Here is a 55,055-nt window from a genome sequence, read left to right as displayed (position 1 = left end):
TGATCGGGGCCTGCGCGGGCTGTTTGCACATATTGCGGCGGGGTTTGCTTGCGGGCCTGGGCCCATTCCTGGAGGGCTGTCTTGGCATCGCGGGCATCGCTTTCCACGGTGTCGATGCGGTCTTTCCACAGCCTGAGGATGAGGCTTTTGGCCGCCTCAAAACCGCCGTCAAGATAGACAGCGGCAATCACCGCTTCCATGGCATCCCCCAGCAGGGCTGTTTTGCGCCGCCCGCCGGACATCATCTCAGAGCGCCCGAGCTTGAGCACCGCCCCGATATCAACCGCGCGGGCCAGATCGGCGCAGCTTTCCTTGCGCACCAAAGCGTTATAGCGGGGGGCAAGCTGCCCCTCGCTGGCGCTTTTGTCGTCTTTGAGCAGGGCTTCGGCGATGACAAGGCCCAGAACACGGTCGCCCAGAAATTCGAGGCGCTGGTTGTCTGGACGGGTGGGCGAGGAGACAGAGCTGTGCGTGAGGGCGCGGTTCAAAAGCTCCGGACGGGCAAATTCATGTCCGATGCGTGCTTCAAAGGCCTTGAGGTCGCTTGAGAGTTTCACTGGAGTCTCTTGAAGAAACGATCACTGCGCCATGTCCAGAAATAGAGCATGGAGCTGCCGGCAGAGGAGAACATGACACGATCGGCGCGCCCGATCAGGTTTTCGAAGGGCACAAAGCCCACACCGCCGACGCGCTGGTCAAAGCGGCTGTCTGTCGAGTTGTCGCGGTTGTCGCCCATGAAGAAGTAATGCCCCGCCGGCACCGTGAAGACGGGTGTATCATCTGCGCGGCGCGTCCCGATGTTGAGGATCGCATGAGAGCGCCCATTGGGCAGGGTCTCGATCTGGCGGGATTTGGTGCAGGTGCCGCCAAGGCCGACAGAGCCGTTCTCGCAAGAAGGCTGCATCCGTTGCGGCCCCTGCATTTCGAAGGTTTCGCTGAAAATGCCGCCATCGGCGAGCTTCACTGGGGTGCCGTTGAGGTGCAAAACACCGTTGATCATCTGCACCCGGTCGCCGGGCAGCCCGACGAGGCGTTTGATGAAGTCCGAGCCGTTCACGGGGTGACGGAAGACAACCACATCGCCGCGCTCGGGGGCACCGGCAAAGAGGCGGTCGTTTGCGCCTCGGCTCCAGCCGCAGATGTCCTCAGCGTCGATGTTCAGACCAACCGCCGGGATGCGCACCGAGGGGCAGGAGGCATAGGAATAGCCATAGGCCATTTTATTCACAAAGAGAAAATCGCCGATCAGCAAGGTATCTTTCATGGAGCCGGAGGGGATCCAGAAGGGCTGGAAGAACAGCGAGCGAAACACCCCTGCAATGAGCAACGCATAGAAGATTGTCTTGATGGTTTCCACAAACCCGCTGCCGCTCTTCTTTTCTTCGGTGCTCATATGCCTATCCTTGAAAGCTTCTGAGCTTCATGGGCTGCAAGGGAGAAGCTGTCAACCCGGGGGCGGCCTGAAAGCCGTTGCGGGCTATGTTTGCGGCGGGTTTGGGCGCGCTTCAATCACCACAAAGGCCTGCGCCCAGGGGTGATCATCGGTGAGGGTGACATGGATGATGGCCTCATGGCCCGCAGGTGTCATGGCCTCAAGGCGGGTCTTGGCCCAGCCGGTGACTTCCATCACGGGCTGGCCGGTGTGCAGGTTGCGCACGCGCATGTCTTTCCAGGCGATGCCCATGCGCAGGCCCGTGCCGAGCGCCTTGGAGCAGGCTTCCTTGGCGGCCCAGCGTTTGGCGTAAGTGCCTGCGGTATCCTTGCGCCGCTCGGCCTTGGCCTGTTCGGTCTCGGTGAAGACACGGTTGCGAAAGCGGTCCCCAAAGCGCGCGAGCGTCGCTTCGATCCGCTCGATATTGGCCAGATCGGTCCCGATTCCGAGGATCACGCGCGCGCCTCCTCCATCAGGCGGCGCATTTCGCCGATGGCGGCCTCCATGCCGACAAAAAGCGACTCGGCCATGAGAAAATGCCCAATGTTGAGCTCACGCAGCTCCGGGATCGCCGCGATGGGGGCGACAGTCTCAAAGGTCAGGCCGTGGCCTGCATGGACCTCAAGGCCCAGAGCCTGCGCAAGCGTTGCGCCCTCTTTCAGCGCGGCGAGTTCTGCGTCACGGGCGGCAAAGTCGCCCGCGTAGTGATGGTCGCAGTAAGCGCCGGTGTGCAGCTCGATGACCTCGGCGCCGATGCGCGCGGCGGCTTTGATCTGCGCGGGCTCATGGCCGATAAAGAGCGAAACACGGCAGCCCGCGGCGCGCAGGGGCGCAATGAAACTGGCAAGCCGGTTGTCGTCACCCGCCACATCAAGCCCACCCTCGGTGGTGCGCTCTTCGCGTTTTTCAGGCACGATGCAAACGGCGTGGGGGCGGTGGCGCAATGCGATAGCCTGCATCTCCTCGGTCGCGGCCATCTCAAAGTTGAGCGGTGTGGTGAGTGCGGCCATCAGCCCGTCAATATCGCTGTCGCGAATATGGCGGCGGTCTTCGCGCAAATGTGCGGTGATGCCATCGGCCCCGGCCGCTTCAGCAAGCTTTGCGGCCCGCACAGGGTCAGGGTAGGCGCTGCCGCGGGCGTTGCGCACCGTGGCCACATGGTCGATGTTCACGCCGAGACGCAGCTCTTCACTCATTGCCATCTTTGCTCCTGACGATTCGCGTTGCTTGGCTTGATTTGATCAAATCCATGCACAAACCCCAAGCCCCTTTTTTCTTTCTGAAAATATCCCGGGGGTCTGGGGGCAGCGCCCCCAGCGGGTCGGATTTTCGCGCAGCGAAAATTCGAAACCAAGGCTCATTCCGGCTTTTTCTTGCGCAGCGCGGCGAGCTTTTCCTTGATGCGGCCCTTGCGGCGGTTCTGGTAGGCGCGGATGAGCGGCACGGAGATGTAATAGCAAATTGTCGCCGTGACGATCCCGGGCAGGATGCCGCCGATCAGATAGGGAAAGAATACCTCGTCGTAAAACACGGCAAGACCATGCCAATCGGCCTCGGCCTCCGTGAACACCGTCAGGAAATTGTGAAACAAACCCTCGCCGGCTTCGGCAAATTTTGCGCCCAGTTTCTGCTCGGCCACTTCAAACTCGGTGCCAAGCAGCCAGTGGCCGGTCTTGAGGGCCGAAACGCCGATCGGGATATAGGTCAGCGGGTTGCCAAAAAAGGTGGCGAGCAGGGCGGCGATGATGTTGCCTTGCATGATCCGGGCGATCAGTGCGGCGACCAGAAAATGCATCCCGTAAAACGGGGTGAAGGTGGTGAAGACACCGGCCCAGACACCACGGGCAATTTTATGGGGCGGGTCGGGCAGGCGGTGCAGGCGGTGGCGCACATAGTGAAAGGCGCGCGCCCAGCCACCCTTGGGGTAGATGAAATCTGCGATCACCTTCCAGAAGGCTCGTTTGTCTCGCCGTTTGAAGACCAACCCTACGTCCTTATCGTCTCTTGTGTCTCTGCCTCGGGCCCGTTGTCGGCAATGCTGGCCTCCGGGTCAATGACGCGTTGCAGGGCTGCGACATCGTTTTCCGCTTCCAGCAGGGATTGCAAGGAATGCAAGTGCTCTGCATCTCGCAGATCGACATCTACACGCAATTTGTAAAAGTCGGGTTTTCGGTCGAGAAACTCGAGATTGGAAATATTTGCCCGCGCCTCGCCGATTAACGTGCAGACGCGCCCCAAGACACCGGCATCATTGCCGATTGTGAGCTCCAATGTCACCGGGTAGACAGCGGGATGGGTGCCTGATTGCCAGTGCAAATCAAGCCAGCGGTTGGGTTGATCCTCAAAGTCGCGCAGCCTGTCACAATCTATGCGGTGGGCCACAACCCCCTTGCCGCGATAGGTGATTCCGACAATCCGTTCGCCGGGCAAGGGCTGGCAGCAGCGGCCCCGCTGGAAATGCTGGTCGGCGGAAAGCCCGATGACCGCCCGTTCGGGCAGGACCGATTCGCTGTGGTCTTCGATCAGGTCGGGATAAACCGCCTGAACAACGCTTTGCGAGACAATCTCGGCGCTGCCAAGCCGCGCCAGAAGCTCGTCTGCATCGGTGAGGCGCAGCTTTTTGGCAGCGGTTTCCAAAACTTTGTCTGTGGCTTTCTTGCCCAGGTTTTCAAAGGAGGCGCGGGCAATTTCGCGGCCCAGTTTGATAAATCTTTCGCGGTCGACTTCGCGCAGCGCCCGGCGCACGGCGCTCTTGGCTTTGCCTGTTACGGCCATGTCGAGCCATGTGGCCTGCGGGGTTTGGCCCTCGGCGGTGATGATCTCGACCGATTGGCCGTTGCGGATCCGCGTCCAGAGGGGCACGCGCATGTGGTCGATCTTGGCACCCACGCAGGCATCGCCGATGCGGGTGTGGATGGCATAGGCAAAATCAAGCGGCGTGGCGCCGCGCGGCAGCTTGATCACATCGCCCTTGGGCGAGAAACAGAAGACCTGATCGGCATACATTTCGAGCTTCACGGCCTCAAGGAAGGCGTCGTGGTCTTCCTCGGCATCAAATTGCTCGGTGAGGCCGGAAACCCATTTCACGGGGTCCACGGCAAAGGGGTTCTCGGTGCGCACACCGTCGCGATAGGACCAATGCGCCGCCACGCCGCTTTCGGCCACATCGTGCATTTGCCAGGTGCGGATCTGCACTTCGACGCGCTTGCCGTCGCGGCCGGACACTGTGGTGTGAATCGAGCGGTAGCCGTTGGATTTGGGCTGGCTGATATAATCTTTGAAGCGGCCCGGAATGGCGCGCCAGCGCTGGTGGATCACCCCGAGGGTGCGGTAGCACTCAGCCTCGGAGCGGGTGATGATGCGAAAGCCGTAAATGTCGGAAAGGCGCGAGAAGGCGAGCTCTTTTTCCTGCATCTTGCGCCAGATCGAATAGGGTTTTTTGGCGCGTCCGATGATCTTGGCCTGAATGCCGGTTTTTTCGAGCTCCAATGCCATGTCGGCGGTGATGCGTTCGATCACGTCATCGGTTTCGTTTTGCAGCGTGATGAAGCGGCGCATGATGCTGGCGCGCCCCTCTGCATTGAGGACTTTGAAGGCCAGGTCCTCCAGCTCTTCGCGCATCCATTGCATCCCCATGCGCCCGGCCAGGGGCGCATAGATGTCCATGGTTTCGCGTGATTTCTGGGCTTGCTTGTCTGGGCGCATGGCCTTGATCGTGCGCATGTTGTGCAGCCGGTCGGCCAGCTTGACGAGGATCACCCGCAGATCACGCGACATGGCAATGAAGAGTTTGCGGAAATTCTCGGATTGTTTGGTTTCGGCAGAGGACAGCTGAAGGTTGGTCAGCTTGGTCACCCCGTCGACCAGATCGGCGATTTCGCGTCCGAATTTCTCGGTGACGATTTCATAAGAGGCGCCGGTGTCTTCGATCGTGTCGTGCAGCAGGGCTGTGATGAGGGTGCTGTCGTCCAGCCGCTGCTCGGCCAGAATTTTGGCAACAGCGAAGGGGTGGGTGAAATAGGGCTCGCCGGAGTGGCGGTTTTGGCCCTCATGTGCGGCGATGCCAAATTTGTAGGCCTCTGTGATGAGGCCTGCATTTGTTTTGGGGTTGTAGGCGCGAACGAGGTCGAGGAGCTCGTCAACAGGAGGGATCATCCGCGGGAGTGCCTCACTTGCAAATCAGCCCTGGCCTTGGGCTTCCATCAGCTGGCGCAGAAGCTGCTCTTCAGACATGTCGTCATCTGCCGGCTTGTCTGATTCGGCACCCATGAGCACTGCCATATCGTCATCGGCGGGCTCATCAACTTCGATCTGGTTCTGGTTGCTTTCGATCAGACGCTCGCGCAGCGCGTCGGCTGTCTGGGTCTCTTCGGCGATTTCGCGCAGCGCCACAACGGGGTTTTTGTCGTTGTCACGGTCGATCGTGAGGGCGCCACCAGCCGAGATTTCACGCGCGCGGTGTGAGGCAAGCATAACAAGTTCAAAGCGGTTTGGCACTTTGTCTACGCAGTCTTCAACGGTCACACGGGCCATGGGATACTCCAGCTGAGTCTAAGGAAGGCCTGCTTCTAGGAGCAGTTGCCAATAAATACAAGCCAAAAAGCCCTTCTAAAGGGGGGTCACGGCGTCTTTTTCCGCTTTGGGCAGGGCGCTCAGCATTTCGGTGACGCTTTTGCGGAACACAGGATGAACCCAGTCTGGCGCAATATCGGCCAGCGGCACCAGCACGAAGGCGCGTTCAGCCAGGCGCGGGTGCGGCAAGATCAGGTCCTGCGGTGCGCTGCGGCGTTGCGCGGCGCTGTCAAGGGCCTGCCACTGCGCAAAGGTGGCCGCATCGGGCAGAATTTGCGCGCCGCCGGCGAGCAGATCGAGATCGAGGCTGCGCTGGCCCCAGCGTTCGTGGCGCTCGCGGCCAAATTCGGCTTCTAGCGCGTGAAGCTTGGCGAGCAGGGCCTTGGGCGCAAGCCCGCTTGTGAGCTTGGCGGCGGCATTGACGTAGTCTGGCCCCGCCCCGGCCGGAAAACAGGGGGTTTTGTAGAACCGGCTCACAGCGCGCGGCGGCAAGCCAACGGCCTTGAGCCGCGCCAGCGCCGCCTTGAGGGTCAGCTCCGGGGGGCCGCTTTGGGAGGGGATGTTGCCGCCCAGCGCGATGAGGTAGGTCTGTGGCGGGTCAGCGATGTTTTGCGGCATTGCGAGCTTTCACTTTTGGCAGGACGGCGGCTTGAATGGTGCATGTGCCATACCCATTTCAGCGCTTTAGACTGACATTTGAAATTTCTCAACTGTTCACGGCCTTTGCGGCCCGTGTTAAGGGATATGAGAGGAAAATTTTATGTTTTACAAAGACGAGCGGCTTGCTCTTTTCATTGACGGCGCGAATTTGTTTTCTGCGGCAAAATCCTTGGGTTTTGACATTGATTACAAGCGGTTGCGCCAGGAATTCATGCGCCGTGGCAAGCTCTTGCGGGCCTTCTATTACACAGCGCTGTTGGAAAACGACGAGTATTCGCCGATCCGCCCGTTGGTGGACTGGTTGAATTACAACGGGTTTCATATGGTCACCAAACCGGCCAAAGAGTATACCGACAGCCAGGGGCGGCGCAAGATCAAGGGCAATATGGATATTGAGCTGGCGGTCAACGCCATGGAGCTGGCGCCACATGTGGACCATATCGTGCTGTTCTCGGGCGACGGTGATTTTCGCCCGCTTGTGGAGAGTCTCCAGCGTCAGGGGGTGCGGGTGTCGGTGGTGTCAACCATCCGCAGCGCTTCGCCGATGATTGCGGACGAGCTGCGCCGTCAGGCCGATAATTTCATCGAGTTGAACGATTTGAAGGATGTGATTGGACGGCCACAGCGCGAGCTTTCGCCCGAGCTTGAGGGCCCCGAGCCAGAAGAGCGGTGAGCGCCGCTTTTGGAGGGGCGTGGTTTTTACCCGGTGGTTTTTTACCTGGTGGTTTTTTGCCCAATGGTTTTTTGCCCAATGGGGTCTGGACCTGCGGCGGCGCATCGCTTAGCTCAGAGACAAGAGGAGCGCGCCCATGACAAAACCACCTCTCAAGGTTTTTCTCGCTGCCCCAAGGGGCTTTTGCGCCGGTGTGGACCGCGCGATCAAAATTGTGGAAATGGCAATCGAAAAATGGGGCGCGCCTGTCTATGTGCGCCACGAAATTGTGCACAACAAATATGTGGTTGATGATCTGCGCGCCAAAGGGGCGATCTTTGTCGAAGAGCTGGAGGATTGCCCCGATGAGCGCCCTGTGATCTTTTCGGCGCATGGGGTGCCCAAGGCGGTGCCCGCCGAGGCGGCGCGGCGCGAGATGGTGTTTGTGGATGCCACCTGCCCCTTGGTGAGCAAGGTGCATATCGAGGCTGAGCGCCACTTTGAGGCGGGGCTTCAGATCATCATGATTGGCCATGCGGGCCACCCCGAGACCGTCGGCACCATGGGGCAGTTGCCCGAGGGCGAGGTGCTGCTGGTGGAGACCGAAGAAGATGTGGCCTCTGTCGCTGTGCGCGACGCGCAGCGCCTTGCCTTTGTGACCCAGACGACCCTCTCGGTGGACGACACGGCTGCGATTGTGTTGGCTCTGCAAGCCCGGTTCCCGATGATCAAGGGGCCGCATAAGGAAGACATTTGCTATGCCACCACCAACCGCCAGGAAGCGGTAAAGGCCATGGCCCAAAAGGTGGAGGCCATGTTGGTTGTGGGCGCGCCCAACTCGTCCAATTCGCGCCGTCTTGTGGAAGTTGGGTCCAAGGCGGGCTGTGGCTATTCGCAGCTTGTGCAACGCGCCGCCAATATCGACTGGCGGGCACTTGAGGGCATTCGCTCCATCGGGATCACGGCGGGGGCCTCGGCGCCCGAGCTCTTGGTGCAGGAGGTGATTGATGCGTTGGCAGAGCGCTATGAACTGGATGTGCAAGTGCTTGAAACGGCGCAAGAAAACGTGGAATTCAAGGTGCCGCGTGTGCTTAGGGGGCCGGCATGAACGCCAACCCGTCACGCATTCCGGCGGCACCGCTGGCGCTTGGGCTGGCGGGGCTCTTGCCCTTTCTTTGGGGCGCACTCACAGCGCATTTGGGCAGCTTTGGCACAGAGGCATTTCTCGGGGCGCGGCTTGTCGGAGAGGCGGCGCTGGCTGCTTATGGCACGGTGATTTTAGGCTTCATGTCTGGCGTGCTCTGGGGCTTTGCCACGCAGCTTGAAGCGCCTTTGGCGATGCGGGGCTATGGGGCTTCTGTGCTGCCGGCGCTCTGGGCGTTTTTTGCCGTTGGCGGCGCTGGCTCGCTTCTGGCGCTGATGGCGGGCTTTGTGGCCTTGCTGGCGTTGGATTTCTGGTTTGCCGGTCTGGGCGCTGCGCCCGTCTGGTGGATGCGTTTGCGGCTGTTGCTCACGGGCGGTGTGCTGGCCTGTCTTCTGGCGGGGATGCTGGCATGAGTGCGGACAAACAGACCCTGGAAATCTATGACGCCAAGGCGGCCGAGTATGCGCAGCTTGTGGTGAGCAAGGCCGAGCACAAGAGCCTTACGGCCTTTGTGGCCGATCTGCCCACTGGCGCACATGTGCTCGATCTGGGCTGCGGGCCAGGGCATTATGCGGCCGAGATGTTGCGGTTGGGCTGCCGTGTCGATGCCGTTGACGGCTCTGCCGCGATGATCGCACTGGCGCAGCAAATTGACGGGCTGACCGCATGGCAGGCGCTGTTTGACGATCTGGAGGCGGTTGATACATACGATGGCGTATGGGCCAGCTTCTCCCTGCTCCATGCGCCGAGGGAAAAGCTGCCGCAGCATCTGGCGCAGATCAAGCGCGCGCTGAAGGCGGGCGGTGTCTTTCACATCGGCATGAAGCTGGGCGAGGCCGCGGCGCGCGATGCTTTGGGGCGGGCCTATACCTTTGTGAGCGCGCCCGAGCTTGACGGGCTGCTCAGGGATGCGGGCTTTGTGCCTTATGATACCTTCAGAGGAGAGGGGGCCGGCTTGGCTGGAACTGTCGATAAATTCATTCTGGTGCGTGCGCGTGCCTGAGCTTTTTGCCTATACGGACGGGGCCTGTTCGGGCAACCCGGGGCCGGGCGGCTGGGGCGTTTTGCTGCGCGCGGTTGAGGGCGCAGCGGTGCTCAAAGAGCGCGAACTCAAGGGCGGCGAAGCGGATACGACGAACAACCGTATGGAGCTTCTGGCGGCAATCAACGCGCTGGAAACGCTGGAGAAACCCTCAAAGCTCACGGTTGTCACCGACAGCGCCTATGTGAAGAACGGTGTCACCGGCTGGATCTTTGGCTGGAAGCGCAACGGCTGGAAAACCTCGGCCAAGAAGCCCGTGAAAAACGTCGATCTCTGGCAGCGGCTCGATGCGGCACAGGAGCGCCACAGCGTGACGTGGAAGTGGATCAAGGGGCATGCGGGGCACGCGGAAAACGAGCGCGCCGACGCGCTCGCGCGGGCGGGGATGGAGCCGTTCAAGCCCAAGAAGAGCGCGCCATGAGCGCGCTGGCCCTGCTGGATTATGCCTCGGTTTTTATCTTCGCGCTGACGGGGGCCTTGGCGGCGAGCCGGGCGCAGCTTGATATCATCGGATTTGCCTTTCTGGCCGCGCTGACGGCGGTGGGCGGCGGCACAGTGCGCGACCTTTTGCTGGACAGAAACCCCGTGTTCTGGATTGCGCAGCCCGAGCATATTGCGATTGCCTGTTTCGCGGCGGTGCTGATTTTTTTCACAGCGCATTTGTTTGAAAGCCGTGCACGGCTGCTTTTGTGGCTCGATGCTTTGGCGCTGGGTGTTGCTGTTGCAGCGGGTGTTGGCGTGGCTATGGCGCTTGCTCATCAAGCGCCCGTGGTGCTGCTCATGGGGGTAATGACAGGCACGTTCGGCGGGCTCATGCGCGACGTGGTGGCCAACGAGGTGCCCATGGTTCTGCGGCAGGGCGAGCTTTATGTTTCGGCGGCGTTTGGCGGCGCTTGTGTCGCGTTGCTGGCGGCCACGGTTTCAGGCGCGCCGCTGATTGTGTTTGGCTCCTGTGTGGTGAGCACATTCGTCTTGCGCGCCGGCTCTATCGCCTTTGGCTGGCGCTTGCCTGTTTACCGCGCAAGGCCGCCTAAACCCTAGCGCTTGAAATATTTTTGCCAGACCCAGATGACCAGGAGCGCGCCCAGAACCGCGCCGATGAGGCCGCCGAGCATCCCCATCACCGCGAGCAGGAAGCGCAGCAAAAAGCCGCCTATAAGCGCGCCTGCGATGCCGATGGCCATGGTGGTGATGATGTCGGTTTGAAGCTTCATCATGCGGGTGGCGAGGAAGCCTGCGGCCGCGCCGATGATGATCAGATAGAGCGCCATGCTACGTCCTCCAATGGGTCGGAATGATGACCAGCGCGCCGATGGAGGCGGCGATGGCGTTCATCCCGTGGCTTTTGAAGCCTATATTGAACATAAGCGCGATGAAATAGAATACAAAGGCTCCGCCCACGCAGATGATGATGGATGGCAGGATGCCGTTGCGGGTGAAACCGGAGCGCTCGCTGAGATAGCCGATGATACCGGCAAGGACGACTGTGCCGATCATGGAGGGAAACATGGGCTGGCTCCTTAGGTAAGGCGCGTGCCTGTTGGTAGAGGCGTGCCGCGCAGAAACTCGTTAACATCTTGTGCCTGACTGCCGGCTTTTTGCAAGCGCAGCAGTTCTATTGCGCCTGTGCCGCAAGCAACATGCGCAGGCGTATGGATAATCTCGCCCGCCGCGCCGCTGCCGTTTGAGAGGCGCGACGCAAGAAGCTTTAGGCGCACACCGCCCAGCTCGCACCACGCTCCGGGGAAGGGCGAGAGGCTTCTGATCTGGCGGTCAATTGTCTCGGCGTGCTGTGACCAGTCAATGCGAGCTTCGTCCTTGCTGATCTTTTCGGCGTAGGTGATGCCGGTGTCAGGCTGCGGGGTGGCTTCAAGACTGTGCAGGTTTTCCAAAGCGTTTACAATGGTTTCTGCGCCAAGGGCTGAGAGGCGGTCGTGCAGCTCTGCGGTGGTTTCTTCCGCGCCGATGGGCGTGGCTTCGCGCAAAAGCACCGCACCTGTGTCCAGCCCCGCGTCCATCTGCATGATGCAGACGCCTGTTTCGGCATCCCCCGCCATGATGGCTCGGTGGATGGGCGCTGCACCGCGCCAGCGCGGCAGCAGTGAGGCGTGAATATTCAGGCAACCATACGATGGCGTATCTAAAATGGCCTGTGGCAGGATGAGGCCGTAGGCAACGACAACGGCCACGTCAGGTGTGAAACTGGCGAACTCCTGCTGCGCTTCCTCTGTTTTGAGGCTGACGGGGTGGCGCACCTCAAGGCCCAGCTCTAAAGCGCGGGCGTGCACGGCTGTGGGCCGCTCTTTCTTGCCGCGCCCGGCGGGGCGGGGCGGCTGGCAGTAAACGGCGGCCACCTCATGGCCCGCCTCTACCAGCGCGTTGAGCACCGGCACGCTGAACTCGGGGGAGCCCATGAACACCAGCCTCATGCGAGCTTCCTTGCGCGGCGCAGAAGCATGTCGCGCTTCACCTTGGAGAGACGGTCAAAATACATGCGCCCGTTGAGGTGGTCGATCTGGTGCTGCATGGAGGTGGCCCAGAGGCCGACAAAATCACGCCTGTCAACCATGCCTTGAGCATTGAGAAAGCGCACCGCAACACCGCGTGGGCGCTTGAGCTTGGCGGAGACGCCGGGCAGGTTCGGGCTGGCTTCTTCGTGTTCGCGAAACACGCCGCTGGCCTCGATGATTTCGGGGTTTGCCATCAGAACGGCCTGACCGCGGGTCTCGCTGGCATCAACCACCGCGAGGCGCAGCATGACGCCGATCTGGGGCGCGGCCAGCCCGACACCGGGCATGGCCTCCATGGTGTCCACCATGTCCTGCCAGATGCTGCGGACCTCTTCGGTGATTTCGGCCACAGGCTCGGCGGCCGTGCGCAGGCGCTTGTCTGGCCAGGGGAGGCAGGGGCGCACGCTCATGTGCGGGCCATCTCGCGTTTGAGCTTTTGCATCTTGCGGGTGATCATCTGGCGGCGCATGGCGCCCAGATGGTCGATGAACAGCTTGCCATTCAGATGGTCGATCTCATGTTGCACGCAGGTGGCCCAGAGGCCATCGAATGTGTCTGATTGCTCGTGTCCGTCGCGGTCGATCCAGCGGACATCGACAACCTTGGGCCGCGTGACTTCGCCATATTGGTCGGGGATGGACAGGCAGCCCTCGTCATAGGTGTTTTGCTCGTCGGATGCGGCGATGATTTCGGGGTTGAACATCACCAGAGGCTTGGGGGCTTCGCCCTCTTCCTTGACGCAATCCATGACGATCACCCGCGAGAGCACGCCGATCTGGGGCGCGGCCAGCCCGATCCCCGGGGCGTCATACATGGTTTGCAGCATGTCATCGGCAAGGCTGCGCAACGCGTCTGAAAGGTCAGGCACGGGGGCGCAGACCTTCTTGAGGCGCGGGTCGGGGTGGATAATTATGGGCCGTATCATACCGCTCATTTAGGCGATGCGGCGCGGCGGTGCAACATGGCCTTGCGCTTGCTGGTTATTTGGCTAGCTTTTGGGCAGATACCAGCAGGAGAGACCCCATGGATTTTGACGAGATCATCGACCGCACAGGCACCCACTCGGCAAAATGGGACATGATGGACAAGCTTTACAATGTGCCGGCCGACGATGGCATTGCCATGTGGGTGGCCGATATGGACTTTCGCCCGCCCGCCTGTGTGCAAGACGCCCTGCAAGGGATGCTGGCGCATGGTGTGTATGGCTATTACGGGGGCGAGGCTGAGTATCGTGCGGCCATCGGCTGGTGGATGAAAACCCGCCACGGCTGGGAGGTTGACCCGGCAGCGATCTTCACCACCCACGGGTTGGTGAACGGCACGGCGCTGTGTGTGGATACCTGGACAGAGAAGGGTGACGGGGTTGTGCTCTTCACGCCGGTTTACCATGCTTTTGCCAAGGTGATCAGGGGCAACGGGCGGCGTGTTGTGGAGTGCCCCATGGTGCTTGAGAACGGGCGCTACGAAATGGATTTTGACGCCTATGATGCGTTGCTGGACGGCTCTGAGAAGATGGTTGTTCTTTGCTCGCCGCACAACCCGGGTGGGCGGGTTTGGAGCGAAGCGGAGCTGCGCCAAGTGGCGGAGTTTGCCAAGAAGCATGACCTGATTTTGGTGTCAGACGAAATTCACCATGATCTTGTGATGCCGGGCCAGAAACATACGGTTATGGCCCATATCGAGGGGGTCGCGGAGCGCCTTGTGATGATGACGGCCACGACAAAGACCTTCAATATCGCCGGGGGGCACTCGGGCAATGTGATCATTCCTGACCCGGATTTGCGCGCGCAGTTTGCGGCCAAGATGACGGCTCTGGGCATTTCGGCCAATTCTTTCGGGCTGGTGATGGCCGAGGCGGCCTATTCGCCAGAGGGCGCTGCTTGGGTGGATGCGCTGGTGGCCTATCTGGATGGCAACCGAAAGATCTTTGATGCCGGGATCAACAGCATTCCCGGCCTGAAATCCATGCCGCTTGAAGCCACATATCTGGCTTGGGTGGATTTTGCCGATACGGGCATGAGCCGCGAAGAGGTGACCCGCCGCGTTGAAGAGGGGGCGCGAATTGCCGCCAATCACGGGCCCACATTCGGCACCGGCGGCGAGAGCTTTATGCGCTTCAACCTCGCGACACCGCGCGCGCGGGTGCAAGAGGCCGTGGCGCGCTTGCAAGAGGCTTTTGGCGACCTTCAGTAAGCCTTGCGCTGCAAAAGCCGCTCGGGCGGTTGGGGCGGTGTCTCAGTTCAGAACCCAGTCCAGAACCCAATTCAGCACTCAGTGCAAAGCTCAGTGCAAAGCTCAGTGCAGCGGTGGCGCGGATTTTCCGATCAACGCAACCGGAGCCTCGGCCTCGCGGGCATAGTCAAGTGGTGGCTTGTCCTGGGCCGGGCTGACGCGTTTGAACTCGTATTGCACCGCTTCCCCCTGGTCTTGATGGGCCACCACAAGCCCGTGCATCAGGTGTTTTGTGCCATCAAAAATATCGACAAATCCGCGCAGCTTGCTGTCGGGGGCGCTTTCAAGCTCAAAGCCTTTGTCCCAGAGTTTGAGCACCGGATACTGGCGCTCACCGATCTGAACGCGCAGCCGCTTGGACTGGCGTTTGCCGGCTTTGTGCGCGGCCTTCAGCGCCGCGGCGATGTCAGGCGAGAGATAATCTGTCATGTTGCGCCCTTTCCGTCTCGGCGTAGATTTGCACAGCTTGGTTGATAAACAAGTAACGACATCTTTCTAAAGTTGTGATGTTGCAGTCTTGTGACTCTGGCTGTGCATTTGCGCAGGGCGGCTGCGCGGGCAGACGGGTTTATCATGCGGGCCGGCCGGACTATCTCGGGAGCAGCCAAAAGAGGAGAGTTTCATGGGGCAGCTGGTGGACGGCGTCTGGCAGGACGTGTGGTATGATACGCAATCAACGGGCGGTGCATTCAAGCGCACCACCGCGAAATTTCGCAACTGGATCACGCCGGATGGGGCCGCAGGGCCAACAGGCGAAGGCGGCTTTCCGGCCGAAAGCGGGCGCTATCATCTCTATGTGTCCTATGCCTGCCCCTGGGCGCATCGCACGCTGATCTTTCGCGCTCTGAAAGGGCTGACAGAGCATATCGGCGTTTCGGTCGTGCATCCGGACATGCTCTCGGACGGTTGGACCTTTGAGACAGACGCCCACGGGGCCACGGGCGACACGCTTTATGGCCTGCCTTTTGCGCGCGATATTTATCTGAAGGCCGACCCAAGCATTTCGGGCCGCGTCACAGTGCCCATTCTTTGGGACAAGCAGCGCGAGACGATTGTGAGCAATGAAAGCTCCGAGATTATCCGCATGTTCAACGCGGCGTTTGATGGCCTCACGGGCAACAGCGATGATTACTGGCCCGAGGCGCTGCGCGGCCAGATCGAAGAGGTGAATGAGCGGATCTATCACAGCTTTAACAACGGCGTGTACAAGGCGGGCTTTGCCACCTCGCAAGAGGCTTATGATGCCGCGATCGGGCCGCTGTTTGAGACGATGGACTGGCTTGAAGCGCGGCTTGGCAGCCAGCGTTACCTGATGGGAGAGCAGATCACCGAGGCAGACTGGCGGCTGTTTACCACGCTTGTGCGCTTTGACATGGTCTATCATCTGCACTTCAAATGTAACCGCAAACGGGTGATTGATTACCCCAATCTCTGGGGCTACACGCGCGACCTTTATCAGGTGAAGGGCGTGGCGGAGACGGTGAATATGGCACATATCGTGCGCCATTATCACTACAGCCACGACACGATTAACCCCAGCCGTATCCTCCCGATAAACCCCGTGATCGACTTTCTGGAGCCGCACGGGCGGGGGTAGCGATCCAATATCTTGTGGATAAATGGCGCCAGCCCCCCAGATAAAGGGGCTGGCGCGTTGACAAGCGGCCCCGGCGCCCGCCAGACTGATCTTGCACAAGAATCAAGGGCAAAACACGCGCCGTGAGGTTTCACAAACTCAAACTGACGGGCTTCAAGAGCTTCGTCGATCCGACCGATCTGATCATTCAGGACGGTCTCACCGGCGTTGTGGGGCCCAATGGCTGCGGCAAGTCGAACCTTCTGGAAGCCCTGCGCTGGGTGATGGGCGAGAACCGCCCCACCGCCATGCGCGGCGGCGGGATGGAAGATGTGATCTTTGCGGGCGCTCAGAGCCGCCCTGCGCGCAACTTCGCCGAAGTGAGCTTGCACATCGACAACCAAGACCGCCTCGCGCCAGCAGGTTTCAACGATATGGACAATCTCGAGATTGTCCGCCGCATCACCCGCGATGTGGGCAGTGCTTATAAGGCCAATGGCAAGGACACCCGCGCGCGCGACGTGCAAATGCTGTTTGCCGATGCCTCCACAGGCGCGCACAGCCCAGCACTTGTGCGCCAAGGGCAAATTAGCGAACTGATCAACGCCAAGCCGAAGAACCGCCGCCGTATCCTTGAGGAAGCGGCCGGGATTTCCGGACTTTATCAGCGCCGCCACGAGGCCGAGCTGAAGCTCAAGGGGGCGGAAAGCAACCTCACCCGTGTGGATGATGTGCTTGAACAGCTGGCGGCACAGCTTGCGCAACTGGCGCGGCAGGCACGTCAGGCGGCGCGCTATCGCGAGATCGGGGAGGAGCTGCGGCGCTCCGAAGGGTTGCTCCTCTATCGACGGTGGAAGGAAGCGCAAGTATCGCTCCTACAAGAGCAGGACGTCTTAAAGCAGCGCACGGTGGCGGCGGCACAGGCCGAAACGGCAGCGCGCGAGGCCGGAAAATTGCGCCAGAAGCGGGAAGATGCCTTGCCCGCGTTGCGCGAGGAAGAGGCGATTGCCGCCGCCGTCTTGCAGCGCCTCACAGTGCAGCGCGACACATTAACCGATCAGGAAAAGCGCGCGCTGGCCACGATTGAAACGCTGGAGGCGCGCATCCGCCAGCTTGCGGCTGATATGGAGCGCGAGGACGCGCTCAACCGCGATGCAGGCGAGACGATTGCGCGGCTGGAGTGGGAAGCGGGCGAGCTGAAGAAAGCGGGCGAGGGCCATGAGGCCAAGCTGAGCGCGGCTTCAGAGGCCTCACATGAGGCGGCGCAGGTGCTTCAGGCGCGCGAGACCGCGCTTTCGGAGTTGACCGAGGATGTGGCGCGTCTGGCGGCGCGGCATCAATCGGCGCAGCGCTTGCTCGAGGACAGCCGCAAGACAGAAGCGCGCTCAAGCGGTGAAGCGGAAAAAGCCAAGCTTGCGGCGGGTGAGGCCAAGGCCTTGCTTGAGAAAGCGGCGGTCGATTTCGAGGCGGCGCAGGCGGCGGAAGCGGCGGCGACCAAGCGCTCGGCCGAGGCCGAAGAGGCGCTGATTGCCGCCGAGGCGGCGCGCGCGGCAACACAGGCGCGTGAGGCGGATGCGCGGGCCGAATTGAGCGAGGCGGATGGCGAGGTCAACGCGCTCTCGGCCGAGGCGACGGCGCTTGCAAGGCTCGTGGAACGCGACACCGCCGAGGGCGGGCAGATCATCGATAAGGTGCAGGTGGAGCCCGGCTTTGAGAAGGCGCTGGGCGCGGCTCTGGCGGATGATTTGCGCGCGCCTGAAGTGGATGAAGACGGCCCCTCGGGCTGGGCGAGCCTGCCCGCTTACCGCGAGGCGCAGGCCTTGCCAGCGGGTGTTACGCCTCTGTCGCAGCATGTGAATGTGCCCGGCGTGCTGGCGCGGCGGATGGCGCAGATCGGGCTGGTAGACGCAGACGAGGCGGCGGCTTTGCAAGGCGCTTTGAAGCCGGGCCAGCGGCTTGTGAGCCTTGAGGGCGATTTGTGGCGCTGGGACGGGTTGCGCGCCTGGGCCGAAGATGCGCCGAGCGCGGCGGCACTGCGCCTTGAGCAGCTCAACCGGCTTGAAGCGCTCAAGCAGCAGATGGAAGCGGCCAACTCCAAGGCGCAGGGCGCGCGGATGGCGCACCAGGCGTTGACTGAACAGCTCAAGCGCGATGGCGAGGCCGACAAGGCCGCGCGGGAGGCGCGGCGCGCGGCGGATACCGCTGTGGCCGAGGCGGCGCGGGCCTTGAGCCGGGCAGAGGCAGACCGCACGCTTGCGGAGAGCCGGCTGGACAGTTTGGGCCTTGCTGTGAAGCGCCATGAGGATGAAGCCATGGCGGCGCGGCGCTCGTTGCAAGAGGCCGAGCGGGGGCTGAAAGAGCTGGGGGATCTTCACACGGCAAGGGCCGAAGTTGAAGATGTGAAGATGACCGTTGAGGCGGCGCGGATGACCATGATGGCCAAGCGCTCGGCCCATGACGAGCTGCGCCGGGAGGGCGAAGCGCGCACGCGGCGGGGACAGGAGGTGACCAAGGAGCTCTCCGGCTGGCGCCACCGTTTGGAGACGGCGGGCAAGCGGATTGCCGAGCTGGCAGAGCGAAAAACCGCCACAGAACAAGAGCTTAAAGAGGCCACCACCGCGCCGGAAGAGATCGCCGCGAAACGCGAGGAGCTGGGGCATTCGATTGCGCAGGCGGAGGCGCGGAAGGGGGCGGCTGCGGATGCGCTGTCGGCTGCTGAGAGTGCCGAGCGGGAGGCCGCGATTGCGGAACGCGAGGCGGAGCGCGCGGCCTCCGAAGCGCGCGAAGCAAGGGCGCGCAGCGAGGCGCGCACCGATGCGGCGGGCGAGACGGTGGCCTATGCCGCAGAGCGCATCGCGGAGGAGCAGGAGACCACGCCGGACGCGCTTTTGGAGAGCCTTGGCGCGGACCCTGACAAGATGCCAGCCTCAGAAGCGATCGAGCAGGATGTGAACCGCCTCAAACGCCAGCGCGATGCGCTTGGCGCGGTCAACCTGCGGGCCGAAGAGGATGCGAAAGACGTCTCTGAAGAGCATGACACGCTCTTGAAAGAGAAGACCGATCTGGAGGAAGCGATCCGCGCGCTGCGCAGCGGAATTGCCAGCCTCAACCGCGAGGGCCGCGAGCGGCTGCTCACCGCCTTTGAGCAGGTAAACGAGAATTTCTCCATGCTTTTCAAGCATTTGTTTGGCGGCGGGGACGCCAACCTTGTGCTGGTGGAAAGCGACGATCCGCTGGATGCGGGGCTTGAGATTATGTGCCAGCCGCCGGGCAAGAAACTGGCCACGCTCTCGCTGCTTTCGGGCGGCGAGCAGACGCTGACGGCGATGGCTTTGATCTTTGCGGTGTTCCTTGCCAACCCCGCGCCGATCTGTGTGCTGGACGAGGTGGACGCGCCGCTGGATGACGCCAATGTCACCCGTTTTTGCGACCTTCTTGACGAGATGTGCCGCCAGACCGACACACGCTTTTTGATCATCACGCACCATGCTGTGACGATGAGCCGGATGGACCGTTTGTTTGGGGTCACCATGCAGGAGCGGGGCGTGAGCCAGCTTGTGTCTGTGGACCTCAAGAAGGCGGAAGCCATGGTGGCCTGAGCCGCAGCGTACGGTGGGGTTAACGGGCTAAGAGACCACGAAAATGGGGGGGTGATATGCGTGCACAAAGCGTGCACCATGCGTGCACCGCCCAAACGTTCATTTTTGTTAAGAGAATCCGGTTAACGGGGCGTTCGTTCGGCTGGTTTGGTGCGCAGTGAATGCGCAGGCGTGTGAAGGTGCGCAGTGAATGCGCACCCTACGAAAAAGCCCAAGCGTTGGTTTTTGGGGAGGCTGTCGGATTTGGATATTTGGAGCAATAAGAAAGAGCGGCCTGTCTAGAGTGGCCAGTTTAGAGTGTGACGGGGGGCGGGATTGGGCCAGGTCGCGGGGCGGAAACATCTGTTTCGTTGTTTCGGGATTATGAACGATCCTTGGGATGACCCTGATATTATCTTACGAGCGCCCAGATTGTGCCTTTATGTTTGGCGATAGCTGGTTTGCAGATATGAATTTTTGAGGGATGAGCGCCAATGGATCGCCTGACTGAAATGGAGGCTTTCGCCATGGTTGTGGACCAGGGCGGGTTTACGGATGCGGCCAAGAAGATGGGGATTTCCAAATCGGCGGTGTCCAAGCATGTGTCCAGCCTTGAAGCCCGTCTCGGGGCGCGGCTTTTGAACCGCACGACCCGCCGGGTAAGCCCCACGGAGATCGGCCTGGCCTATTACGACCGCGCGCGGCGGGTGCTCAATGATGCGGGCGAGGCGGATGCCTTGGTGAGCTCCATGCAATCGGACCCGTCGGGGCTGTTGCGGATTTCTGTGGCCACGGATTTTGGGGTCAACCATTTGAGCCCTGTTTTGGGCGAGTTTTTGGCGGATTTCCCCGAGATCACCGTGAATATGGTGCTCAACAACCGCTATGTGGAGTTGATTTCGGAGGGGTTTGATATGGCCATCCGCATTGGCGAGCTGGAGGACAGCAGCCTGCGCGCCCGCAAACTGACCGAAACGAACATGCGGATGATTGCGAGCCCGAGCTATTTTCAGCGGTATGGGCGGCCGCAACGGATTGATGATCTCAACGGGCACAAGCTGCTGCATTATTCCAACCATTCTGCCGGCAATGTCTGGAAGCTGACCGCGCCGTCGGGCGAGAAGCGGCAGGTGCGCACAGCGGGTTGGCTGACGGTGAATGACGGGCAATCGCTGCTTAACGCGGCGGTGTCGGGCCTCGGGATCGCTTATTTGCCCAGTTTTCTCTATGCGCAGGCGCTGGAGCAGGGGTTGGTGGAAGACGCCATTCCCGATTTGCCGATGGAGACGCAGGGGATTTATGCGGTCTATCCGCCCGGGCGGTTTACGCAGCCCAAGGTGCGCGCCTTTATTGATTTTCTGGTTCATGCCTTTGGCGACAAGGGGCCGGGCGACTGGTGAAATTTCCCCGCGGGTTTTCGCGACTGGCCTCCGAGATGCTCGGGGGCCTTTTTTTGCTTGTGGACAGATCTGTCCAAACTTCCTTTCCCCGAATCGCGGGGCATGGCTAAGATGGGGCGAGTTGCGACAACTGATCTGCAACGCCAACGGGAGAAGAGACCATGACAAATCAAACCAAGGAGGCCCTGGCCTGCCAAGCGCGCCCTATTGTGCGGCGCTGGGCCGAGAGTGTGCAGCAGGGCAAGATGGCGCGCCGCGAGTTTTTGGCGCTGGCCAGCACCTTTGGGGCAAGCGCGGCTGTGGCCTATGGCCTTTTGGGGCAAGCGGCCCCCGCGATGGCCCAGGCCACGCCCAAGCAGGGTGGTGTTCTGAAAGTGGGGATGCGGATTTTGGCGATGAAAGACCCGCGCGCCTTTGACTGGAGCGAGCATGGCAATGTGGCGCGCCAGTATCAGGAGACGCTGGTGCGCTGGAACAGTGATTTCACTTTCTCCGGGCTTTTGTTGGAAGACTGGACGGTGTCTGATGATTCCAAGACCTATACGCTCAATGTGCGCCAGGGGGCGATGTGGAACAATGGCGACAAATTCACTGCGGATGATGTGATTTTCAACCTCACCCGCTGGTGTGAGAAGAACGCCGAGGGCAATTCCATGGCGGCCCGCTTTGCGCCGCTGATCGACGAGGCGACGGGGCTGGCGCGCGCGGGCGCGATTGAGAAAATCGACGATATGACGGTGCAGCTTAACCTTCTGGCGCCCGACATCAGCCTGATTGCGGGCATGGCGGATTATCCGGCGATGATTGTGCATCCGAGTTATGACCCTACGGCGGATTTTGCCAGCAATGCCATTGGCACGGGGGCCTTTGAGCTGACCAGTTTCGAGATTGGTGTCGGCGCGCGTTTCAAGCGGCGCGAGAGCGGCTGGTGGGGTGGCCAGGCGCTGCTTGATGGCATTGAATTTATTGATTACGGCACGGATCAATCCAACTATATTGCCGCGTTTGAGGCGGGGGAAATTCACCTCAATGACGAAACTGCATCGGACTTTCTGGACGCGCTCGACGGGCTGGGGCTTGTGCGCAAGTCCAAGCCGACCGCGAACACGATTGTGGCGCGGATGCGGGCGGATTCACCGCCGTTTGACAACAAGATGGTGCGCAATGCGGTGCAGCTGGCTGTGGACAACAACACGGTGCTGGAGCTGGGCTATAACGGCGAGGGGATTGCGGCGGAGAACCACCATGTGGCGCCGATGCACCCTGAGTATTTCGCGCTGCCCAAGATTGCGCCTGACCCCGTGAAAGCCAAGGCGATGCTGGAGGCGGCGGGCCATGGCGACACCGAGATGGAACTCATTTCGATTGACGGGGACTGGCGCACGGTGACCACCGACGCGATTGCGGCGCAGCTGCGCGATGCGGGCTTTAACGTAAAGCGCACGGTTATTCCGGGCAGCACTTTCTGGAACGGCTGGACGGAATACCCCTTTTCGACGACCAACTGGGGGCCGCGGCCTTTGGGGGTTCAGGTGTTGGGGCTGGCCTATACCTCGGGTGCGGCCTGGAACGAGAGCGGCCACACAAACCCCGCGTTTGACGCCAAGCTGGCGGAGGCCTCGGGGGTGTTTGACCCGGACAAGCGCCGTGTGTTGATGGAAGATCTGGAGCGGATGCTGCAAGACAGCGGCGCGATGATCCAGCCTTATTGGTATAACCTGAGCTTGCACCATGTGCCTGAGCTGCAAGGCATTGAGCGCCACCAGTTCCGCGAGATGCATCTGGAGGCTGTCTGGATTGATGCGTAAGCAGTGATCCGAGCAATGCGGGCCGCCGGGGGAGACCTTGGCGGCCCATTTTTTTGGGCGGTGCGCAAGGGATGCGCACGCAGGTTGAGAGAGGTGCGCAGTGAATGCGCACCCTACGGGGTGGGTTAGCGTGTGGGAACCGGTGCGCCTTCGCCGCGGTAATCATAAAAGCCACGGCCTGTTTTGCGGCCCAGCCAGCCGGCGGCGACGTATTTGGTGAGCAGCGGGCAGGGGCGATATTTGGTGTCGGCCAGACCGTCGTGCAGCACGTTCATGATGGCGAGGCAGGTATCCAGGCCGATAAAATCGGCCAGCTCCAGCGGGCCCATAGGATGGTTGGCCCCGAGCTTCATGGCGGCATCAATCGAGGCGACATTGCCGACGCCCTCATAGAGCGTGTAGCAAGCTTCGTTGATCATCGGGATCAGGATCCGGTTGACGATGAAGGCGGGGAAATCCTCGGCGGAGGCGGCGGTTTTGCCCAGGCGGTCGACCACACCAAGGCAGCTCTGGTAGGTTTCATCATCGGTGGCGATGCCACGGATCAGCTCGACCAGCTGCATGAGCGGCACCGGGTTCATGAAGTGAAAGCCCATGAATTTTTCGGGGCGGTCGGTGCGCGCGGCCAGGCGGGTGATGGAGATGGACGAGGTGTTGGAGGTGACAATGCTGTGCTCGGGCAGATGCGGCACGAGGCCTTCGAGGATCTTGATCTTGATCTCTTCATTCTCGGTGGCGGATTCGATCACCAGATCGGCGGTGCCAAGGGCGGCCACATCCAGCGCGGGTGTGATGCGCGCGAGGCCGGCCTGCATGGCCTCCTCTGTGATGAGCGCGCGGCTGAGCTGGCGGGCCATGTTCTTTTCGATCTTGGATTGAGCGGCCTTGAGCGCCTCTGCGTTCACGTCATTGAGAACAACCTGATAGCCTGCAAGCGCCATGACATGGGCAATGCCATTGCCCATCTGGCCTGCACCGATGACGCCGACTGTTTTGATTTCCATGCTGCTCTCCTTGGGTGATGAGACGACAATAGGCCGCCCCCCCGCAGGGCCGCAAGGCGAAAGATCATCTGGCTCTGGAGCCAAATTTAGAGGGCATTTTATCTGTTAGCAAATTGGAAAGAGCTGTGACGCATTCTGGAGACGGGTGAGTAAATTAGTGGTGGGAACCATGTCATATATCAGAATGGGGGGCGCAGCCCTTGACTATCGTTTGTGCGAGTATGATGGCTCGCGCTTGACCTTTCGCGGCCCAAAGCGCCAGATTTCAGAGCCGTTTGTGGCTGTTCTGGGGGGCACGGAGACCTTTGGGAAGTTTGTGCCGCGCCCCTTCAGTGACCGGCTGGAAGACCTTATTGGGGTGCCTTGCGTGAACCTTGGGGTGCAGGGCGCCGGGCTGGACGCCTTTGCCCATGATCTCGGGGTGTTGAGCCTTGCCGGGCGGGCGCAGGCTGTGGTGGTGCAGGCGCTCAGCGCGCATACGATGTCCAACCGGTTTTACACGGTCCATCCGCGCCGAAACGACCGGTTTTTAAGAGCGTCAAACCGGATGAAGAGCCTGTTTCGCGGGGTGGATTTTACCGAGTTTCACTTTACCAACCATATGCTGCGCGCGCTTGCCGAGCGCCAGCCCGACGGTTTCATGTTGCTGGCGCAAGAGCTGCAACAGGCCTGGGTGGCGCGGATGCGGCTGTTGATTGACCGGATTGGCCGGCCGGTTGTGCTGCTTTGGATGGCGGATCATGCCCCCGAGGAGAAACGCGGCTTTGACCATGTGGCCAGCGCGCCTTTTGCGGTGACGGCGGAGATGCTGGCGATGCTGTCGGCAGATCTTGCCGGGCAGGTCTGTTGTAGCGCCAGCCCGGCGGCTTTGGCGCGCGGCTCTGAGGGGATGATCTTTCCCGAAGAGGAGCGCCAGGCGGCCCTGCAACTTCTGGGGCCTGCGGTGCATCAGGAAGCGGCGGAAGCCCTTGCGCCGGTTGTGCAGCGTTTGCTGGCGCGCCCGGACAGGTAAGGCCAAGGCGGGCGCGGCTTAGGCGGCGTCTAGCCAGGCGCGCAGCGCGGCTTCAAAGGCGCGGGGGCGCTCTGCATGAAGCCAATGGCCCGCTTTTGGAATTTTGGCAAACTGTGCGGCGCGAAACAGTGCCTTGATCTGCGGGCGATAGGCGGGGGTGACATAATCGGAAGTGGCCCCCGACAGAAACAGCGCCGGCCTGTCAAAGGCTGCGCCGGCCACGTCGGGAAAGCCGAGTATTTTGGGCATATTGGCCTCAAGCGCATCCAGGTTGAGCCGCCAGGCGCGGGCTTTGACATCCAGAGATTGGGTGAAAAACGCGGCCAGGGCCGGGTCTTTCAACGCGGGCAGCAGCGCGGCTTGCGCGGCGGCGCGCCCATCCAGAGTGGTCAGATCGAGGGCGCGCATGGCGTCGATGTTTCTTTGCTGCGAGTGGCTGTAAGCGACGGGGGCGATATCGGCCACCGTGAGCCGTGCGACCAGATCGGGGTGGCGCAGGGCCAGCATCATGGCGGCCTTGCCACCCATGGAATGCCCGAGGACATTGGCCCGCCCTCCGAGGCTCGTGATCACCTCGGCCAGATCATCGGCAAGGGCTTCATAGCTGTGATCGGGCGACCAGAGCGAGCTGCCATGGTTGCGCATATCCACGGCCACCACCTGCTGGCTGTCAGAGAGGCGCTTGGCGATCACGCCCCAGTTGCGCCCCGAGCCGAAGAGGCCGTGGGCTATGAGCAGAGGGGGGCGGGCGCTGGCGAGGCCATGGGAGATCATATGGAGCATGGCCTTTGATACGCCATGTCACGCCTCAAAGGAAAGCCCAAGCATGGGGCCGATTTAGCGGGCGTAGGCGTCGTGAAAGCCGGCCCGGCGGGCCGCGGCCACCGCGCGTTTGATCTGGTTGGGCGCAAAGGGCCCGGCCATGACCACGGTGTAACGCTTGCTGCCTTTGGTGAGCGTGCCAAGCCGGGCTGGCAGGCCAGCGGCGCTGATCTGGCGCGCGGCGCGCTGCGCGTTGCCAGGCTTGCCAAACAGCCCCACCTGCACAAAGCGCCCGCCGGGCTGGGTTTGGGGCTGGGTTTTGGGCTGGCGGGGTTTGCCTGGCAATGTTTCAAGCGTGGGGGGCGTGGCGCTGGCTGCAAAGCCCATTGCGGCGTTTTGCTCTTGCATACTGGTGTAGGGGTAGCGCAGATCGGGGAACAGGTTGTTCACCACGCGGCCTGTTTCTTTTATGTAGAGCCGGCGTGGCAGGGTGCGGGTCCAGAGCAGATCGGCCTGCTGGATGCCCTTTTCGGTCATATGGGCGCGCTGTGTGTTGAGGCGGTCATCCTCCCAGGCCTTGCGGTAGCCTTCGGGGATCTTGACGGCGCTTTTTTGGCGCTGCTGAGCGTCATAGACATGTTTGGGAATAACCCGGCGCTGGCCTGTGGCCGGATCTGTCTGGGTGACTTGTGGGCGGGCACGGCTGGGCGATTGGGCCTGCGGGCCGCAGCGCACGCCGGCGCCTTGCCCGGCATAGCGCGCGCTGATGCCGGTGAAATTGGGGCAGTTCTTTGTGCGCGCCAGCTTGGACTGGGCTGGGCTTGGCTGGGCCGCGCGCTGGGGGGCGGGCTTTTTGGCCTGTTGTTTGGCAACCTGTGGCTTGGCCGCAAGCGCTGGTTTTGGGGCCCGTTTGGGGGCCGGTTTGGCGGCTGGGCTGCTGGTTTTGCGCGGCACAGGGGCGGCTTTTTTCGGGGCGGCCTTTAGAGGCGCGGCGGGGGCCTGTGCTATGGGCTGTGCAGTGGCCCGATCTGTGGCCCGATCTGTGGGCTGTGCACCTGCCTGTGCGGGTGGCAGCGCCTTGGGTTGGATTTGCACGATCTGCGCGGCGCGGGGCGCTTGGGTGATTGTGGCCTCGGCCCCTGCGAAGCTCGGTTTCAGGCCGCACAAAAGCTGGCGTGAGCGGGTGACTCGCGGCACCCATGTGACGCGCCCGTCAATTCCGGCGCGCACGAAGGCGCAGCCATCGTTGTCGACAAATTGTTTGCCCTTGAAGCCCTTGGGCGGGAAGTTTACCGGCCCGTCAGCCTCGCGCAGCGCTTGGGCGCTGGCGGCTGTGATGAAAGACAGGCTCAGGCAAATAAAAATGGCGCCAAGCGCCGCGACTCGTCTTGAACTCATAACATGTCCCCGCAGATACGGGGAAAACATGCCTCATGGCCGCGCGTCTGTCCAGCTTGGAAAGGGGTGAATTATCGGCTATTTTGTGCCGAACATCCGGTCGCCCGCATCCCCTAGTCCGGGCACGATGTAGCCCTGCGCGTTCAGCTGCGCATCCAGCGCGGCGGTGATGACGGGCACATCGGGGTGGGCCTCGGCCATGCGCGCCACCCCTTCTGGTGCGGCGAGCAGGCAGAGAAAGCGGATGCGTGTTGCGCCTGCGGCTTTGAGAAGGTCAATGGCCGCAACAGAGCTGTTGCCGGTGGCAAGCATCGGATCGACCACGAGCACATCGCGGTTTGAGATGTCTTCGGGCACTTTGAAGTAGTATTGCACGGGCTTGAGCGTTTCTTCATCGCGATACAGCCCGACAAAGCCGACGCGCGCGGAGGGGATGAGGTGCAAGAGGCTGTCGAGCATCCCGTTGCCGGCGCGCAGGATAGAGACCAGCGCAAGCTTTTTGCCCGAAAGATAGGGGGATTGCATGGGCTGGAGCGGGGTTTCCACCTCGCGCATTTCCAGCGGCAGATCGCGGGTGGCCTCATAGGCGAGGAGCTGGGCGATTTCGCCCAATAGCTGGCGGAAATGGGCCGAGGGCGTGGATTTGTCGCGCATGAAGCTCAGTTTGTGCTGCACCAGCGGGTGATCAACGACTGTCAGGTTTTGGCTCATTTCGTGTCTCGCTCTGTCATGCGGATCAGAGGAAGCTTTGCCCTGCGCCGCGTTTGGAAAGGCCGAGGTGCGCGGCCACGGAGGCCGCCACATCGGCGAACTGCATATGACCTATAGCACCCGTGCCCGCGCCTGCAACCAGAACGGGCGCGCGCTCGCGGGTGTGGTCGGAACCCGGCCATGTGGGGTCATTGCCGTGATCCGCCGTGAGGATGAGGAGATCATCGGCTTTGAGGCGGGGCAGGATCTGCCCGAGGTGTGTATCAAACCATTCGAGCTGGCGGGCGTAGCCCTGAGCGTCGCGGCGGTGGCCGAACTCTGTATCAAACTCGACAAAATTGGCGAAGGTGAGGGAGGTTTCGGGGGCTGTGGCCACACGCGCCTTGAGATCGTCCATCAGCGCCGCGTCGCGGCCCTTGGCGCGGCTGTCGATGCCCTGGCCTGAGAAAATATCTGCGATCTTGCCGATGGCGTGGGTGTGCACGCCCGCCTCTTGCGCCCAGTCCAGCAGGGTCGGCGCGGGGGTGGCCATGGCATAGTCGCGCCTATTGGCGGTGCGGGCAAAGCCGCCTTTTGCGCCGACAAAGGGCCGCGCGATGACGCGGCCAACCTTGAGCGCGTGTAAATGCGGCGCAAGGGCTTCGCAGAGCGCGAGCAGGCGGGGCAGGCCGAAGCGCTCTTCATGGGCGGCGATCTGGAACACCGAGTCTGCCGAGGTGTAGCAGATGGGGAAGCCTGTGCGCATGTGCTCGGCCCCAAGGCGGGCGATGATCTCGGTGCCGGAGGCGTGGCAGTTGCCAAGGAGGCCCTCTGTGTCGGCGAGTTTTTGCACCAGCGCGGTGATCTGAGGCGGAAAAGCGGGCTGCGTATCGGGGAAATAGTGCCATGCCCAAGGGACGGGCACACCGGCAAGCTCCCAATGGCCCGAGGGGGTGTCTTTGCCGAGGCTCTGCTCGGTGGCGGCCCCAAAGCGGCCTTTGAGCGGCTCTGTCACCGGAAGGGTGAGGCCAGAGGCCAGCGCGATGGCTTGTTTGAGGCCGAGGCTTTCCAGATGTGGCAGCTTGGGTGCTGCGGCCTCATAGATATGGCCGAGCGTGTTTGCGCCCGTGTCGGGCAGCATGCCGTTGAAGAACTGCGCCGCATCGGGCGCGCCGCCAATGCCTGCGCTGTCGAGCACCACGAGGAAGGCGCGCGCCATCAGGTGAGCCTCTCAAGGATGAGCGGCTGCGACGCGGGGGCGGCCCCGATGCGCAGGGCGGCGCGCACCGCGGATTCGGCGGCGCGGGCCGCGCTTTCGCGGCTGGCGTGGATGCGCGCGATGGGGGTGCCTTGGGTGACATAGGTGCCCAGCGGGAGCAGATCGGAGAGGCCCACGGCGGGGTCGATCTGGTCGGTTTCGACTTGCCGCCCGCCGCCGAGCGCGACCACGGCAAGGCCGAGCGCCTCGCCGTCATAGGCGGCGATATGGCCTGTGTGGGGCGCTTTGACTTCACGGATGATATTGGCCTCGGGCAGAAAGCGCGCCCAGTTGTCCACGAAATGCAGCGGGCCGCCCTGGGCGCGGCACAGGCGCGCGAAGCTTTCGGCAGCTTCTCCGGATGTGAGCGCGGCGGTGAGGCGGGCCTCACCTTCGGCCAGGGAGGCGGCCATGCCCGCATCGGCCAGAAGCTGGCCGCCGAGGGCGGCGGTGATCTCTTTAAGCCGCGAGGGCGCGGGCGAGGTGAGCGCGCGCATGACTTCGGCCACCTCAAGCGCGTTGCCCAAGGAGGGCACGAGCGGCGCGCTCATATCGGTGATGAGGGCGCTGGTTTTGCAGCCTGCAGCGTTGGCTGTGGAAACGAGAGACTGCGCGAGCGCGCGGGCTTCTTGCGGGGTTTTCATAAAGGCGCCGGAGCCGCATTTGACATCGAGCACCAGTGCATCGAGGCCCGAGGCGAGCTTTTTGGACAGAATGGACGCGGTGATCAGATCGAGGCTCTCGACTGTGCTGGTGACATCGCGGATGGCGTAGAGGCGTTTGTCGGCGGGGGCGAGCGTGGGCGAGGCGGAGACGATGGCGAGGCCTGTTTCGCGCACTGTGCGCTGGAACTCGGGCGCTGTGAGCGCGGTGTTGAAACCGGGGATGCTTTCGAGCTTGTCGAGCGTGCCGCCGGTGTGGCCGAGGCCGCGGCCCGAGACCATGGGCACAAATGCGCCGCAGGCCGCGAGCGCGGGGGCAAGCAGCAGCGAGACACAATCGCCCACGCCGCCTGTGGAATGTTTGTCGATGACCGGCGCGGGCAGATCCCAGCTGAGCACATCGCCGCTGTCGCGCATGGCGCGGGTGAGGGCGACGGAATCCTCTGCCGAGAGCTTACTGAGCACCACGCCCATGGCAAAAGCGCCGGCCTGCGCGTCACTCACCGAGCCGTCGGCAAGGCCCTCGACAAAGCGGGTGAGCGCCTCGGCCCCGATGGGCTGGCCACGGCGCAGGGCGGCGAGGAGCGCGCGGGTGTCGCTCATGCTTTGCCCTTGGCGCTGCCTTTGGCTTTGTCCATGTGCGCGTTGGCGAAGGCACCGGGCAGGAGCTCGGCCAATGTTGTGGTGATCTCGGTTCCGCTTGTTGTGGCGAGGGTCACGGGGGTGTCGGGCGCGCCGAACTCCAGGAGCTTCTGGCGGCAGCCACCACAGGGCGGCACGGGGGCGGGGCTGTCGGCGATGACATAGACCTCTGTGAGCCGCGTTTCGCCTGCGGCGACCATGGCGGCGATGGCCCCTGCTTCGGCGCAGGTGCCTTCGGGGTAGGCGACATTCTCGACATTGCAGCCAGAAAACACCGCGCCCGCAGCGCCACGCAGGGCCGCGCCCACTTTGAAGTTGGAATATGGGGCATAGGCGTTGTCACGCACTGCGCGGGCGGCTAGAGCAAGGGACATGGAGGGGCCTTTCATAAACTGTTGAGGTATTTTGGAAGAGACTGCCCCCGCAGCGCAAGCGAAGATTCGGCGGGGTGTTAAAATTGGCTTCACATTAATTGGTTTAATGTTAAACTAAATGCAGTGAGCCTTGGCCAGAGGGGATATAGAATGTCAATCGACAAGACCGAAACCATGCGCGAAGCGGCGCTGAGCTACCATGAATTTCCGCGCCCCGGCAAGCTGGAGATCCGTCCGACCAAGCCTATGGCCAACGGGCGCGACCTGGCGCGCGCCTATTCGCCCGGGGTGGCGGAGGCCTGTGTTGAAATTACAAAAAACCCTGCAAATGCAAGCCGCTATACCGCAAGGGGCAATCTTGTGGCGGTTGTGACCAACGGCACGGCCGTGCTTGGGCTGGGCAACATCGGCGCGCTGGCCTCAAAGCCCGTAATGGAGGGCAAGGCGGTTCTGTTCAAGAAATTCGCCGGCATTGACTGCTTTGACATCGAGGTGAACGAGAGCGACCCTGTGAAGCTCGCCGAGATTGTCTGTGCGCTGGAGCCGACCTTTGGTGCGATCAACCTTGAAGACATCAAGGCGCCGGATTGCTTTATTGTGGAGAAAATCTGCCGCGAGCGCATGGGCATTCCGGTGTTTCACGATGACCAGCACGGCACGGCGATTGTTGTGGGCGCGGCGGCGACCAATGCGCTGCATGTGGTGGGCAAGAAATTCGAAGACATCAAGCTTGTCAGCACAGGCGGCGGCGCGGCGGGGATTGCCTGCCTCAACCTGCTTTTGAAGCTGGGGCTGAAGCGGGAAAACATCTGGCTCTGTGATATTCACGGGCTGGTTTATGAGGGCCGTGAAGAGGATATGAACCCGCAGAAGGCGGCGTTTGCCCAAAAGAGCGACAAGCGCACGCTGGATGAGGTGATGGACGGGGCGGATATGTTCCTTGGCCTCTCTGGCCCCGGTGTCTTGAAGCCTGCGCATGTGGCCAAGATGGGCCAGCGGCCTGTCATCTTTGCGCTGGCGAACCCGACGCCGGAGATTATGCCCGACGAGGTGCGCGCGATTGCGCCGGATGCGGTGATTGCGACAGGGCGGTCTGATTATCCCAATCAGGTCAACAACGTGCTGTGCTTTCCGTTTATTTTCCGTGGCGCGCTGGATGTGGGCGCGCGCGAGATCAACGATGCGATGCAGGTGGCTTGCGTCGATGGGATCGCGGCGCTGGCGCGCGCGACCACCAGTGCGGAGGCGGCGGCGGCCTACAAAGGCGAGGCGCTGACATTTGGCGCGGAGTATCTCATCCCCAAGCCGTTTGACCCGCGCCTTTCGGCGGTTGTCAGCTCGGCTGTGGCCAAGGCGGCGATGCAAACCGGCGTGGCGACCAAGCCTCTGGCGGATATCGAGGCCTATAAGGAGCATTTGAACGCCTCTGTGTTCAAGTCAGCCCTCCTGATGCGGCCTGTCTTTGAGGCGGCCAGCCAGGCGGCGCGGCGGATTATCTTTGCGGAGGGCGAGGACGAGCGGGTGCTGCGCGCCGCGCAAGCCATTTTGGAAGAAACCACGGAAAAGCCCATTCTGATCGGGCGGCCAGAGGTGATCGAGGCGCGCTGTGCGCGGTTCGGGATCACGGCGCGGCCGGGCAAGGATTTTGAGCTGATCAACCCCGAGAATGACCCGCGCTATCGCGACTTCTGGGGGAGTTATCACGAGATCATGGCGCGCAAGGGCGTGACGCCTGATTTGGCGCGCGCGATCATGCGCACCAACACCACGGCGATTGGCGCGATTGCGGTGCATCGCGGCGAGGCGGACAGCCTGATTTGCGGCACGTTCGGCGAGTTCCGCTGGCATTTGAACTATGTGACGCAGGTTTTGGGCGGCAAGGGGCTGCGCCCGCACGGGGCGCTTTCGATGATGATTCTGGAGGATGGGCCGCTGTTTATTGCCGACACGCATGTGCACACGCTGCCCACGCCCGAGCAGATTGCCGAGGCGGCGATTGGGGCGGCGCGCCATGCCAAGCGCTTTGGGGTTGCGCCGAAAGTGGCGCTGTGCAGCCAGAGCCAGTTTGGCAACCAGCCGCACGGCAGCGGCGAGCGCATTCGCGCGGCCATCGAGATTTTGGACGCCAGCCCGCGCGATTTTGAGTATGAGGGCGAAATGAATGTGGATGCGGCGCTGGACCCGGAGTTGCGCGAGCGGCTCTTGCCGTCGGGGCGGCTGACAGGGGCGGCCAATGTGCTGATCTTTGGTCATGCAGATGCGGCCTCGGCGGCGCGCAATATTCTCAAGATGAAGGCCGGCGGGCTTGAGGTGGGCCCGATCCTGATGGGCATGGGCAATCGCGCCCATGTTGTTTCCCCCGGGATCACGGCGCGCGGCTTGCTCAATATGGCGGCGATTGCCGGCACGCCGGTGCAGAGCTACGGCTGAGTCTGCGGCGCGGAGGCAAATTTGCAGTTTTGCAATCCGGCATGACTTTCCGGCAAACAGGCTGCATTTTTCAGGGTTTGCAAAAATTTGCAGCCCAAATTGCAAAATTTTGCGCCAAACTGCCGCGTTTTCTGACTCCCCGCTTGCCTAAAGGGGCGGCGCAGCCGTAACAGTTTGCGCAAAGCGGAGGAGATGAGAATGGGTTACAAAGCGCTCTATGACGGCTGGAAAGCCGACCCCGAAGCATTCTGGATGCAAGCGGCAGAGGCAATTGACTGGGACACGGCCCCGAGCCGGGCGCTGTTTGACAAAGGTGACAACCTCTATGAGTGGTTTGCCGACGCGACGTGCAACACCTGCTGGAACGCTGTTGACCGCCATGTAGAGGCGGGGCGCGGCGAGCAGACGGCGATTATCTATGACAGCCCGATCACCCAAACCAAGCGTGAAATCTCTTACATGGAGCTGCGCAACCGTGTGGCCACGCTGGCAGGCGCGCTGCGCGCCAAGGGGATCGAGAAGGGCGACCGTGTCATCATCTATATGCCGATGGTGCCCGAGGCGCTTGAGGCGATGCTGGCCTGTGCGCGGCTGGGTGCGGTGCATTCGGTTGTTTTTGGCGGCTTTGCGGCCAACGAGCTGGCGGTGCGGATTGATGATGCCAAGCCCAAGGCGATTATTGCGGCCTCCTGCGGGCTGGAGCCCGGGCGTGTGGTGCATTACAAGCCGCTGTTGGACGGGGCTATCGAGCTGGCCGAGCACAAGCCCGAATTTTGCGTGATCTTCCAGCGCGAGCAGGAGGTGGCCGAGCTGACGCCGGGGCGCGATGTGAACTGGCACGGCTTTCAATATGGGGTTGAGCCTGCCGAATGTGTGCCTGTGGAGGGCAACCATCCGGCTTACATTCTTTACACCAGCGGCACGACCGGCGCGCCCAAGGGTGTGATCCGCCACACCGCGGGGCATATGGTGGCGCTGCACTGGAGCATGAAGAACATTTACAATGTCGACCCTGGCGATGTCTTCTGGGCGGCTTCGGATGTGGGCTGGGTCGTTGGGCACAGCTACATCTGCTATGCACCGCTGATTGCGGGCAACACCACGATTGTCTTTGAGGGCAAGCCCGTGGGCACGCCCGATGCGGGGACATTCTGGCGGGTGATTTCCGAGCATAAGGTCAAGAGCTTTTTCACCGCCCCCACGGCGTTCCGCGCGGTGAAGCGGGTCGATCCGAAGGGCGAATTTGTCGAGAAATACGACCTGAGCTGCCTGAAGACGGTTTATCTTGCGGGCGAGCGGGCTGACCCGGACACGATTGTCTGGGCGCAGGACCAGCTGAAGGTGCCGGTGATTGATCATTGGTGGCAGACAGAGACCGGCTGGGCGATTGCGGCCAACCCTGTTGGGGTGGAGCTTTTGCCGGTGAAACTCGGCTCGCCCTCGGTTCCGATGCCGGGGTATGATGTGCGCATTCTGGATGAGGCAGGCCATGAGCTGCCTGCGGGGGAGCTTGGCGCGATTGCCGTGAAGCTGCCCTTACCGCCCGGCACGCTGCCCAACCTGTGGAACGCCGAGGCGCGCTTTCAGAAGAGTTATCTCAACACCTTCCCGGGCTATTACGAGACCGGCGATGCGGGGATGATCGACGAAGACGGCTATCTTTACATCATGGCGCGCACCGATGATGTGATCAATGTGGCGGGCCACCGCTTGAGCACCGGCGGGATGGAGGAGGTTCTGGCCTCCCATCCGGATGTGGCCGAATGCGCCGTGATCGGGGTGAGCGATGCGCTGAAGGGGCAATTGCCCGTGGGCTTCATGTGCCTGTCCAACGGGGTGAACCGGCCGCATGAGGAGATCGTCAAGGAATGTGTGACGCTTGTGCGCGAGAAGATCGGCCCTGTGGCGGCGTTCAAGCTGGCCTGTGTGGTGGAGCGGCTGCCCAAGACGCGCTCGGGCAAGATCTTGCGCGGCACGATGGTGTCGATTGCCGATGGCAAAGAGTTCAAGATGCCCGCGACGATTGATGACCCAGCGATTCTGGACGAGATCAGGGGCGCGCTGCAAGGCATCGGCTACGCGCAATAAAGGCTGCGGCTGAGGACAGCGGAAGGCTCGCCTTTTTGGCGGGCCTTTTCTTTTGGCGCGGTGGCGGTAAGCTCGCTTTGAGAGCGAAAGGGAGCTGGTGATGACCTCTTCAAGGATTGCGGGATTTCACAATTTGAGCCGCGAAGCGCGGCTGAACGCGCTTGTCACGCGCGGGCTGTTGAGCGCGGCGGAGGCGGCGGAGCTGGGCCTTGAGGCCGCAACCGCGGGCGCGCTGGCCGACAACCTGAGCGAAAACGTGATTTCGGTCATGGCGGTGCCGCTGGGGGTGGCGACAAATCTGACGGTGGATGGCGTGGATGTGCTGGTGCCGATGGCGACGGAGGAAAGCTCGGTCATTGCCGCGATGAGCAATGGCGCACGGGCGTGCCGCGCCTCGGGCGGGGTCAGCACCGAGGCCGACGCCCCCTGCATGATTGCGCAGGTGCAGATCACGGGGCTTTCCGAGCTTACCGCCGCCAAGGCGGCTGTGGAGGCCCGGGAGGGGGAGATTGCCGAGGTTTGCAACGCCTGTGACCCGATGCTTGTCAAGCTGGGTGGGGGCTTTCGCGCGCTTGAGGTGCGGATTTGCGGGCCGTTTCTTGTGGTCCATCTGATCATTGATGTGCGCGATGCGATGGGCGCGAATGCGGTCAACACCATGGCCGAGGCGCTGGCCCCCAAGCTGGAGCGCTGGAGTGGCGGCACGGTGGGGCTGCGGATTTTGAGCAACCTGGCCGACCGCCGCCTTGTGCGGGCGCGCGCTGTCTGGCGGGCGGAGGAGATTGGCGCGCAGATGGTGCAGGGGATCGTCTCGGCCTCGGAATTTGCCGCCCATGACCCTTACCGCGCGGCGACCCACAACAAGGGGATCATGAACGGGATTTCCGCCGTGGCGCTGGCCACGGGCAATGACACCCGCGCGCTGGAGGCGGGGGCACATGCCTTTGCCGCCACCCGGGGGCAGGGCGCAGGCTATGGGCCTTTGAGCCGCTATGGGCAGACGGCTGAGGGCGATCTTTGGGGCGAGATTGAGCTGCCCATGGCTGTGGGGATCGTTGGCGGCGCGACCCGGGCGCATCCGACGGCGCAGAAGGCGCTCAAAATCATGCGGGTGCGCAGCGCAGACCGGCTGGCACGGGTGGTGGCCGCCGTGGGCCTCATTCAGAACTTTTCGGCATTGCGCGCGCTGGCGGGCGAGGGCATCCAGCGCGGCCATATGGGGCTGCACGCGCGCAATGTGGCGATTGTGGCCGGCGCGACGGGCCCCGAGATAGAGCGGGTGGCCAAGGCGATGATTGCAAGGCGGGAAATTCGCGAAGATGTGGCGCGGGCGATTTTGGCGCAGGGCAGCGCAGGCTGAGGCAGGCCCCACCCGCCCGCCCCGCCTGCCTCAGCCTGCGCATCGCGCGCGCAGCACCTGGGGCCAAGCGGCCCTGCGGGGCGGATATTTTTAGCAATAAGAAAGGACTGTCTGGCGGGCTGTTTGCAAGCCGGCGTGGGATCTGGCGGCCCGGGGGGCTTGGGTTTCAGACGAATTGTTCGCGAATGAGGCGTTCTTCGAGGCCGTGTTCGGGGTCAAACAGGATGCGGTGGGTGATGCTGGCATCCGAGCGGATTTGCACGCTGGCGACATCGGGGTAGGAGCGGCTGTCGGCATCGGCCATGACGGGGCGCTTTTCGGGATCGCAGACCTCGATTGTGACATTGGCCGACTTGGGCAGCAGCGCGCCGCGCCAGCGCCGGGGGCGAAACGGGGCGATGGCGGTGAGCGCGAGCACATCCGAGCCGATTGGCAGGATCGGGCCGTGGGCGGAGTAGTTGTAGGCCGTGGACCCGGCGGGCGTGGCCACCAGCGCGCCGTCACAGACCAGCTCTTCCATGCGCAGGCGGCCATCGACGGTGATCTTGAGTTTGGCGGCCTGTGGCCCCATGCGCAGCACGGAGACCTCGTTGATGGCCAGCGCTTCGTGGATGCGCCCGTCTGTGCAGGTGGCGCGCATGGCCAGCGGGTTGATTTTGGTGATTTCTGCGGCGGTGAGGCGGGCGAGCAGGTCGGCTTCGTTGTATTCGTTCATTAGAAAGCCGACGGTGCCGCGGTTCATTCCGTAGACCGGGGCGGGCAGGCTCTGGGTGCGGTGCAGGGTTTGCAGCATGAAGCCGTCGCCACCAAGCGCCACGATCACATCTGCACGGGTCTCGCTGCTCTCGCCATAGCGGCTGACGAGGGCGGCGCGGGCGGTTTGGGCGACGGGGGTTTCGGAGGCTGTGAAGGCGATTTTCAGGGCCATCTCGGGGCTTTCTCGTTTCCTATAGGCGGCAAGGTTAACCTATAAAATCGGCTTGTCCACCGGCGCACCTAGGTTTTGGCGCGTGCAGGGGTGTATTGGTCGCAATTGGTGTTCCTTTTTGCGGATGTTTCCAATAGGAAACTCGGGATTGGAAATACATTTGGACAAGGGATCATCATGTCTGACACAGGTTTTTTTACAGAATCACTGGCCGCGCGCGACCCTGAGCTTTGGGCCACGGTTGAAGGCGAGCTTGGCCGTCAGCGCGACGAGATCGAGCTGATTGCGAGCGAAAACATCGTTTCGGCGGCTGTCATGGAGGCGCAGGGGACTGTGCTGACCAACAAATACGCCGAAGGCTATGCCGGACGGCGCTATTATGGCGGCTGCCAATATGTGGATGTGGCTGAAAACCTTGCGATTTCGCGCGCCTGCGCGCTGTTTGGCTGTGGCTTTGCCAACGTGCAGCCAAACTCGGGCAGCCAGGCCAACCAGGGCGTGTTTCAGGCGCTTTTGCAGCCCGGCGACACGATTTTGGGCATGAGCCTTGATGCGGGGGGGCACCTGACGCATGGCGCGGCGCCCAACCAATCGGGCAAGTGGTTTAACGCCGTGCAATATGGGGTGCGCCGCGACACGCTGGATGTGGATTATGACCAGATGGAAGCGCTCGCCAAAGAGCATCAGCCCAAGATGATCATCGCCGGTGGTTCGGCCATTCCGCGCGAGCTGGATTTCAAGCGCATTCGCGAGATTGCCGATATGGTGGGCGCTTATGTGCTGGCTGATGTGGCGCATTTTGCGGGGCTCATTGCCACCGGCGAATACCCCTCGCCCTTCCCACATGCGCATGTGGCCACTACAACGACGCATAAAACCCTGCGTGGTCCGCGCGGCGGCATGATCCTCACGGATGATGCGGCGCTGGCCAAGAAGTTCAACTCGGCCATTTTCCCTGGCATCCAGGGCGGCCCCTTGATGCATGTGATTGCGGCGAAGGCTGTGGCCTTTGGCGAGGCGCTGCGCCCGGAGTTCAAGGACTATATCAAGCAGGTGAAGGCCAATGCCGTGGCGCTGGCCGACCAGCTGATGAAGGGCGGGTTGGACATTGTCACCGGTGGCACGGACACCCATGTGATGCTGGTGGATTTGCGCCCCAAGAAGGTGACAGGCAACATCACCGACGCCGCCTTGGGCCGGGCGCATATCACCACAAACAAGAATGGCATCCCGTTTGATCCGGAAAAGCCCACGGTGACCTCGGGCATCCGCCTTGGCACCCCTGCGGGCACAACCCGCGGCTTTGGCGAGGCCGAGTTCCGCCAGATTGCCGACTGGATTGTTGAAGTGGTTGACGGGCTGGCGGCCAACGGGCCGGACGGCAACGAGGCCGTGGAGGCCAAGGTGCGCGGCGAAGTGGCCGAGATGCTCAAGCGCTTCCCGCTTTACCCCAACCTCTGATGATTTTGCGGTGCGCAGAGACTGCGCAGGCAGTTTGACAACGGTGCGCAATGACTGCGCACGCAGTTTGAGAAAGGTGCGCAATGAATGCGCACGCTGTTTTAGAACGGTGCGCAATGAATGCGCACCCTACGGATTGCCCCTCGCTGGTATGGCGGGGGGTTTTCTTTTTTGCAGCTTTGCGCTTTTGATGGGGGCAGCAACAGGAGCGAGACATGCAGAACGGATTTTCAGACACGGTTATGGCTGCGGTGCGCGCAAGGTTTGCGCATGTGGAGGCCTGCCCGTTTGAGGGGCGGCGGGTGTTTTTTGAAAACGCTGGCGGTGCGTTGACGCTGAACTCTGTGGTGGAGACGAGCGCGAAGTTTGCCGCCATTCCGGACAATCAGGGCCGCGCCAATGGGGCGAGCCGCGCGCTTGTGGAGATTATCGAGCGTGCCAAGGCGGATATGGCCTTGATGATGAACGCTGAGAATGGTCAGTTTTTTGTCGGCGAGAGCGGCACGGAGCTTCTGTTTCGTTTGATCATGAACGCCTGTCTTGCGCGCAAGAGCGGCGGGCAGGTTCTCAGCTCTACGCTTGAGCACCCGGCGAGCCGCTCGGCGGCGGCGCGCTGGAGCGGGGAGGCGGGTCTGACGCATGTGCTTGTGCCCCATGATGACGCGACCGGCACGATTGACGCCAGCGCCTATGCGGGCGCGGTGACCAAGGACACGGTTGTGGCGACGCTGGTGCATACCTCGCCTGTCACCGGCATGGGGGTCGATGTGGCGGCGGTTTCGGCCGCGATCCGCGCTGTGGCCCCGGATTGTCTGATCATCGTGGATGGCATTCAACATGCGGCGCATGGTGCGATTGATCTGGCAGCTTACAATGTCGATGGCTATGTGATCAGCCCTTACAAGATGTTCTCGCGCCATGGCTTTGGGCTGGCGTGGATGTCGCCCGAGCTGGAAGTAGTGGCGCATAATGCGCTTGATGGCGGTCCTGCGCTCAACTGGGAGATGGGCACGCGGGACACGGGGGCTTATGCGACGCTTTCGGATGTGTGCACCTATCTGGAGTGGCTGGGCGGCGAAGTCTCGGGTGCCGCCGAGCGGCGCGAGAGGATTGTGGCGGCGGGTGCGGCGATCCATGCGCAGGAGGAAGCACTGTGTGATGCGATGATCGACGGGGTCGGCAACCTCGCGGGCCTGCGCGAGATGGCGCGGGTGACCATTTTGGGCGGGCCAGACAACCCGGCGCGCGAGGGGCTTGTTTCGCTGGTGGTAGAGGGCGTGGACTCGGCTGAGGTGGTTGCGCGGCTCAATGCGGCGGGGGTGCGCACGCATTTGCGCAAGGCGGACCACTATTCGGGCAATATTCTGGAACCACTCGGCCTTGCCGGCTGTGTGCGGGTGTCGATGTGTCATTATAATTCGGTTCAGGATGTGAGCGAATTTCTGGCGGTGATGAAAGAGATTGCCGGTTAGGTTTCGAATTGGCTGCGCCAATCCGACCGTTGCGAGGGGCGCTGCCCCCAAGCTGTTTGCGAAGCTAGGGCGATGACCGATAGAGCGCACCTGTTGCACGGTTGAGGTGGGATATTTAGGGCAATAAGAAAGGGCGGGCCGCTGTGACGCTACGGCAGGGAGGCTGTGTTTTGACCTTTGGGCGCTTATCTGGCGTAGTAGGGCAAAGAGTGAGCCGAAGGGCGGGAGACTGGGTATGCAGCTGACGGTGGATGGCAAGACTTATGATCTGGATGTGGAAGGCGAGATGCCTTTGCTCTGGGTGTTGCGCGACGAGATCGGGATCAAGGGTGTGAAATATGGCTGCGGGGTTGCGGCCTGTGGCGCGTGCACTGTGCATATTGACGGCGAAGCCGTGCGCTCTTGCCAGGTGGCGGCGGAAGATGTCTGGGGGGCTGTGACGACAATCAACGGTTTGGGCAGCCCTGAGGCTCTGCACGCGGTGCAGGCGGCTTGGGTGACGCATCAGGTGGCGCAATGCGGTTATTGCCAGAGCGGGCAGATGATGCAGGCGGCGGCGCTTTTGGCCGAGGTGGCGGCGCCGAGTGACAGCGAGATTGACGAAGCGATGCGCGGCAACCTTTGCCGCTGCGGGACCTATCCGCGGATACGGGCGGCTGTGAAGACAGCGGCCAAGACGCTGGCGGAGGGCTGAGGTATGGGCAAGGTCAAGACGATTGCGCGGCGCTCTTTTCTCATCGGCTCGGCGGCGATTGCCGGCGGTGTGGCTTTTGGCGTTTGGCGCTACAAGACGCCCTATGCCAACCCGCTTGAGGGCGGTTTGCGCGCCGGCGAAGCGGCGCTGACGCCTTATGTGAAGATTGATGCAACGGGTGTGACGCTGATCACGCCGCGGGCGGACAAGGGGCAGGGCGCTTACCATGTGCAGGCGGCGCTGATTGCCGAGGAACTGGATGTCGATCTGGAGGCGGTCAAGATCGACCCTGGCCCGCCGGACCGGGCCTATTGGAACACCGCCTTGGCCCCTGAGGTGGCAGAGTTCAGCGCGCCGCAAGAGGGGTTTGTGCGCGATGCGCTGACCGGTGTTCTCAGCTCGGTGATGAAGTTTGCGGGATTGCAGATCACCGGTGGCTCGACCACTGTGCCGGACGGTTTTGTAAAGCTGCGCGCCGCCGGGGCGAGTGCGCGGGAGACGCTGAAGCTGGCCGCAGCGGCGCGGCTGGGCGTTGAGGCCAGTGCGCTCAGGACCGAGGCGGGCCGGGTGATTGCGCCGGATGGCACGGCGCTCACCTATGAAGAGCTTGCGGCGGATGTGGCGAAGATGAAGCCTGTGCAGGACGTGGCGCTGCGCGCGCCTGAGGGCTGGCGCTATTTGGGCAAGCCGATGCAGCGGCTGGATATATTGGCGAAGTCTACCGGGACGCAGGCCTATGGGATCGACTTTGAGATCGAAGGCATGGCTCATGCGGCGGTGAAGCTTGCGCCCGCGCAGGGCGGTGGGCTGTTAAGCTATGACGCCAGCGCGGCCTTGGCCATGCGCGGGGTGCGCGGGGCTTATGCGGTGAGCGGCGGTGTGGCTGTGGTGGCGGACAACACATGGCGGGCCTTTCAGGCGGCGGAGGCTGTAGAGGCGGAGTGGCGCGCAAGCGCGATGCCCGCCAGCATGGAGGATCACTGGGCGGCGCTCGAGGCGGCCTTTGTGCCGAGCCATCAGGACAGCCGCGTGCGCGATTATGGCGATGTGGACGCGGCGATGGTCGATGGCGCGCTTGTCACCGCAGATTACCGCGCGCCCTATCTGGCGCACGCGCCGCTGGAACCTGTGAGCGCCTGTGTGCGCGTGGGCGAGGACGGTGTGGACGTCTGGACGGGCACGCAGATCCCTCGGTTTGTGCAGGCCAATGTGGCCAAGATTGCCGGTGTGGAGGCAGCGCAGGTGCGGGTGCATGTGCTGATGATGGGGGGCAGTTTTGGCCACCGTCTGGAAGATGATGTGGTGCGCCAAGCGGCGGAAGTGGCGGTGCAGATGCGCGGCGTGCCGGTGAAGCTCACGTATAGCCGCGAGACGGATATGGCGCATGATTATACCCGCCAGATTGCCATGGCGAAGATGCGCGGGACGGTGAAGGACGGGCGTGTGGAGGCCTATGATTTGAGCATTGCCATGCCTTCGGTTGTGGTGAGCCAGATGGGACGGCAGGGGCTGAGCGTGCCGGGGCCGGACAGCCAGATTGTGGCGGGGGCGTTTGAGCAGCCTTTCGCAATTCCGCATCACCGGGTGACGGGATACCGCGCCGATCCGCTGGCACCGCTGAGCTCCTGGCGCTCTGTGGGGGCCTCCACCAACGGGTTTTTCTACAACCTCGGGCTTGAGGAGCTGATTGAAGCCGCAGGCGCCGACCCGCTGGAAGAGCGGCTCAGGCTGGTGAGCGATCCGTTGGCCAAACAGGTGCTGGAAGCGGTGGGCGAGATGTCGGGCTGGGACGGGCCGCGCATGGGCGCGCGGCGCGGGCGCGGCGTTGCCATGACGCGCTCCTTTGGCGTGCATTGCGCCGAGGTGGTTGAGGTGCGCGACACCGACGCGGGGCTTGTGATTGACAAGGTTTATGTGGCGGCTGAAGTGGGCCGTGTGCTGGACCCTGTGAGCTTTGAGAACCAGGTGCAGGGCGGGGTTGTCTTTGGGCTGGGGCACGCGATGAACTGCGAGATCACCTATGAAAACGGTGTGGCCGAGCAGCAGAACTTTGACAGCTTTGAAGGGATGCGCCTGAGCCAGTGCCCTGAGATTGTGGTGCGCGGGCTTGAGAACGGCACATCTGTGCGCGGGGTGGGCGAGCCGCCGGTGCCGCCTGCGGCGCCGGCTTTGGCCGCGGCCATCCATGCGGCGACGGGCGTGCGGCTGAGGGAGATGCCGTTTTCGAAGTTTGTAGAATTTGCGGGCTAGGGATTTTTAGGGGTCGGATTGCGCGCAGCGCAATCCGACCCATTGGGGGAGCTTTGCTCCCCCGGAGTCAAAAGCGGGGCTTTTGTCTCCTCCCCCTCAAGGTATTTTTGACCAGAAGAAGCAGGGGTTTTGGCGGGTTTTGAGGGGGTGGCGGAGCTTTGTCACAAGATCGGGGACTCTGGGTTGCAACCTTTGGTGGCGCATGGCAGAGCGGGTGCAGCAGGGATTAGGCAGGCAGGAACAAAACGATGAGCGCAGCGGCGACAGACACAGTGCGCGGCCGGTTTTTAGAAGCCATGAGCCGGGCGGCGAATTCTATTTATATTGTCACCACCGATGGTCCTGCGGGGCGGGGCGGTGTGACGGTGACCGCCTTTTCGAGCGTCTCGGCGGATGTGAGTGAGCCGCGTCTTCTGATTTGTCTCAACCACGAGAGCAGCACGGCCCAGCTTATCCGCGCCAACGGCGTGTTTTGTGTGAACCTGCTTGGGCCTGACCATGAAGCGCTTTCAGAGCGCTTTGCGGGGCGGCGCGGGCAGGGGGAAGACCGCTTTGCAGAGGGAAGCTGGGTGCGCGCGGCGAGCGGGCTGATGCGGCTTGATGATGCGCTGGCGAGCTATGAGTGCCGTTTGAGCGAGCAGAGTCTTGTGGGCACGCATCATGTTTTGTTCGGAGCGGTGCAAGAGGTTGTTCTGGGCGCGGCGGATGAGACAGCTTTGCTGCACACCCGCCGCGGCTATGGGACTGTGGCCTAAAGCTCAGCCCCCGATCAGGGCCTCGGCCAGTGCTATGAAGAGCGGGATGCTCAGGATGTCGACGGGGGTGCCGAGGCCGGTGGAGGTTCCGACATAGGCGGAGGTGTTGGCCTCTGGCAGCGCTGCGCGCATCGTGGGCGGGCCGGAGATATCGGAGCTTGAGGCCGCCATGACCGACAAGAGCACAACACCACCTGCGGAGAAGCCTGTGAGCTCATGCGCCGCGAGGCCGACGGCGAAGCCGATGAGCCCGTGAATGATGGGCGCTGTGAGGCCATAGAGGATATAGGCGTGGGCGACTTTGCGCAGCTCGCAGAGGCGTGACCAGGCTTCCATGCCCATGATCAGCATCAGGATCGACAGAAGGCCCCGGAAGAGCGGCTCATAGAAGCTGTGATAGACCGTGTCGGGCGTTGCGAAGAGGCCGATGGCGAGGCCGACGAGCAGCGCCGAGATGGCGGGGCTGCGGAAGGTATCGACCATGATGGATTTGACGAGGCCCTCAGCGGGGCTTTGGGAGGCTGAGCCGCTGTTGGGGCCGCTGCCCAGTGTGACCGTGCCGCCGCTGGCAGAGGCTGCTGCGGCGCGGCGCGCGAGAGAGAGCTTGGCCAGCACAATCGCTGTGATGAGCGCGGCAATGTCCATGAAGGGGTAGAGCGCGCCGATAAAGCCCTCGTAGGAGATGCCGCTGTCATCGAGCATGGCCATGCTGGCGGCCAGCGTAGAGGCCGAGACCGCCCCGAAGAGACCCGCTGTGGCGAGGGCATCGACCTCGCAGACGCCGCGCCATTTGGCCAAGGTGAGCGTGCCGAGAAGCACGATGCCGATGCCGATGGCGGCGGCGCCGAGGGCGGGAACAAGCAGCTCCACAAGATCAGCCTCGCGCAGGGACATGCCCGCGCCAAGCCCGACCTTGAGCAGCAGCAGAATCACGATGAACTTGTAGACCGGCTCGGGAATTTCAAAGCGGCTGCCAAGTGCTGCGAGCAACATGCCACCGATGAGAAAGGACAGGGTGGGCTTTTGCAGCTGTTCGGCGAATGTTGCCAGCAGGGCGAGGGCTGTTTCCATGGCGTGATCCTTTGTTTTGCTTTGGATAGCCCTGCACACAAGTAAAGAAAAATATATCTTTGAGCAGAAACTCATATATAAATATTAACAATGGACCGGTTGAATTATCATCATTTGCGCTACTTCAAGGAGGTTGCCCAAGAGGGCAATCTGGGCCGCGCAGCGGCGCGGTTGAATGTTTCGCAGTCGGCATTGTCCATACAAATCAGGCAGTTGGAGGCGCGCCTGGGCCATGCGCTGTTTGAGCGGGTCGGGCGCGGGCTTGTCTTGAGCGAGGCGGGGCGGATCGCTCTGGACCATGCGGAGCGGATATTTGGCGCGGGGGAGGAGCTGCAGGCGGCGCTGGCGCAAAGCTCAAGTGCCAGCCCGCCCTTGCGGGTGGGCGCGCTCTCGACCTTGTCGCGCAACTTCCAGTTGCAGTTCTTGCGCCCCTTGCTGGCGGAAGGGCGTTACGAGATTGATCTGAGGTCAGGCAATATGCGTGGCCTTCTGGCGGCGCTGGACGCGCTGGAGCTGGATGTGATTCTGACCACCGAAGTGCCGGACCGTGCGGGGCAAATGCCGATTGCGGCGCAGCGGATTGCCGAACAGCCGGTGGCGCTGCATGGCCGGCCCGAGCGGCTTGCTCACGGCAGCCTTGCGAAGCTTTTGCAGGCCGAGGCGGTTATCTTGCCCACGGAACAGAATATCAGCGCCGGTTTTCAGAGCCTCTGTGCGCGCCTCGGGGTGCAGCCGAGGATTGCGGCGCGGGTGGATGATATGGCGATGGTGCGGCTCTTGACGCGCGAAGGCGCTGGGGTGTCGATCGCGCCGAGTGTTGTGCTGGCTGACGAGATTGCAGCAGGGACGGTGCAGACCGCGCCTTACGATCTGGGGATTGTCGAGGTCTTCTATGCGGTGAGCGCGCCGCGCCGCTTTGGCCACCCTGCGTTGGCGGGGCTGCTTGGGGCGCAGGCGGGTTAAACTGCCGAGGTAAGCTGCCGGTGTCAGCCGGATTCGTCTTCGAGGTGCAGTTTCATGTCGATCAACACCTGTTGCAGCAGAACGGTTTCCTTGAGCAGGCGCTTGGCTTCGTTGACGGTGATCACCCCGTCTTCGATGCTTTGCTGGTATTCGGCCATCAGCATGGCAAAGCGCTGGCTGAGGGCAATGACATCGGCGTTGATGCCGCCCTTTTCGGGCTGGTTCTTGCGCCGGTCGTCATAGGAGAGGGTGATGCTTTTGAGATCGGCCAGGGCGGCGGTGACATGGGGGAAGCTTGCGGCTTCCTCAAGCGCGGCCACGGCATCAATGGGCATGAAGCGGTCGCTGTGCTCGTCGTTGTCTGAATAATAGCGCCCCAGCGTGGCCTTTGACTTTCCGGTGAGCTTGCAGGCGGGCTCGATGCCGACATCCTTTACCAGAGATTCGGTATGTTTCTTCAGATAACTGCCAATGCCTGCCATGTCTTGCTATACTCTTGAAATTGCCGCCGCTTTGCGGGGTGGGGAAACGGGTGATGCTTTTCCCATTACCTGCTTTAGGCGCAAATGTCATGGCACAATTGCGCCGCTGGCCTGCGGGCTGGGCTGTGAACTGAGCCTTTGTCTGCGGGCGCTGCGGGGCTGACGGGCGGTTCTGGTGTCAAAGACCGCTCGGGGCCGCACAGCCCGCAAAGTGGCCCTCCCCAGAGGCTGTCTTGGATGGCGGGTTGTGCGGCGTCCCTTTCGGCGGTGTCGATGCGCATTTTGGCGTTGAAACGCCGGTGGCAGGGGGTAAAACGGGCCATGGCCAAGCTTTATTTCAATTACTCCACGATGAACGCCGGAAAATCGGCTGTGCTGTTGCAGGCGGCTTACAATTATCGCGAGCGCGGAATGGAGCCCTATCTCATGGTGGCGGCGCTGGATGACCGGGCCGGGCAGGGGCGGATTGCCAGCCGGATCGGGATTGCTGCGCAGGCGGATGTCTTTTCGGGCGCAGACAACCTGTTTGAGAAGATCGCCGCGCGCCTTGAGCAGGGGCCTGTGGCCTGTGTTTTTGTGGATGAGGCGCATTTCATGGAAAAGGCGCAGGTCTGGCAGCTGGCGCGGGCGGTGGATGAACTTGACGTGCCTGTGATGTGTTACGGGCTGCGGGTGGATTTTCGGGCCGAGCTTTTTGCGGGCTCGGCGGCCCTTCTGGCCTGGGCGGATGAATTGCGCGAGGTGCGCACGATTTGCCACTGTGGGCGCAAGGCGACCATGGTGGTGCGCAAGGGCGCGGATGGCAAGCCGCTGACCGAGGGCGCACAGATCCTGGTGGGGGGCAATGAGACCTATGTGAGCCTGTGCCGCCGCCACTGGCGGGCGGAAACCGGCCTCTGAGACAGGGCTGTGAGACCGGCCTGTGAGACTGGCCTGACAGACCGGCCTGTGAGATGGGGCTGAGAGGAGCGCGCCCCTGACAGACTCCGAGGATTGGGAAAAAAGCACAGCGCTCTGCACCCGGCCTTGCCATTGTGCTTGCGCGCAATCCGCGCAGGGGGAGCTTTGCTCCCCCGGAGTCAAAAGCGGGGCTTTTGTCTCCTCCCCCTCAAGGTATTTTTGACCAAAAGAAGCGCGGGGCGGTTTATGGCCCTCAAGGCTTGGGCCTAGAGCCGCTCCACGATGACGGAGCCGACGGAGTAGCCTGCGCCAAAGGAGCAGATCACGCCGATATCGCCCGCAGCGAGGCCGGACTGGTGTTGCGAGAACGCGATGATGGAGCCTGCCGACGAGGTATTGGCATAGTCTTGCAGGATGTTGGGTTGTTCTTCGGGCGCGGGGGTGCGGCCAAGCACCTTGCGGCCGACGAAATCATTCATGGCTTTATTTGCCTGGTGCAGCCACATGCGTTTGAGGGCCTGTGGGGCGATGCCTTCGGCCTCAAGATGGGCGAGGATATGGGTGGCGACCATGGGCACCACCTCTTTGAAGACCTTGCGGCCTTCTTGCATGAACTGCATGTCGCGGCGGTCTTTGAGATCCTGACCTGATGTGCGGGTGCGGCGCAGAAAGCCGTTGTTGTTGCGGATGTTGTTGGAGAACTCGGTGGCGCAGCGGGTGGAGCGGATTGAAAAGAGCGGATTTTGCGTCTCTTGCGCCCGCTCGATCAAAGTGGCTGTACAGACATCGCCGAAGATAAAGTGGCAATCGCGGTCGCGCCATTCGAGGTGGCCCGAGCAGATTTCCGGGTTGACCACCAGCGCCTTGCGCGCGGAGCCGGCGCGGATCATATCGGCGGCGGCCTGGATGCCGAAGGTGGCGGATGAGCAGGCGACGTTCATGTCAAACCCAAAACCGCCCGCGCCCAGCAGCTTCTGGATTTCCACGGCGATCGCCGGGTAGGCGCGTTCGTGGTTTGAGGCGGCGCAGATCACCAGATCAATCTCACTGGCTTTGACGCCTGCGGCCTTGAGCGCTTTCTGGCAGGCATCCAGCGCCATTTCGGCCATGATACCCGGCTCCTCATCGCTGCGCGCGCGCAGCAGCGGGTGCATGATGGCGGGGTCGAGCAGGCCCGATTTGTCCATGACATGGCGTTGCTCGATGCCGGAGGCCTTGAAGATGAACTCTTCTGACGAGGGGGGTTTGGCCTCCAGCGCGCCGGCGCGGATCGCTTCGGCGTTGTCTTCATTGTAGCGCGCGGCGTAAGCATTGTAGGCGGTGACCAGCTCGGCGTTGGTGATTGTTTCGCTGGGGGTGAAGACCCCGGTGGCGGTGATGACGGGCTGAAACATGAGATGCCTTTGCGCTGGAGCTGGTGCCCCAGTCTAGCGGTTTGCGCGGCTCAGGCATAGGGGGGGCCTGCGGCTGACTTAGGGTTAACTGCCCGGGCGGGCTTTGGCGGCAAGCCGCGACGGCGGGTGGCGTCGCCCAGGGGCGCAGCCTAGAGCGCATTGGGGGGTGTTTGGCCGGCAAAGAATGCGTCGAGGTTGTCCAGAGTCATCATGCCCATGGCGCTGCGCACCTCTTCTGTTGCGGTGCCCAGATGGGGCAGCAGGGTGACTGACGTGAGCGCGCGCAGGGCCTGGGGGATATGCGGCTCTTCTGCGTAGACATCCAGCCCCGCGCCCGCGAGGGCACCGCTGGAGAGGGCCTCTATGAGGGCGGGTTCATCGACCACATCCCCACGGGAGATATTTATGAAATGCGCGCTTGGCTTCATGGCGGCAAAGGTTGTGGCGTTGATCAGGCCGGTTGTTTCCGGCCCGCCTGGTGTGGCGGCGATTAGAAAATCAACCGCTCCGGCCAGCTCTTGCAGGCTGCCCAACTGGCGGGCGGGGAAGTCCAGCTCTTTGGGGGAGCGGTTGAAGAACAACACCTCCATGCCAAAGCCGAAGTGGCAGCGCCGCGCAATGGCCTGACCGATTCGGCCCATACCGACGATGCCGATGGTCTTGCCGGTGACATGGGTGCCCAACATCTGGGTGGGGGCCCAGCCGGGCCATGCGCCCGAGCGCGCCAGCCGTTCGCCCTCGCCTGCGCGGCGGGCGGACATCAGCAGCAACGTGAGGGCAATATCGGCGGTGGCATCGGTGACAGCGCCGGGCGTATTGGTGACGGTGATGCCGTGATCGCGTGCGGCGCGCACATCAATATGGTTGATACCAACCCCGAAGTTGGCCAGAATCCGGCATTTGGGGCGGCCAAATTCGGCAAATATCTTGGCGCTGAAGAGGTCGCCCAGCGTGGGGATCATCCCGTCATAGAGCACCAGCGAGGAGCGCATTTCGGCCTCGCTCATCGGGCTGTCGCTTTCACGCAGGGTTACATCATACTGGGCGCGGGCGCGCTCCATGACAGCCTGTGTCAACTGGCGCGAGATCAGGATCTTTTTCATATGTCAGCTCATTCTTTCGCCATTGGGAACCGGCTTTTCCGGGCGCAGCAACACCACGCCGCCCTCTGTATCATGCAGCCCCAGCACCAGCACTTCAGACATGAATTTTCCGATTTGCCGCGGCGCGAAATTGACCACCGCAATCACCTGTGTGCCCGGCAGCGCTTCGGGGCTGTAATGGGCCGTGATCTGGGCTGAAGATTTCTTGACACCGATCTCGTCGCCGAAATCGATCAACAGCTTTATCGCCGGGGTGCGGGCCTCGGGGTAGGGGGCGGCCTCCAGGACCGTGCCGACGCGGATGTCGAGTTTGAGAAAGCTGTCAAAACCGGTTTCAGGCGTCACGGGCGAGCTCCTTTGAGCGGGCGGTGGCTGCGGCCACGGTGCGGCGGATGAGCGGTGCAAGGCCCTGGGTGCTGTCCATGAGCACATCCAGCCCGGCCTGGGTGGTGCCATTGGGGCTTGTGACATTGCTGCGCAGCTGGCCGGGGCTCTCCGGGGCCTGTTGAGCCAGCGCACCGGCGCCAGCAACGGTGGCTTTGGCCAGGTGCAGGGCCATATCGGCGGGCAGGCCCTGGGCTTCGCCGGCGGCGCTGAGGCATTCGATCAGGTGGAACACATAGGCTGGCCCGGAGCCTGACACGCCGGTGACCGCGTCTATCTGGCTTTCAGTGTCCAGCCGCACCACGGCGCCGATGGCTTCCAGCAGGCTTTGGGCTATGTCGAGGTCCTGCTCTGTGGCGCGGGCATTGCCGATGATGGCGCTGATGCCCTGCCCGATGGCAGCCGGGGTGTTTGGCATGGCGCGGATGATTGGCGTGTCTGCGCCCAAGACGGCTTCAAAATGCGCCAGGGGCGTGCCGGCGGCCACCGAGACGAACAGCGTTTGCCCGCCGCCCATGGCTGCAAGCTCGGGCAGCGCGGCCCCCATCATTTGCGGCTTGACCGCGACAAGCACGATGGCCGGGGCTTTGGGCAGGGGGGCATTGATGTTAACCCCGGTGCTTTTGAGCCAGTCCGAGGGGTGCGGATCGAGCACAAAGACCGATGTGGGCGCCAGCCCGTCGGCGAGCCAGCCCGCCAGCATGGCGGAGCCCATTTTGCCGCAGCCAAGCAGCACAAGGCCGCGTGTTGCGAGAGTGTCATTGGTCATATCTGCCCCCGAAATCTGTTTCAGAGGGTCAGGTTACGCGTGGCCGTAGGCCTCTGCAATGGCCACTTGCATGGCCTCCTTGGGCGTGCGCCCGCCCCAGACGACCAGCTGGAACGCCGGATAGTAGCGCTCGGCATTGACAACCGCGCTTGAGATCAGCCTGTTGATCTGCTCCGGTGAGGCCAGCGCGCCCCCGGCGAGCAGGAGCCCGTATTTATAGACCATGAGCTTTTGCTCGGCCCAGTAGGAAAAGGCACCGCTCCAGCATTGGTCATTCACTTCGTTGAGCGCGCCATAGAGCGCATCCAGCCGCTCCTGGGGGGGCTCCATTTCAAAAGAGCAAACCATGCGCAGGGTTTGATCATAATCCGACCAGGCCAGTGTGACAGAATAGGTCCGCCACTGGCCTTCAACGGCCATGGAAATCTGGTTGTCCGCGGTGCGGTCAAAGTCCCAGTCGTTGTGGGAGGCGAGGGTTTCAACAATGTCGATAGGGTGAATTTCGTCGTCAAGATAGTGTTCTGACAGGGCCATGTCGCCACCTCTTTTTGCATCAGGGGCCAGCGGATTGCCTGCGCGCTGCCCTGGTTTTCACGATAGGATGGGGTTTGAGCCCCTTGTCCTACCAAATATGGTAAGCGGGTGGCGAAAGGCCTGTAAAGCTAATTGTTGTGGATAACCACAATAAGTTGTGGAGAGCCGTGTATAACCCGCTAAATCGGCGCAGCGCGGGGTGGTGTGCCCTGTTGCGGGGCGCAAGGGCTGGTTTGCGCGCCGCCTTTCGCGCGCCGCTTGTGCAGCGCTGTGCCTGCGTCCTATGCTGGCGCGCAAAGAGGAGTGAGCAGATGGACAAAGCGCGGCTGGAGCGGATTGAAACATGGATGCAGGGCTGCCGTGCGGCGGGGCGCTACACGGGCGCGTCCCTCTTGATCTATCGCCACGGTGAGGAGGCGTTTTTTGCCGCCGATGGCCTCGCCTCCGTGGCGCGCGGGCAGGCCTATGAGCGCGACACCCTTGTGCGGATCTATTCGATGACCAAGCTTGTGACGAGCACGCTTTTCATGATGCTGCTGGAGCGCGGACAGGTTGTGCTGGACGCGCCCGTCTCGCAATATCTCCCCGAGTTTGCTGCGATGCGCGCCCTGCGCCCCGGGGCTATGAGCGTGGACGACACAGACCCCGCCCGCACGCCCACGCTGCACGAGCTGCTCACCCATACCAGCGGCATGACCTATTCTTTCAACGAGGGTGTGGTGCCGCAGGCCTATGCGGCCAAATTCTCCGAGCTTGGCCTGCAAGGCGTTGCGCTGGCAGACTGGTGCAAGGAACTTGCCCGGCTGCCGCTCTGTTTTCAGCCCGGCGCGCGCTGGGAGTATTCGGTGGGGATTGATGTGATCGGGCGGGTGATCGAGGTGATCACGGGGCAAACGCTGGCCGAAGCGCTGGCGCGCGAAATCTTTGAGCCGCTGGGGATGGTCGACACAGGCTTTGATGTGCCGCCAGACAAGCTGGCGCGCTTTGCCGATTGTTATGAGAAACGCGAAGAAGACGCGCTGGCGCTGTTTGAAAGCGGGCAAGACAGCCGCTTTGCCGCGGGCAAGGTTACGCTGCATTCTGGCGGCGGCGGGCTTGTCTCCACATTGGACGATTACATGCGCTTTGGCGAGATGATCCGCTCAGGCGGGGCGCTGGGCGGTGTGCGCCTGCTTGGCCCGCGCACGGTTGGCTTTATGGCGCGCAACCACCTTAAGGGCGATATCGCCTCGATGGGGGCGGAGAGCTTTGCCGAGATGCCGATGACGGGCATGGGCTTTGGCCTTGGCGGCGCGGTGGTGCTCGATCCGGCCCGCGTGCGCGTGCCCGGCTCTGTCGGAGATTTCGGCTGGGGCGGCATGGCGAGCACCTACTTCTGGACCGATCCGGTCGCGCAACTGAGCGTGGTCTATTTTACCCAGCTTATCCCGTCCTCAAGCTATCCCAACCGCGCCGAGCTCAAGGCACTGGTGCAGGGCGCGCTGACAGACTGAATGTAGCCTTTTTTCTTTCGTCAAATATACTGGGGGTGGGTTTCAAAAGCCCTCAGGCTTTTGAAACCAGGGGGCAAAGCCCCCTGACCGGCGCGCGCTTGCGCGCGCATGGGGCGACGCGCGAAGCGCGGCGCAATCCCTCTAGCCCATCTTCATGATGATGCAGGTGGTGGACCCGGTGGCATAAAGCTTGCCATCCTCAACACCCCTGATCTCGCCATTGGCAATGCCGGTGGAGCGTCCGGCATGTTGGCAGATGCCGATGGCCTCTACCTCGGTGCCCAGAGGAATCGCGCGCAAGATATTCACCTTGTATTCCAGCGTCGTATAAACCGAGCCCCGGGGCACGCAGGTCATCACCGCGCATGCCATGCAGCTGTCCAGAACCGTGCCATACCAGCCGCCGTGGACCGTGCCCATGGGGTTGGTGGTGTTGAATTCCGGCGCGCCGGTGAAAACAACTTTGCCCTCTTCCACATGTGTCGGCCAGAAGCCCATCAACGCGCCGATGGGCGGGCCGGCGAGTTTGCCGTCGCGCACGTCCTGCATGAACTCAAGCCCCGAGCGGGAGAGGGTGGCCGCAAGGTCGGGAAGCTCATCCGGGGTTTGGGCAATATATCTTTTCTGGCTCATGAGGGGCTCCGCGTGCGCTTTGTCTCTTAGCTAAAGCGCCTGCGTGGGCGAGGCAATATTTACGCCACGTTGCGCAAGCCAGCGCGTGGCTCAAGGCCAAGCGCCATGCAGATATCCCGGGTCAGGGCGGGGCGGTTGAGCGTGTAAAAGTGAAAGCGCGTCACCCCTTCGTCCATCAGAATATCACAGAGCTCCGTGGCTTGCGCCGTGGCGAGCAGGTCTTCGCGCCCGTCGCGCGCGGCTTTGGCGAAGGCGTCGTCCAGCTCGGCTGGCACGCTCGCGCCGCAGCTCTTGGCAAAGCGCTTGGCACTCGCCCAGTTCTCGATCGGCAGGATGCCGGGGGTGATCCTCCCGTCGATCCCCGCCTTGGCGCAGGCATCGCGGAAGCGCAGGAACGGCTCCGGCGTGAAGAAAAACTGGGTGATGGCTTCATCGGCGCCCGCGTCAAACTTGCGCTTGAGGTGGTCGATATCGGCCCCCGCATAGGCCGCTTCGGGGTGTGGCTCCGGATAGGCGCCCACGCGGATGTTGAAATCGCCCTCGGCCTTGAGCGCGGCGATCAGCTCGACCGAAGAGGCAAAGCCCTCGGGATGTGGCGCAAAACGTGCCGCGCCCTTGGGGGGGTCGCCGCGCAGCGCGACAATGTCGCGGATGCCGGCCTTGGCATAGCCGCGCACGATGTCGCGCGTTTCCGCGCGGGTTGCGTCCACACAGGTGAGGTGGGCGGCCACGCGCAGCCCGGCGGTTTTGTGCAGCGTTTCGGCCGCCTCGCGGGTGAGCGCACGGGTGGTGCCGCCTGCGCCATATGTCACCGAGACAAAGCGCGGCCCCAGTGGCGCAAGCGATTGCACGGCCTCATGCAGCCGGAAGGCGGCCTCAAGGGTTTTGGGCGGAAAAAATTCAAACGAGACGTCAGGTGTCATGGCACAGGCCTTTCATGGCGGTTGCTCTCTTGTGCCTTCAAAATGAATGTGAGACAAATTCATAACTTTCATTCTCATTATGAGGCGCGTTCACATATGCACATTGAGTTTCGCCATCTGCGCAGCATCAAGGCCATCCATGAGGAAGGCGGGATTGGCCGCGCCGCCGAGCGGCTCAACATTACCCAGTCGGCGCTGTCCCACCAGATCAAGGGCATTGAGGAGCAGGCGGGTGTCGAGCTGTTCGTGCGCCGCACCAAACCGATGAAGCTGTCAGCGGCGGGCTTGCGCCTGTTGCGGGTGGCCGAGAGGATCCTGCCGGAAATGGCCGCGCTGGAAGCCGAGTTCATGGGGCTGAGGCAGGGCAGCGCAGGGCGGTTGCACATCGCCATCGAGTGTCATGCGTGTTTTGAGTGGCTCTTTCCGGTGCTGGAGCAGTTTCGCGCCCCCTGGCCCGAGGTCGATGTGGACATCCGCCCCGGCCTGGCCTTTGAGGCTCTGCCGGCGCTGATGCGCGAGGAGGTGGATGTGGTGATCTCTTCTGATCCTGAAAAGCTGAA

General features: G+C 62.4%; 55 protein-coding genes (2 of these 55 running past the window's edge). 24 read left to right on the top strand and 31 right to left on the bottom strand.

Annotated elements, in window-relative coordinates; translation table 11 throughout:
* From rnc to folK, 8 genes are all read right to left on the bottom strand, one after another.
* Nucleotides 1-557: the 5' portion of a ribonuclease III gene (gene rnc, locus Q0478_RS10510; RefSeq protein WP_298679024.1), read on the bottom strand. 130 nt of this gene lie to the left of the window's left edge; 557 of the gene's 687 nt are visible here — the first part of the coding sequence; it begins with the start codon at nt 555-557; the stop codon falls past the left edge of the window.
* Nucleotides 554-1,393 carry a signal peptidase I gene (gene lepB, locus Q0478_RS10505; RefSeq protein ID WP_298679023.1) on the bottom strand — a complete coding sequence of 280 codons (840 nt, stop codon included), beginning with the start codon at nt 1,391-1,393 and terminating at the stop codon, nt 554-556. Before lepB ends, rnc begins: the two co-directional genes overlap by 4 nt.
* Before the next feature lie 84 nt (nt 1,394-1,477).
* Entirely contained in the window at nt 1,478-1,888 is a 411-nt protein-coding gene (gene acpS, locus Q0478_RS10500) for a holo-ACP synthase (protein ID WP_298679021.1), read from the bottom strand.
* On the bottom strand, nt 1,885-2,634 hold the full coding sequence (locus tag Q0478_RS10495) for a pyridoxine 5'-phosphate synthase (protein ID WP_298679019.1): 750 nt from the start codon (nt 2,632-2,634) through the stop codon (nt 1,885-1,887). Before Q0478_RS10495 ends, acpS begins: the two co-directional genes overlap by 4 nt.
* A gap of 155 nt (nt 2,635-2,789) precedes the next feature.
* Nucleotides 2,790-3,416, bottom strand: coding sequence for a DUF2062 domain-containing protein (locus Q0478_RS10490; protein ID WP_298679017.1), 627 nt, complete (start codon nt 3,414-3,416; stop codon nt 2,790-2,792).
* A 2-nt stretch (nt 3,417-3,418) separates the two neighbouring features.
* Nucleotides 3,419-5,587: a bifunctional (p)ppGpp synthetase/guanosine-3',5'-bis(diphosphate) 3'-pyrophosphohydrolase gene (locus Q0478_RS10485; RefSeq protein ID WP_298679015.1), complete on the bottom strand. Its 2,169-nt coding sequence runs from the start codon at nt 5,585-5,587 to the stop codon at nt 3,419-3,421.
* A 24-nt stretch (nt 5,588-5,611) separates the two neighbouring features.
* The gene (gene rpoZ / locus Q0478_RS10480; protein ID WP_298679013.1) at nt 5,612-5,965 is read right to left on the bottom strand and encodes a DNA-directed RNA polymerase subunit omega; all 354 of its coding nucleotides are present in this window, start codon (nt 5,963-5,965) and stop codon (nt 5,612-5,614) included.
* Between the two features lie 75 nt (nt 5,966-6,040).
* Nucleotides 6,041-6,622: a 2-amino-4-hydroxy-6-hydroxymethyldihydropteridine diphosphokinase gene (folK, locus tag Q0478_RS10475; RefSeq protein ID WP_298679011.1), complete on the bottom strand. Its 582-nt coding sequence runs from the start codon at nt 6,620-6,622 to the stop codon at nt 6,041-6,043.
* A gap of 142 nt (nt 6,623-6,764) precedes the next feature.
* On the opposite strand from folK, the gene Q0478_RS10470 reads away from it, so the two are divergent.
* The 6 genes from Q0478_RS10470 (at nt 6,765) to Q0478_RS10445 (ending at nt 10,543) form a co-directional block, all read left to right on the top strand.
* Nucleotides 6,765-7,337 (top strand): NYN domain-containing protein, encoded by a 573-nt coding sequence (locus tag Q0478_RS10470; protein WP_298679009.1) that lies wholly within the window; start codon nt 6,765-6,767, stop codon nt 7,335-7,337.
* A gap of 136 nt (nt 7,338-7,473) precedes the next feature.
* Complete coding sequence (gene ispH, locus Q0478_RS10465; RefSeq protein WP_298679007.1) at nt 7,474-8,424, top strand: 4-hydroxy-3-methylbut-2-enyl diphosphate reductase; 951 nt, start codon at nt 7,474-7,476, stop codon at nt 8,422-8,424.
* Complete coding sequence (locus tag Q0478_RS10460) at nt 8,421-8,873, top strand: DUF3429 domain-containing protein (protein ID WP_298679005.1); 453 nt, start codon at nt 8,421-8,423, stop codon at nt 8,871-8,873. Before ispH ends, Q0478_RS10460 begins: the two co-directional genes overlap by 4 nt.
* A complete protein-coding gene (locus tag Q0478_RS10455) occupies nt 8,870-9,463 on the top strand; it encodes a class I SAM-dependent methyltransferase (RefSeq protein ID WP_298679003.1) in 594 nt (197 codons plus the stop codon). The genes Q0478_RS10460 and Q0478_RS10455 overlap by 4 nt, the downstream gene beginning before the upstream one ends.
* The gene (rnhA, locus tag Q0478_RS10450; RefSeq protein ID WP_298679001.1) at nt 9,456-9,923 is read left to right on the top strand and encodes a ribonuclease HI; all 468 of its coding nucleotides are present in this window, start codon (nt 9,456-9,458) and stop codon (nt 9,921-9,923) included. The genes Q0478_RS10455 and rnhA overlap by 8 nt, the downstream gene beginning before the upstream one ends.
* Nucleotides 9,920-10,543 (top strand): trimeric intracellular cation channel family protein, encoded by a 624-nt coding sequence (locus Q0478_RS10445; protein ID WP_298678999.1) that lies wholly within the window; start codon nt 9,920-9,922, stop codon nt 10,541-10,543. The genes rnhA and Q0478_RS10445 overlap by 4 nt, the downstream gene beginning before the upstream one ends.
* On the opposite strand, the gene Q0478_RS10440 is transcribed toward Q0478_RS10445, so the two are convergent.
* From Q0478_RS10440 to def (Q0478_RS10420), 5 genes are read right to left on the bottom strand one after another with little or no spacing between them, the layout of a single operon-like run.
* The gene (locus Q0478_RS10440) at nt 10,540-10,773 is read right to left on the bottom strand and encodes a GlsB/YeaQ/YmgE family stress response membrane protein (RefSeq protein ID WP_298678997.1); all 234 of its coding nucleotides are present in this window, start codon (nt 10,771-10,773) and stop codon (nt 10,540-10,542) included. The two genes, Q0478_RS10445 and Q0478_RS10440, sit on opposite strands and share 4 nt — an antisense overlap.
* Before the next feature lies 1 nt (nt 10,774).
* Entirely contained in the window at nt 10,775-11,011 is a 237-nt protein-coding gene (locus Q0478_RS10435) for a hypothetical protein (RefSeq protein WP_298678995.1), read from the bottom strand.
* An 11-nt stretch (nt 11,012-11,022) separates the two neighbouring features.
* Nucleotides 11,023-11,931, bottom strand: a complete 909-nt coding sequence (gene fmt / locus Q0478_RS10430; protein ID WP_298678993.1) for a methionyl-tRNA formyltransferase — start codon at nt 11,929-11,931, stop codon at nt 11,023-11,025.
* Nucleotides 11,928-12,422 carry a peptide deformylase gene (gene def / locus Q0478_RS10425; RefSeq protein WP_298678991.1) on the bottom strand — a complete coding sequence of 165 codons (495 nt, stop codon included), beginning with the start codon at nt 12,420-12,422 and terminating at the stop codon, nt 11,928-11,930. The genes fmt and def (Q0478_RS10425) overlap by 4 nt, the downstream gene beginning before the upstream one ends.
* Nucleotides 12,419-12,937, bottom strand: a complete 519-nt coding sequence (gene def, locus Q0478_RS10420; RefSeq protein ID WP_298678989.1) for a peptide deformylase — start codon at nt 12,935-12,937, stop codon at nt 12,419-12,421. Before def (Q0478_RS10420) ends, def (Q0478_RS10425) begins: the two co-directional genes overlap by 4 nt.
* Before the next feature lie 98 nt (nt 12,938-13,035).
* Here def (Q0478_RS10420) and Q0478_RS10415 point away from each other — a divergent pair, with 98 nt between their 5' ends.
* Nucleotides 13,036-14,205: a MalY/PatB family protein gene (locus tag Q0478_RS10415; RefSeq protein ID WP_298678987.1), complete on the top strand. Its 1,170-nt coding sequence runs from the start codon at nt 13,036-13,038 to the stop codon at nt 14,203-14,205.
* Nucleotides 14,206-14,307: 102 nt separating this feature from the next.
* Here Q0478_RS10415 and Q0478_RS10410 read toward each other — a convergent pair whose 3' ends face one another.
* A complete protein-coding gene (locus tag Q0478_RS10410; protein WP_298678986.1) occupies nt 14,308-14,673 on the bottom strand; it encodes a hypothetical protein in 366 nt (121 codons plus the stop codon).
* A gap of 193 nt (nt 14,674-14,866) precedes the next feature.
* Here Q0478_RS10410 and Q0478_RS10405 point away from each other — a divergent pair, with 193 nt between their 5' ends.
* From Q0478_RS10405 to Q0478_RS10390, 4 genes are all read left to right on the top strand, one after another.
* Nucleotides 14,867-15,841, top strand: a complete 975-nt coding sequence (locus Q0478_RS10405; RefSeq protein WP_298678984.1) for a glutathione S-transferase family protein — start codon at nt 14,867-14,869, stop codon at nt 15,839-15,841.
* A gap of 122 nt (nt 15,842-15,963) precedes the next feature.
* Nucleotides 15,964-19,419: a chromosome segregation protein SMC gene (smc, locus tag Q0478_RS10400; RefSeq protein WP_298678983.1), complete on the top strand. Its 3,456-nt coding sequence runs from the start codon at nt 15,964-15,966 to the stop codon at nt 19,417-19,419.
* A gap of 473 nt (nt 19,420-19,892) precedes the next feature.
* Nucleotides 19,893-20,798 carry a LysR family transcriptional regulator gene (locus Q0478_RS10395; RefSeq protein ID WP_298678982.1) on the top strand — a complete coding sequence of 302 codons (906 nt, stop codon included), beginning with the start codon at nt 19,893-19,895 and terminating at the stop codon, nt 20,796-20,798.
* A 161-nt stretch (nt 20,799-20,959) separates the two neighbouring features.
* Nucleotides 20,960-22,606 carry an ABC transporter substrate-binding protein gene (locus tag Q0478_RS10390; RefSeq protein ID WP_298678981.1) on the top strand — a complete coding sequence of 549 codons (1,647 nt, stop codon included), beginning with the start codon at nt 20,960-20,962 and terminating at the stop codon, nt 22,604-22,606.
* A 125-nt stretch (nt 22,607-22,731) separates the two neighbouring features.
* Here the strand turns inward: Q0478_RS10390 and Q0478_RS10385 are convergent, their stop codons facing one another.
* On the bottom strand, nt 22,732-23,610 hold the full coding sequence (locus tag Q0478_RS10385; protein WP_298678980.1) for a 3-hydroxybutyryl-CoA dehydrogenase: 879 nt from the start codon (nt 23,608-23,610) through the stop codon (nt 22,732-22,734).
* Between the two features lie 169 nt (nt 23,611-23,779).
* On the opposite strand from Q0478_RS10385, the gene Q0478_RS10380 reads away from it, so the two are divergent.
* Nucleotides 23,780-24,622, top strand: coding sequence for a DUF6473 family protein (locus Q0478_RS10380; protein WP_298678978.1), 843 nt, complete (start codon nt 23,780-23,782; stop codon nt 24,620-24,622).
* An 18-nt stretch (nt 24,623-24,640) separates the two neighbouring features.
* Here Q0478_RS10380 and Q0478_RS10375 read toward each other — a convergent pair whose 3' ends face one another.
* The 6 genes from Q0478_RS10375 to Q0478_RS10350 form a co-directional block, all read right to left on the bottom strand.
* Nucleotides 24,641-25,405: an alpha/beta fold hydrolase gene (locus Q0478_RS10375; RefSeq protein WP_298678976.1), complete on the bottom strand. Its 765-nt coding sequence runs from the start codon at nt 25,403-25,405 to the stop codon at nt 24,641-24,643.
* Between the two features lie 54 nt (nt 25,406-25,459).
* Nucleotides 25,460-26,782, bottom strand: a complete 1,323-nt coding sequence (locus Q0478_RS10370; RefSeq protein ID WP_298678974.1) for an SPOR domain-containing protein — start codon at nt 26,780-26,782, stop codon at nt 25,460-25,462.
* A gap of 78 nt (nt 26,783-26,860) precedes the next feature.
* The gene (upp, locus tag Q0478_RS10365; RefSeq protein ID WP_298678972.1) at nt 26,861-27,493 is read right to left on the bottom strand and encodes a uracil phosphoribosyltransferase; all 633 of its coding nucleotides are present in this window, start codon (nt 27,491-27,493) and stop codon (nt 26,861-26,863) included.
* A gap of 25 nt (nt 27,494-27,518) precedes the next feature.
* Entirely contained in the window at nt 27,519-28,691 is a 1,173-nt protein-coding gene (locus tag Q0478_RS10360; RefSeq protein WP_298678970.1) for a phosphopentomutase, read from the bottom strand.
* Complete coding sequence (locus Q0478_RS10355; protein ID WP_298678968.1) at nt 28,691-29,995, bottom strand: thymidine phosphorylase; 1,305 nt, start codon at nt 29,993-29,995, stop codon at nt 28,691-28,693. Before Q0478_RS10355 ends, Q0478_RS10360 begins: the two co-directional genes overlap by 1 nt.
* Nucleotides 29,992-30,408 (bottom strand): cytidine deaminase, encoded by a 417-nt coding sequence (locus tag Q0478_RS10350; protein WP_298678966.1) that lies wholly within the window; start codon nt 30,406-30,408, stop codon nt 29,992-29,994. Before Q0478_RS10350 ends, Q0478_RS10355 begins: the two co-directional genes overlap by 4 nt.
* 150 nt (nt 30,409-30,558) lie before the next feature.
* Between Q0478_RS10350 and Q0478_RS10345 the strand changes: the two genes are divergently transcribed.
* From Q0478_RS10345 to Q0478_RS10335, 3 genes are all read left to right on the top strand, one after another.
* A complete protein-coding gene (locus Q0478_RS10345) occupies nt 30,559-32,838 on the top strand; it encodes an NADP-dependent malic enzyme (protein ID WP_298678965.1) in 2,280 nt (759 codons plus the stop codon).
* A gap of 198 nt (nt 32,839-33,036) precedes the next feature.
* Entirely contained in the window at nt 33,037-34,926 is a 1,890-nt protein-coding gene (prpE, locus tag Q0478_RS10340) for a propionate-CoA ligase PrpE (RefSeq protein WP_298678963.1), read from the top strand.
* Nucleotides 34,927-35,026: 100 nt separating this feature from the next.
* Nucleotides 35,027-36,286 carry a hydroxymethylglutaryl-CoA reductase, degradative gene (locus Q0478_RS10335; protein WP_298678962.1) on the top strand — a complete coding sequence of 420 codons (1,260 nt, stop codon included), beginning with the start codon at nt 35,027-35,029 and terminating at the stop codon, nt 36,284-36,286.
* 166 nt (nt 36,287-36,452) lie between these two features.
* On the opposite strand, the gene Q0478_RS10330 is transcribed toward Q0478_RS10335, so the two are convergent.
* Complete coding sequence (locus tag Q0478_RS10330; protein ID WP_298678961.1) at nt 36,453-37,214, bottom strand: NAD kinase; 762 nt, start codon at nt 37,212-37,214, stop codon at nt 36,453-36,455.
* 177 nt (nt 37,215-37,391) lie between these two features.
* Here Q0478_RS10330 and glyA point away from each other — a divergent pair, with 177 nt between their 5' ends.
* From glyA to Q0478_RS10305, 5 genes are all read left to right on the top strand, one after another.
* Nucleotides 37,392-38,675: a serine hydroxymethyltransferase gene (glyA, locus tag Q0478_RS10325; protein ID WP_298678960.1), complete on the top strand. Its 1,284-nt coding sequence runs from the start codon at nt 37,392-37,394 to the stop codon at nt 38,673-38,675.
* Between the two features lie 215 nt (nt 38,676-38,890).
* Nucleotides 38,891-40,147, top strand: a complete 1,257-nt coding sequence (locus tag Q0478_RS10320; protein ID WP_298678959.1) for an aminotransferase class V-fold PLP-dependent enzyme — start codon at nt 38,891-38,893, stop codon at nt 40,145-40,147.
* Between the two features lie 235 nt (nt 40,148-40,382).
* Nucleotides 40,383-40,841 (top strand): (2Fe-2S)-binding protein, encoded by a 459-nt coding sequence (locus Q0478_RS10315; protein WP_298678958.1) that lies wholly within the window; start codon nt 40,383-40,385, stop codon nt 40,839-40,841.
* A gap of 3 nt (nt 40,842-40,844) precedes the next feature.
* Nucleotides 40,845-43,091 (top strand): molybdopterin cofactor-binding domain-containing protein, encoded by a 2,247-nt coding sequence (locus Q0478_RS10310; RefSeq protein ID WP_298678956.1) that lies wholly within the window; start codon nt 40,845-40,847, stop codon nt 43,089-43,091.
* 248 nt (nt 43,092-43,339) lie between these two features.
* Nucleotides 43,340-43,846, top strand: coding sequence for a flavin reductase family protein (locus tag Q0478_RS10305; protein WP_298678954.1), 507 nt, complete (start codon nt 43,340-43,342; stop codon nt 43,844-43,846).
* A 3-nt stretch (nt 43,847-43,849) separates the two neighbouring features.
* On the opposite strand, the gene Q0478_RS10300 is transcribed toward Q0478_RS10305, so the two are convergent.
* Entirely contained in the window at nt 43,850-44,917 is a 1,068-nt protein-coding gene (locus tag Q0478_RS10300; RefSeq protein ID WP_298678952.1) for a sodium-dependent bicarbonate transport family permease, read from the bottom strand.
* Nucleotides 44,918-45,007: 90 nt separating this feature from the next.
* Here Q0478_RS10300 and Q0478_RS10295 point away from each other — a divergent pair, with 90 nt between their 5' ends.
* Nucleotides 45,008-45,880: a LysR family transcriptional regulator gene (locus Q0478_RS10295; RefSeq protein WP_298678950.1), complete on the top strand. Its 873-nt coding sequence runs from the start codon at nt 45,008-45,010 to the stop codon at nt 45,878-45,880.
* A 23-nt stretch (nt 45,881-45,903) separates the two neighbouring features.
* Here the strand turns inward: Q0478_RS10295 and Q0478_RS10290 are convergent, their stop codons facing one another.
* Nucleotides 45,904-46,362: a hypothetical protein gene (locus Q0478_RS10290; protein ID WP_298678949.1), complete on the bottom strand. Its 459-nt coding sequence runs from the start codon at nt 46,360-46,362 to the stop codon at nt 45,904-45,906.
* A gap of 321 nt (nt 46,363-46,683) precedes the next feature.
* On the opposite strand from Q0478_RS10290, the gene Q0478_RS10285 reads away from it, so the two are divergent.
* Nucleotides 46,684-47,262 (top strand): thymidine kinase, encoded by a 579-nt coding sequence (locus Q0478_RS10285; RefSeq protein ID WP_298678948.1) that lies wholly within the window; start codon nt 46,684-46,686, stop codon nt 47,260-47,262.
* Nucleotides 47,263-47,528: 266 nt separating this feature from the next.
* Here the strand turns inward: Q0478_RS10285 and Q0478_RS10280 are convergent, their stop codons facing one another.
* From Q0478_RS10280 to Q0478_RS10260, 5 genes are all read right to left on the bottom strand, one after another.
* Nucleotides 47,529-48,656, bottom strand: coding sequence for a beta-ketoacyl-ACP synthase III (locus Q0478_RS10280; RefSeq protein WP_298678947.1), 1,128 nt, complete (start codon nt 48,654-48,656; stop codon nt 47,529-47,531).
* 149 nt (nt 48,657-48,805) lie between these two features.
* Nucleotides 48,806-49,759 carry a D-glycerate dehydrogenase gene (locus tag Q0478_RS10275; RefSeq protein WP_298678945.1) on the bottom strand — a complete coding sequence of 318 codons (954 nt, stop codon included), beginning with the start codon at nt 49,757-49,759 and terminating at the stop codon, nt 48,806-48,808.
* Between the two features lie 3 nt (nt 49,760-49,762).
* Nucleotides 49,763-50,104: a tRNA-binding protein gene (locus Q0478_RS10270; RefSeq protein ID WP_298678943.1), complete on the bottom strand. Its 342-nt coding sequence runs from the start codon at nt 50,102-50,104 to the stop codon at nt 49,763-49,765.
* On the bottom strand, nt 50,094-50,912 hold the full coding sequence (proC, locus tag Q0478_RS10265) for a pyrroline-5-carboxylate reductase (RefSeq protein WP_298678941.1): 819 nt from the start codon (nt 50,910-50,912) through the stop codon (nt 50,094-50,096). Before proC ends, Q0478_RS10270 begins: the two co-directional genes overlap by 11 nt.
* Before the next feature lie 33 nt (nt 50,913-50,945).
* Nucleotides 50,946-51,446, bottom strand: coding sequence for a YbjN domain-containing protein (locus tag Q0478_RS10260; protein WP_298678939.1), 501 nt, complete (start codon nt 51,444-51,446; stop codon nt 50,946-50,948).
* A 311-nt stretch (nt 51,447-51,757) separates the two neighbouring features.
* Between Q0478_RS10260 and Q0478_RS10255 the strand changes: the two genes are divergently transcribed.
* Nucleotides 51,758-52,939, top strand: coding sequence for a serine hydrolase (locus tag Q0478_RS10255; RefSeq protein WP_298678937.1), 1,182 nt, complete (start codon nt 51,758-51,760; stop codon nt 52,937-52,939).
* A 141-nt stretch (nt 52,940-53,080) separates the two neighbouring features.
* On the opposite strand, the gene Q0478_RS10250 is transcribed toward Q0478_RS10255, so the two are convergent.
* Both Q0478_RS10250 and metF read right to left on the bottom strand, forming a co-directional pair.
* Nucleotides 53,081-53,572 carry a PaaI family thioesterase gene (locus Q0478_RS10250; RefSeq protein ID WP_298678935.1) on the bottom strand — a complete coding sequence of 164 codons (492 nt, stop codon included), beginning with the start codon at nt 53,570-53,572 and terminating at the stop codon, nt 53,081-53,083.
* A 59-nt stretch (nt 53,573-53,631) separates the two neighbouring features.
* Entirely contained in the window at nt 53,632-54,495 is an 864-nt protein-coding gene (metF, locus tag Q0478_RS10245) for a methylenetetrahydrofolate reductase [NAD(P)H] (RefSeq protein ID WP_298678933.1), read from the bottom strand.
* A gap of 96 nt (nt 54,496-54,591) precedes the next feature.
* Between metF and Q0478_RS10240 the strand changes: the two genes are divergently transcribed.
* A protein-coding gene (locus Q0478_RS10240) for a LysR family transcriptional regulator (protein WP_298678931.1) crosses the window boundary here: on the top strand, nt 54,592-55,055 show its 5' portion. Its footprint extends 442 nt past the window's final position; 464 of the gene's 906 nt are visible here — the first part of the coding sequence; its start codon is at nt 54,592-54,594; its stop codon lies beyond the right edge, outside the window.

Source organism: uncultured Lentibacter sp., assembly GCF_937123735.1.
GTDB lineage: Bacteria > Pseudomonadota > Alphaproteobacteria > Rhodobacterales > Rhodobacteraceae > Lentibacter.
The sequence above is the reverse complement of the archived record's forward strand: the minus strand, read 5'-3'. Positions and strand labels throughout refer to the sequence as shown.

Excerpts from the sequence above, each read along its gene's own strand:
- lepB (WP_298679023.1), bottom strand. The coding sequence starts at position 1,393 with ATGAGCACCGAAGAAAAGAAGAGCGGCAGCGGGTTTGTGGAAACCATC.
- Q0478_RS10495 (WP_298679019.1), bottom strand. The coding sequence starts at position 2,634 with ATGGCAATGAGTGAAGAGCTGCGTCTCGGCGTGAACATCGACCATGTG.
- Q0478_RS10485 (WP_298679015.1), bottom strand. The coding sequence starts at position 5,587 with ATGATCCCTCCTGTTGACGAGCTCCTCGACCTCGTTCGCGCCTACAAC.
- rpoZ (WP_298679013.1), bottom strand. The coding sequence starts at position 5,965 with ATGGCCCGTGTGACCGTTGAAGACTGCGTAGACAAAGTGCCAAACCGC.
- folK (WP_298679011.1), bottom strand. The coding sequence starts at position 6,622 with ATGCCGCAAAACATCGCTGACCCGCCACAGACCTACCTCATCGCGCTG.
- Q0478_RS10470 (WP_298679009.1), top strand. The coding sequence starts at position 6,765 with ATGTTTTACAAAGACGAGCGGCTTGCTCTTTTCATTGACGGCGCGAAT.
- ispH (WP_298679007.1), top strand. The coding sequence starts at position 7,474 with ATGACAAAACCACCTCTCAAGGTTTTTCTCGCTGCCCCAAGGGGCTTT.
- Q0478_RS10460 (WP_298679005.1), top strand. The coding sequence starts at position 8,421 with ATGAACGCCAACCCGTCACGCATTCCGGCGGCACCGCTGGCGCTTGGG.
- Q0478_RS10455 (WP_298679003.1), top strand. The coding sequence starts at position 8,870 with ATGAGTGCGGACAAACAGACCCTGGAAATCTATGACGCCAAGGCGGCC.
- Q0478_RS10445 (WP_298678999.1), top strand. The coding sequence starts at position 9,920 with ATGAGCGCGCTGGCCCTGCTGGATTATGCCTCGGTTTTTATCTTCGCG.
- Q0478_RS10440 (WP_298678997.1), bottom strand. The coding sequence starts at position 10,773 with ATGGCGCTCTATCTGATCATCATCGGCGCGGCCGCAGGCTTCCTCGCC.
- Q0478_RS10435 (WP_298678995.1), bottom strand. The coding sequence starts at position 11,011 with ATGTTTCCCTCCATGATCGGCACAGTCGTCCTTGCCGGTATCATCGGC.
- fmt (WP_298678993.1), bottom strand. The coding sequence starts at position 11,931 with ATGAGGCTGGTGTTCATGGGCTCCCCCGAGTTCAGCGTGCCGGTGCTC.
- def (WP_298678991.1), bottom strand. The coding sequence starts at position 12,422 with ATGAGCGTGCGCCCCTGCCTCCCCTGGCCAGACAAGCGCCTGCGCACG.
- def (WP_298678989.1), bottom strand. The coding sequence starts at position 12,937 with ATGATACGGCCCATAATTATCCACCCCGACCCGCGCCTCAAGAAGGTC.
- Q0478_RS10415 (WP_298678987.1), top strand. The coding sequence starts at position 13,036 with ATGGATTTTGACGAGATCATCGACCGCACAGGCACCCACTCGGCAAAA.
- Q0478_RS10410 (WP_298678986.1), bottom strand. The coding sequence starts at position 14,673 with ATGACAGATTATCTCTCGCCTGACATCGCCGCGGCGCTGAAGGCCGCG.
- Q0478_RS10405 (WP_298678984.1), top strand. The coding sequence starts at position 14,867 with ATGGGGCAGCTGGTGGACGGCGTCTGGCAGGACGTGTGGTATGATACG.
- Q0478_RS10395 (WP_298678982.1), top strand. The coding sequence starts at position 19,893 with ATGGATCGCCTGACTGAAATGGAGGCTTTCGCCATGGTTGTGGACCAG.
- Q0478_RS10390 (WP_298678981.1), top strand. The coding sequence starts at position 20,960 with ATGACAAATCAAACCAAGGAGGCCCTGGCCTGCCAAGCGCGCCCTATT.
- Q0478_RS10385 (WP_298678980.1), bottom strand. The coding sequence starts at position 23,610 with ATGGAAATCAAAACAGTCGGCGTCATCGGTGCAGGCCAGATGGGCAAT.
- Q0478_RS10380 (WP_298678978.1), top strand. The coding sequence starts at position 23,780 with ATGTCATATATCAGAATGGGGGGCGCAGCCCTTGACTATCGTTTGTGC.
- Q0478_RS10375 (WP_298678976.1), bottom strand. The coding sequence starts at position 25,405 with ATGCTCCATATGATCTCCCATGGCCTCGCCAGCGCCCGCCCCCCTCTG.
- Q0478_RS10370 (WP_298678974.1), bottom strand. The coding sequence starts at position 26,782 with ATGAGTTCAAGACGAGTCGCGGCGCTTGGCGCCATTTTTATTTGCCTG.
- upp (WP_298678972.1), bottom strand. The coding sequence starts at position 27,493 with ATGAGCCAAAACCTGACAGTCGTTGATCACCCGCTGGTGCAGCACAAA.
- Q0478_RS10360 (WP_298678970.1), bottom strand. The coding sequence starts at position 28,691 with ATGGCGCGCGCCTTCCTCGTGGTGCTCGACAGCGCAGGCATTGGCGGC.
- Q0478_RS10355 (WP_298678968.1), bottom strand. The coding sequence starts at position 29,995 with ATGAGCGACACCCGCGCGCTCCTCGCCGCCCTGCGCCGTGGCCAGCCC.
- Q0478_RS10350 (WP_298678966.1), bottom strand. The coding sequence starts at position 30,408 with ATGTCCCTTGCTCTAGCCGCCCGCGCAGTGCGTGACAACGCCTATGCC.
- Q0478_RS10345 (WP_298678965.1), top strand. The coding sequence starts at position 30,559 with ATGTCAATCGACAAGACCGAAACCATGCGCGAAGCGGCGCTGAGCTAC.
- prpE (WP_298678963.1), top strand. The coding sequence starts at position 33,037 with ATGGGTTACAAAGCGCTCTATGACGGCTGGAAAGCCGACCCCGAAGCA.
- Q0478_RS10335 (WP_298678962.1), top strand. The coding sequence starts at position 35,027 with ATGACCTCTTCAAGGATTGCGGGATTTCACAATTTGAGCCGCGAAGCG.
- Q0478_RS10330 (WP_298678961.1), bottom strand. The coding sequence starts at position 37,214 with ATGGCCCTGAAAATCGCCTTCACAGCCTCCGAAACCCCCGTCGCCCAA.
- glyA (WP_298678960.1), top strand. The coding sequence starts at position 37,392 with ATGTCTGACACAGGTTTTTTTACAGAATCACTGGCCGCGCGCGACCCT.
- Q0478_RS10320 (WP_298678959.1), top strand. The coding sequence starts at position 38,891 with ATGCAGAACGGATTTTCAGACACGGTTATGGCTGCGGTGCGCGCAAGG.
- Q0478_RS10315 (WP_298678958.1), top strand. The coding sequence starts at position 40,383 with ATGCAGCTGACGGTGGATGGCAAGACTTATGATCTGGATGTGGAAGGC.
- Q0478_RS10310 (WP_298678956.1), top strand. The coding sequence starts at position 40,845 with ATGGGCAAGGTCAAGACGATTGCGCGGCGCTCTTTTCTCATCGGCTCG.
- Q0478_RS10305 (WP_298678954.1), top strand. The coding sequence starts at position 43,340 with ATGAGCGCAGCGGCGACAGACACAGTGCGCGGCCGGTTTTTAGAAGCC.
- Q0478_RS10300 (WP_298678952.1), bottom strand. The coding sequence starts at position 44,917 with ATGGAAACAGCCCTCGCCCTGCTGGCAACATTCGCCGAACAGCTGCAA.
- Q0478_RS10295 (WP_298678950.1), top strand. The coding sequence starts at position 45,008 with ATGGACCGGTTGAATTATCATCATTTGCGCTACTTCAAGGAGGTTGCC.
- Q0478_RS10290 (WP_298678949.1), bottom strand. The coding sequence starts at position 46,362 with ATGGCAGGCATTGGCAGTTATCTGAAGAAACATACCGAATCTCTGGTA.
- Q0478_RS10285 (WP_298678948.1), top strand. The coding sequence starts at position 46,684 with ATGGCCAAGCTTTATTTCAATTACTCCACGATGAACGCCGGAAAATCG.
- Q0478_RS10280 (WP_298678947.1), bottom strand. The coding sequence starts at position 48,656 with ATGTTTCAGCCCGTCATCACCGCCACCGGGGTCTTCACCCCCAGCGAA.
- Q0478_RS10275 (WP_298678945.1), bottom strand. The coding sequence starts at position 49,759 with ATGAAAAAGATCCTGATCTCGCGCCAGTTGACACAGGCTGTCATGGAG.
- proC (WP_298678941.1), bottom strand. The coding sequence starts at position 50,912 with ATGACCAATGACACTCTCGCAACACGCGGCCTTGTGCTGCTTGGCTGC.
- Q0478_RS10260 (WP_298678939.1), bottom strand. The coding sequence starts at position 51,446 with ATGGCCCTGTCAGAACACTATCTTGACGACGAAATTCACCCTATCGAC.
- Q0478_RS10255 (WP_298678937.1), top strand. The coding sequence starts at position 51,758 with ATGGACAAAGCGCGGCTGGAGCGGATTGAAACATGGATGCAGGGCTGC.
- Q0478_RS10250 (WP_298678935.1), bottom strand. The coding sequence starts at position 53,572 with ATGAGCCAGAAAAGATATATTGCCCAAACCCCGGATGAGCTTCCCGAC.
- metF (WP_298678933.1), bottom strand. The coding sequence starts at position 54,495 with ATGACACCTGACGTCTCGTTTGAATTTTTTCCGCCCAAAACCCTTGAG.